Source organism: Nocardiopsis sp. CNT312 (assembly GCF_000515115.1).
In the GTDB taxonomy this organism is placed as follows: Bacteria; Actinomycetota; Actinomycetes; order Streptosporangiales; family Streptosporangiaceae; genus Nocardiopsis.
Genome location: NZ_AZXF01000025.1, coordinates 1 through 57671, shown reverse-complemented (window position 1 = coordinate 57671; position 57671 = coordinate 1). Strand labels below are relative to the sequence as shown.

The 57671-nt window shown below is 70.8% G+C and carries 50 protein-coding genes and 2 tRNA genes (1 of these 52 running past the window's edge); 35 read left to right on the top strand and 17 right to left on the bottom strand.

Annotated elements, in window-relative coordinates; all coding sequences use genetic code 11:
* The 4 genes from typA to B042_RS0112825 all read left to right on the top strand — a co-directional run.
* Positions 1-1210, top strand: partial view of a translational GTPase TypA gene (typA, locus tag B042_RS0112840; RefSeq protein ID WP_028648633.1) — the 3' portion only. 683 nt of this gene lie to the left of the window's left edge; only the last 1210 of its 1893 coding nucleotides appear in the window; the start codon falls outside the window, past its left edge; the stop codon is at positions 1208-1210.
* An 89-nt stretch (positions 1211-1299) separates the two neighbouring features.
* On the top strand, positions 1300-1956 hold the full coding sequence (locus B042_RS0112835) for a DUF6758 family protein (RefSeq protein WP_051415666.1): 657 nt from the start codon (positions 1300-1302) through the stop codon (positions 1954-1956).
* A 43-nt stretch (positions 1957-1999) separates the two neighbouring features.
* Complete coding sequence (locus B042_RS0112830) at positions 2000-2875, top strand: PHP domain-containing protein (protein WP_028648631.1); 876 nt, start codon at positions 2000-2002, stop codon at positions 2873-2875.
* Between the two features lie 97 nt (positions 2876-2972).
* Positions 2973-3863: an MBL fold metallo-hydrolase gene (locus B042_RS0112825; protein WP_028648630.1), complete on the top strand. Its 891-nt coding sequence runs from the start codon at positions 2973-2975 to the stop codon at positions 3861-3863.
* 67 nt (positions 3864-3930) lie between these two features.
* On the opposite strand, the gene B042_RS0112820 is transcribed toward B042_RS0112825, so the two are convergent.
* Together B042_RS0112820 and B042_RS0112815 are read right to left on the bottom strand one after the other, a co-directional pair.
* Positions 3931-4839, bottom strand: a complete 909-nt coding sequence (locus B042_RS0112820; RefSeq protein ID WP_028648629.1) for an alpha/beta fold hydrolase — start codon at positions 4837-4839, stop codon at positions 3931-3933.
* Positions 4840-4962: 123 nt separating this feature from the next.
* Complete coding sequence (locus B042_RS0112815) at positions 4963-6504, bottom strand: DEAD/DEAH box helicase (RefSeq protein ID WP_028648628.1); 1542 nt, start codon at positions 6502-6504, stop codon at positions 4963-4965.
* A 562-nt stretch (positions 6505-7066) separates the two neighbouring features.
* On the opposite strand from B042_RS0112815, the gene B042_RS0112810 reads away from it, so the two are divergent.
* The 3 genes from B042_RS0112810 (at position 7067) to B042_RS0112800 (ending at position 8727) form a co-directional block, all read left to right on the top strand.
* Positions 7067-7762 (top strand): ferritin-like fold-containing protein, encoded by a 696-nt coding sequence (locus tag B042_RS0112810; protein WP_028648627.1) that lies wholly within the window; start codon positions 7067-7069, stop codon positions 7760-7762.
* Between the two features lie 143 nt (positions 7763-7905).
* Entirely contained in the window at positions 7906-8217 is a 312-nt protein-coding gene (locus B042_RS0112805) for a DUF6401 family natural product biosynthesis protein (RefSeq protein ID WP_028648626.1), read from the top strand.
* A gap of 267 nt (positions 8218-8484) precedes the next feature.
* On the top strand, positions 8485-8727 hold the full coding sequence (locus tag B042_RS0112800; RefSeq protein ID WP_028648625.1) for a hypothetical protein: 243 nt from the start codon (positions 8485-8487) through the stop codon (positions 8725-8727).
* 107 nt (positions 8728-8834) lie between these two features.
* On the opposite strand, the gene B042_RS0112795 is transcribed toward B042_RS0112800, so the two are convergent.
* The 3 genes from B042_RS0112795 to B042_RS0112785 form a co-directional block, all read right to left on the bottom strand.
* The gene (locus tag B042_RS0112795) at positions 8835-9668 is read right to left on the bottom strand and encodes a hypothetical protein (RefSeq protein WP_028648624.1); all 834 of its coding nucleotides are present in this window, start codon (positions 9666-9668) and stop codon (positions 8835-8837) included.
* Positions 9669-9937: 269 nt separating this feature from the next.
* Positions 9938-10579 (bottom strand): TetR/AcrR family transcriptional regulator, encoded by a 642-nt coding sequence (locus tag B042_RS0112790; protein ID WP_028648623.1) that lies wholly within the window; start codon positions 10577-10579, stop codon positions 9938-9940.
* A gap of 171 nt (positions 10580-10750) precedes the next feature.
* Positions 10751-10978: a hypothetical protein gene (locus B042_RS0112785; protein ID WP_028648622.1), complete on the bottom strand. Its 228-nt coding sequence runs from the start codon at positions 10976-10978 to the stop codon at positions 10751-10753.
* Between the two features lie 314 nt (positions 10979-11292).
* On the opposite strand from B042_RS0112785, the gene moeZ reads away from it, so the two are divergent.
* Together moeZ and B042_RS0112775 are read left to right on the top strand one after the other, a co-directional pair.
* Positions 11293-12453, top strand: a complete 1161-nt coding sequence (moeZ, locus tag B042_RS0112780) for an adenylyltransferase/sulfurtransferase MoeZ (RefSeq protein ID WP_028648621.1) — start codon at positions 11293-11295, stop codon at positions 12451-12453.
* Between the two features lie 178 nt (positions 12454-12631).
* Positions 12632-13030 (top strand): SPW repeat protein, encoded by a 399-nt coding sequence (locus B042_RS0112775; RefSeq protein ID WP_028648620.1) that lies wholly within the window; start codon positions 12632-12634, stop codon positions 13028-13030.
* A gap of 24 nt (positions 13031-13054) precedes the next feature.
* Here the strand turns inward: B042_RS0112775 and B042_RS0112770 are convergent, their stop codons facing one another.
* Positions 13055-13360, bottom strand: a complete 306-nt coding sequence (locus B042_RS0112770; RefSeq protein ID WP_028648619.1) for a YrhK family protein — start codon at positions 13358-13360, stop codon at positions 13055-13057.
* On the opposite strand from B042_RS0112770, the gene B042_RS26880 reads away from it, so the two are divergent.
* The 4 genes from B042_RS26880 to B042_RS0112755 all read left to right on the top strand — a co-directional run bounded on the left by B042_RS26880 (position 13359) and on the right by B042_RS0112755 (position 20858).
* Positions 13359-13487, top strand: a complete 129-nt coding sequence (locus B042_RS26880) for a hypothetical protein (RefSeq protein ID WP_255342343.1) — start codon at positions 13359-13361, stop codon at positions 13485-13487. The two genes, B042_RS0112770 and B042_RS26880, sit on opposite strands and share 2 nt — an antisense overlap.
* A 10-nt stretch (positions 13488-13497) precedes the next feature.
* Positions 13498-13821 (top strand): MGMT family protein, encoded by a 324-nt coding sequence (locus tag B042_RS0112765; RefSeq protein ID WP_028648618.1) that lies wholly within the window; start codon positions 13498-13500, stop codon positions 13819-13821.
* A gap of 113 nt (positions 13822-13934) precedes the next feature.
* On the top strand, positions 13935-17063 hold the full coding sequence (locus B042_RS0112760; protein WP_028648617.1) for an ATP-dependent DNA helicase: 3129 nt from the start codon (positions 13935-13937) through the stop codon (positions 17061-17063).
* 363 nt (positions 17064-17426) lie between these two features.
* Positions 17427-20858, top strand: a complete 3432-nt coding sequence (locus tag B042_RS0112755) for an ATP-dependent helicase (protein ID WP_028648616.1) — start codon at positions 17427-17429, stop codon at positions 20856-20858.
* Positions 20859-20862: 4 nt separating this feature from the next.
* Here B042_RS0112755 and B042_RS0112750 read toward each other — a convergent pair whose 3' ends face one another.
* Positions 20863-21414: an EF-hand domain-containing protein gene (locus tag B042_RS0112750; protein ID WP_028648615.1), complete on the bottom strand. Its 552-nt coding sequence runs from the start codon at positions 21412-21414 to the stop codon at positions 20863-20865.
* Between the two features lie 230 nt (positions 21415-21644).
* On the opposite strand from B042_RS0112750, the gene nudC reads away from it, so the two are divergent.
* On the top strand, positions 21645-22595 hold the full coding sequence (gene nudC, locus B042_RS0112745) for an NAD(+) diphosphatase (RefSeq protein ID WP_028648614.1): 951 nt from the start codon (positions 21645-21647) through the stop codon (positions 22593-22595).
* A gap of 17 nt (positions 22596-22612) precedes the next feature.
* Here nudC and B042_RS0112740 read toward each other — a convergent pair whose 3' ends face one another.
* Together B042_RS0112740 and B042_RS0112735 are read right to left on the bottom strand one after the other, a co-directional pair.
* A complete protein-coding gene (locus tag B042_RS0112740; protein WP_028648613.1) occupies positions 22613-23065 on the bottom strand; it encodes an ANTAR domain-containing protein in 453 nt (150 codons plus the stop codon).
* A gap of 162 nt (positions 23066-23227) precedes the next feature.
* Complete coding sequence (locus tag B042_RS0112735; protein ID WP_028648612.1) at positions 23228-23488, bottom strand: mycoredoxin; 261 nt, start codon at positions 23486-23488, stop codon at positions 23228-23230.
* Positions 23489-23731: 243 nt separating this feature from the next.
* Here B042_RS0112735 and B042_RS0112730 point away from each other — a divergent pair, with 243 nt between their 5' ends.
* From B042_RS0112730 to B042_RS0112695, 7 genes are all read left to right on the top strand, one after another.
* Complete coding sequence (locus B042_RS0112730) at positions 23732-25882, top strand: ATP-dependent DNA helicase UvrD2 (protein ID WP_028648611.1); 2151 nt, start codon at positions 23732-23734, stop codon at positions 25880-25882.
* A 7-nt stretch (positions 25883-25889) separates the two neighbouring features.
* Complete coding sequence (gene tesB / locus B042_RS0112725; RefSeq protein ID WP_028648610.1) at positions 25890-26771, top strand: acyl-CoA thioesterase II; 882 nt, start codon at positions 25890-25892, stop codon at positions 26769-26771.
* A gap of 201 nt (positions 26772-26972) precedes the next feature.
* Positions 26973-27335 carry a hypothetical protein gene (locus B042_RS0112720; protein ID WP_028648609.1) on the top strand — a complete coding sequence of 121 codons (363 nt, stop codon included), beginning with the start codon at positions 26973-26975 and terminating at the stop codon, positions 27333-27335.
* Positions 27336-27544: 209 nt separating this feature from the next.
* Positions 27545-27823: a WhiB family transcriptional regulator gene (locus B042_RS0112715; protein WP_028648608.1), complete on the top strand. Its 279-nt coding sequence runs from the start codon at positions 27545-27547 to the stop codon at positions 27821-27823.
* Between the two features lie 39 nt (positions 27824-27862).
* Complete coding sequence (locus tag B042_RS26110; RefSeq protein WP_197024291.1) at positions 27863-28021, top strand: hypothetical protein; 159 nt, start codon at positions 27863-27865, stop codon at positions 28019-28021.
* A 302-nt stretch (positions 28022-28323) separates the two neighbouring features.
* Positions 28324-28899 carry a M48 family metallopeptidase gene (locus tag B042_RS0112705; protein ID WP_028648607.1) on the top strand — a complete coding sequence of 192 codons (576 nt, stop codon included), beginning with the start codon at positions 28324-28326 and terminating at the stop codon, positions 28897-28899.
* A gap of 738 nt (positions 28900-29637) precedes the next feature.
* Entirely contained in the window at positions 29638-30546 is a 909-nt protein-coding gene (locus B042_RS0112695) for a hypothetical protein (protein ID WP_028648606.1), read from the top strand.
* A gap of 59 nt (positions 30547-30605) precedes the next feature.
* On the opposite strand, the gene B042_RS0112690 is transcribed toward B042_RS0112695, so the two are convergent.
* Both B042_RS0112690 and B042_RS0112685 read right to left on the bottom strand, forming a co-directional pair.
* On the bottom strand, positions 30606-31160 hold the full coding sequence (locus tag B042_RS0112690) for an NUDIX hydrolase (RefSeq protein WP_028648605.1): 555 nt from the start codon (positions 31158-31160) through the stop codon (positions 30606-30608).
* Positions 31161-32552 (bottom strand): zinc-dependent metalloprotease, encoded by a 1392-nt coding sequence (locus B042_RS0112685; RefSeq protein ID WP_028648604.1) that lies wholly within the window; start codon positions 32550-32552, stop codon positions 31161-31163.
* A gap of 124 nt (positions 32553-32676) precedes the next feature.
* On the opposite strand from B042_RS0112685, the gene B042_RS0112680 reads away from it, so the two are divergent.
* The 3 genes from B042_RS0112680 (at position 32677) to B042_RS0112670 (ending at position 35398) form a co-directional block, all read left to right on the top strand.
* The gene (locus B042_RS0112680; protein ID WP_028648603.1) at positions 32677-33744 is read left to right on the top strand and encodes an NAD-dependent epimerase/dehydratase family protein; all 1068 of its coding nucleotides are present in this window, start codon (positions 32677-32679) and stop codon (positions 33742-33744) included.
* Between the two features lie 56 nt (positions 33745-33800).
* Positions 33801-34238 carry a molybdenum cofactor biosynthesis protein MoaE gene (locus B042_RS0112675; RefSeq protein WP_028648602.1) on the top strand — a complete coding sequence of 146 codons (438 nt, stop codon included), beginning with the start codon at positions 33801-33803 and terminating at the stop codon, positions 34236-34238.
* 77 nt (positions 34239-34315) lie between these two features.
* The gene (locus tag B042_RS0112670; protein WP_197024290.1) at positions 34316-35398 is read left to right on the top strand and encodes a PDZ domain-containing protein; all 1083 of its coding nucleotides are present in this window, start codon (positions 34316-34318) and stop codon (positions 35396-35398) included.
* A gap of 9 nt (positions 35399-35407) precedes the next feature.
* Here B042_RS0112670 and B042_RS0112665 read toward each other — a convergent pair whose 3' ends face one another.
* Complete coding sequence (locus tag B042_RS0112665) at positions 35408-35923, bottom strand: PPA1309 family protein (RefSeq protein WP_255342342.1); 516 nt, start codon at positions 35921-35923, stop codon at positions 35408-35410.
* Between the two features lie 298 nt (positions 35924-36221).
* On the opposite strand from B042_RS0112665, the gene B042_RS0112660 reads away from it, so the two are divergent.
* The 3 genes from B042_RS0112660 (at position 36222) to B042_RS0112650 (ending at position 39723) form a co-directional block, all read left to right on the top strand.
* Entirely contained in the window at positions 36222-39179 is a 2958-nt protein-coding gene (locus B042_RS0112660) for a UPF0182 family protein (protein WP_028648599.1), read from the top strand.
* Positions 39180-39331: 152 nt separating this feature from the next.
* Positions 39332-39405: transfer RNA gene (locus B042_RS0112655), tRNA-Met, on the top strand.
* A 241-nt stretch (positions 39406-39646) separates the two neighbouring features.
* Positions 39647-39723: transfer RNA gene (locus B042_RS0112650), tRNA-Met, on the top strand.
* Positions 39724-39782: 59 nt separating this feature from the next.
* On the opposite strand, the gene B042_RS0112645 is transcribed toward B042_RS0112650, so the two are convergent.
* The 4 genes from B042_RS0112645 to hisN form a co-directional block, all read right to left on the bottom strand.
* Complete coding sequence (locus B042_RS0112645; protein ID WP_028648598.1) at positions 39783-40496, bottom strand: ABC transporter ATP-binding protein; 714 nt, start codon at positions 40494-40496, stop codon at positions 39783-39785.
* Positions 40497-41516: an efflux RND transporter periplasmic adaptor subunit gene (locus B042_RS23055; protein ID WP_036554875.1), complete on the bottom strand. Its 1020-nt coding sequence runs from the start codon at positions 41514-41516 to the stop codon at positions 40497-40499. It lies immediately after the preceding gene.
* A gap of 9 nt (positions 41517-41525) precedes the next feature.
* Positions 41526-42800, bottom strand: a complete 1275-nt coding sequence (locus tag B042_RS0112635; RefSeq protein ID WP_028648597.1) for an ABC transporter permease — start codon at positions 42798-42800, stop codon at positions 41526-41528.
* 146 nt (positions 42801-42946) lie between these two features.
* Positions 42947-43747, bottom strand: coding sequence for a histidinol-phosphatase (gene hisN / locus B042_RS0112630; RefSeq protein ID WP_028648596.1), 801 nt, complete (start codon positions 43745-43747; stop codon positions 42947-42949).
* A 179-nt stretch (positions 43748-43926) separates the two neighbouring features.
* On the opposite strand from hisN, the gene B042_RS23050 reads away from it, so the two are divergent.
* From B042_RS23050 to B042_RS0112610, 5 genes are all read left to right on the top strand, one after another.
* Entirely contained in the window at positions 43927-44403 is a 477-nt protein-coding gene (locus B042_RS23050; RefSeq protein ID WP_369797700.1) for a TetR family transcriptional regulator, read from the top strand.
* A 42-nt stretch (positions 44404-44445) separates the two neighbouring features.
* Entirely contained in the window at positions 44446-45012 is a 567-nt protein-coding gene (locus tag B042_RS0112620) for a hypothetical protein (protein ID WP_028648595.1), read from the top strand.
* A gap of 71 nt (positions 45013-45083) precedes the next feature.
* Positions 45084-45461, top strand: a complete 378-nt coding sequence (locus tag B042_RS23045) for a hypothetical protein (protein WP_231493981.1) — start codon at positions 45084-45086, stop codon at positions 45459-45461.
* A gap of 153 nt (positions 45462-45614) precedes the next feature.
* On the top strand, positions 45615-46040 hold the full coding sequence (locus B042_RS25735) for a hypothetical protein (RefSeq protein WP_155989064.1): 426 nt from the start codon (positions 45615-45617) through the stop codon (positions 46038-46040).
* 448 nt (positions 46041-46488) lie between these two features.
* A complete protein-coding gene (locus B042_RS0112610; RefSeq protein ID WP_028648594.1) occupies positions 46489-46770 on the top strand; it encodes a DUF6881 domain-containing protein in 282 nt (93 codons plus the stop codon).
* A gap of 93 nt (positions 46771-46863) precedes the next feature.
* Here the strand turns inward: B042_RS0112610 and B042_RS25730 are convergent, their stop codons facing one another.
* Positions 46864-47025, bottom strand: a complete 162-nt coding sequence (locus tag B042_RS25730) for a hypothetical protein (protein ID WP_155989062.1) — start codon at positions 47023-47025, stop codon at positions 46864-46866.
* Positions 47026-47322: 297 nt separating this feature from the next.
* Here B042_RS25730 and B042_RS0112600 point away from each other — a divergent pair, with 297 nt between their 5' ends.
* The 3 genes from B042_RS0112600 to B042_RS26945 form a co-directional block, all read left to right on the top strand.
* Positions 47323-48849: an integrin alpha gene (locus B042_RS0112600; RefSeq protein ID WP_155989060.1), complete on the top strand. Its 1527-nt coding sequence runs from the start codon at positions 47323-47325 to the stop codon at positions 48847-48849.
* Positions 48850-48903: 54 nt separating this feature from the next.
* The gene (locus B042_RS0112595) at positions 48904-52503 is read left to right on the top strand and encodes a LamG-like jellyroll fold domain-containing protein (protein WP_051415663.1); all 3600 of its coding nucleotides are present in this window, start codon (positions 48904-48906) and stop codon (positions 52501-52503) included.
* A 5-nt stretch (positions 52504-52508) separates the two neighbouring features.
* On the top strand, positions 52509-57671 hold a 5163-nt coding region (locus B042_RS26945; RefSeq protein ID WP_051415662.1), incomplete at its 3' end, for a hypothetical protein.

Here is a 57671-nt window from a genome sequence, read left to right as displayed (position 1 = left end):
CCACGTCACCAACCTGGACGCCTCCCCCTTCCTCGGCCGCCTGGCGCTGTGCCGCGTCCAGCAGGGCGAACTGCACAAGGGCCAGCAGGTCGCGTGGATCCGCGGCGACGGCACCACACAGCAGGTCAAGATCACCGAACTGCTCATGACCGACGGTCTGGACCGTCAGCCCGCGGAGAAGGCGGGGCCGGGCGACATCGCCGCCATCGCCGGCATCCCGGAGATCATGATCGGGGAGACCCTCGCCGACCCGGAGGACCCGCGCCCGCTCCCGCTCATCACCGTGGACGAGCCCGCGATCTCCATGACCATCGGCACCAACACCTCGCCCCTGGTCGGCAGGGTCAAGGGGGCCAAGGTGACCGCCCGCCTGGTCAAGGACCGCCTGGACCGGGAGCTCGTGGGCAACGTCTCCCTGCGCGTCCTGCCCACCGAGCGGCCCGACGCCTGGGAGGTACAGGGCCGCGGCGAACTGGCGCTGGCCATTCTCGTCGAACAGATGCGCCGTGAGGGCTACGAGCTCACCATCGGCAAGCCGCAGGTGGTCACCCGCGTCATCGACGGCAAGAAGCACGAGCCCGTCGAACGCCTCACCGTGGACGCCCCCGAGGAGTTCCTGGGCGCCATCACCCAGCTCCTCAGCGTACGCAAGGGCCGCATGGAGAACATGGTCAACCACGGCACCGGCTGGGTGCGCATGGACTGGCTGGTGCCCTCCCGCGGCCTCATCGGCTTCCGGACCGAGTTCCTCACCGAGACCCGCGGCACCGGCATCGCCCACCACGTGTTCGAGAAGTTCGAGCCGTGGTTCGGGGAGCTGCGCACCCGTCCCAACGGCTCCCTGGTCGCCGACCGGGCCGGTGTCGCCGTCGCCTTCGCGATGTTCAACCTCCAGGAGCGCGGCACGCTCTTCGTCGAGCCCACCACCGAGGTGTACGAGGGCATGATCGTCGGCGAGAACTCGCGCGCCGACGACATGGACGTCAACATCACCAAGGAGAAGAAGCTCACCAACATGCGCTCGGCCACCGGCGACGAACTCGTCCGCCTGGTGCCGCCGCGCAAGCTGTCCCTGGAGCAGGCCCTGGAGTTCTGCCGAGAGGACGAGTGCGTCGAGGTCACCCCGGAGAACGTGCGCATCCGCAAGGTCGTCCTGGACCAGAAGGAGCGGGCCCGGATGACGGCCCACCGCAAGCGCCAGCAGCAGTAGGACATCTCGCCCACCGCGGGCGGACCGCCGACGGCGGTCCGCCCGCGAGGTGTTTCTGGGCAGGTCAGAAGGGTAGACCGCTTAGAGCGATGAAGTCGGTGCCTTCGTGTCCTCGATGCGGGCGCTCGGTTCACCCCCCGGGGTTGTGGACGAGCGCCTGGCAGTGTGACATCCACGGCCCCGTGGCGCCCCTCCAGGGGGTGAGAGCCCCCGGGGTCAGCAGCCTGGAAGCGATCCTGCCACAGGCGCACGTGCCGCTCTGGGTCCCCTGGCCTCTGCCCACCGGGTGGGTGGTCACCGGGTTCGCCGAGGTCGGCGACGAGCGCACCGGCACGGTGGGCGCCGCCGTGGCCCTGTCCGGCCCGGCCCCGCTGGGCGGCCTCGGCGAGGCCGTGATCGTCGCCGAAGACCCGGGGGTGGGCCTGGGGGCGCGGCTGGCCGACCTGGACGGCACCGACCCCGGAGACGGGTTCGACGGCGCGGCTCCCGACGCCAAGGTGCGGTTCGACGGCCACGAGATCGCGCTGTGGAACCTCGACGTGGGCCGGGAACGAGCGGTCTACGCGGGCGAGGCGCTCGCCCACTGGCTGTGGGTCGTGTTCGCCTCACCCGACACCGGCATGCTCATGTGCGAGATCAGCGCGCTGCGGGACCTGCGCGACCTCAAGGACGGCGGTATCGCGTTCGAACCGCCCTTCGGAGCGCTCAGTCCCTTCCTGACCCGGGGGCTGGCCGCGGACGGCTGACACCGCACACCGTGTCGGCCGCCGACCCGCGTACAATCGCCCGGTGACCCGAATCGACCTGCACTCCCACAGCTCCGTCTCCGACGGGACGGACACCCCCGCCGACGTCATCGGGCACGCGGTGGCCGCCGGCCTCGACGTCCTCGCCCTGACGGACCACGACACGGTCGGCGGTATCGGCGAGGCGGCCGAGCACCTGCCGCCGGGGTTCACACTCGTCCCCGGGATGGAGCTCTCCTGCGCCTACGCGGGCTCCAGCGTCCACCTGGTCTCCTACCTGTTCGACCCCGAGCACCCGGTCCTGGCCGCGGAGCTGCGCAGAATCCGCTCCGACCGGGCCTCGCGAGCCGAGGAGATGGTGGCCCTGCTGCGCGAGCACGGGGTCGACGTCTCGATGGAGCGGGTCCTGCGGATCGCCGGTGCGGGCAGGGACGAGTACGCCGACGCCAACACGATCGGTCGGCCGCACCTGGCGCGCGCGATCGTGGAGGCGGGGGCCGCTCGGGACGTGCAGGACGCCTTCGACCGGTGGATCGGTTCGGGTGGCCCCGCGCACGTCGCGCGGTACGCGCTCGACCCGGTGCGCGCCGTGGAGCTGGTCCGGACCGCGGGCGGCGTCTGCTCGCTGGCCCACCCGGCGCGGGCCGAGGGCGCGCTCACCGGCAGCGTCCCGGTGGAGCTGGCCGAGCGCATGGCGGCGGCCGGGCTCGGCGGTATCGAGGCCGACCACCCCTCGCACAACCGTGCGCAGACCAAGGAGTGGCGGGGGGTGGCCGCCGATCTGGGGGTGGTGGTCACCGGCTCCAGCGACGACCACGGGACCCTGACCGGCCGCCGTCTGGGATGCCGGACCACCGCCCCGGAGGCGTTCGAGCGGCTCGTGGCCCCCGCGACGGGTGCCTCCCCCATCAGCGGGTGACGCGGGTGATCCAGGCGTTCGATACCGTACGGACCACAACGTGAGGCACGTGACAACGGTCGCGATCCCCATCTGGATGATTCGAAAGGTCTGAGCCGTGTTCTGGAAGCGGAAGCCGAAGCAGAAGGACGACGAGTCCACCGAAGCAGCGGCCGAGGCCGCGGCGGACGTCGAGGAGGAGGCCGAGGAGGTCGACTCCGAGGACACGGGGCAGAGGTCGGCCGGCACCGGCAACGAGGAGGCCGGCGAGGACGGGAACGGCGACGCCCCGGAGAGGGAGAGCGCCTCCGGCGAGGACACGTCCGAGGACGATGCCGGGGACGTGTTCGCCGACGACTCCGAGGAGGTCGGTGTGACCGGCCCGGACGGCGACGGCATCACCCGGGTGCGCACCTCCGGCACCTTCGAGTTCGACGGCGAGAGCTACGAGGTCGTCGCCAACACGTGGATCGTCGACGCTGACGGGGACGGCGTCGTCGTCATCGACCCCGGCTTCGACGCCGAGGCGGTCCTCGAAGCCGTCGGCAAGCGCGAGATCTACCTCGTGGCCTGCACCAACGCCTACGCCCCGCACATCGCGGGCGCGATCGCGGTCGCGGAGGAGGGGGAGGCCGATATCGCCCTGCACCCCCGAGAGATGCGGCTGTGGCGCCGCTACCACGGCGCCGAGCACCGCCCCGAGATCGAGGTGGAGGGCGAGGGCTCCTTCCAGATCGGCGACCTGCACATCGACGTCCTGGCCCTGCCCGGCAGCTCGCCCGGAACCGTCGGCTACTACGTCAGCGCGCTGGACGCCGTCTTCAGCGGGGACACCCTCCGCAAGGGCGAGCCCGGCATGGTGGGCGACACCTACATCGACTACACCACCCAGCTCGCCTCCATCGGCGAGCGGTTGCTGTCGCTGCCGCCCACCACCCGCATCCTGCCGGACCGCGGCCCCGCCACGACCTCGGGTGCCGAGTCCAAGAACTTCGACGACTGGGTCTGAGCCGGCCTCCGCGCGACGTGCCGCGGCGCCCTCCGGCGGCGCGGCACACGCGTGTGCGGGGAGGCCGTCAACGGCGTCCCACGGACTCCGTCTCGTTCCAGAAGGCGGTGAGCGCGCTCGACGTGGTCTCCGGGGCCTCCACGTTGGGCGAGTGCCCGGCACCGGGCACCACCAGGCGTCGGGCGCCCATCCGCCGGGCCATGTCGTCCTGTTCCGCGGGCGTCCAGGCGTCGTCGTTCTCGCCGTAGAGCACCATCGTCGGCAGATCCAGTGCGGCCAGTTCGTCGACGCGGTCCGCCGCGCCGAGCAGGTCCTCGGCCATGCGCACGTACCCCAGGGCGCTGCTGGACAGGGTCCGCTTCTTGAGGAAGGCGCGGATCTCGGGATCGTCGGTGCGGCTCTGGAGTTCGCACTCGAACCGCTCGTTCCACAGTTCTGTGAGGCGTTCGCTGGTGGGGTCCGGGGACAGCGCGGCGATGAGGCCGCGTGCGCTCTCCGAGCGTTGCCCGTCGAGATGGCCTGGCCCGCTGCACAGGAGGGTCAGCGAGGCCAGTTCGGTCCGCTCAGCCAGAGCGGCCTCACGGGCCACGAGACCGCCGAAGGAGTGGCCCACCAGGTGGACCGGTGTGCCGCCGCCGATGTCGTCAACGGCCTCGGCGACCACCCCGCCGAGCGAGGCGAGCCGGTAGTCGGGGGAGGGCGCCCCCGGGGACGGGGCGAGGGTCTCCGGCCCGGGGGACTCGTAGGTACCGGGCAGGTCGATCGCGACCACCTCCCGGCCGACCTGGGCCAGGCTCTGGAGGAGGGCGATGAAGTCCTCCTTGCTGCCGGTGTAGCCGTGCACCAGGACGGCGGGCGCCAGGTCGGTGCCGCCGGAGGTGGGCAGAGCGCGCAGAGCCGCCAGCGGACCGTGGGACAGGTGGAGGTCCGCTCGCCGCACTCCGGGCGGCAGGTCGAGGAACTTGGGTGTACTCACGTCGGGTCACCTTAGAGCATGCGCGGTGCCGTGGTGCGGGCCCCGCCCGTGGGCGTTCGCCCCGGCCCGCGGTGCCCCCGCACCCTGACGGCCGTGTCCAGGGCGCGGCGGGAGCGGAGCCGGTCAGGTGTTCTCCGGGTCACGGCGGGTGGCACCGCTGCGGGTGCGGCGCCGTCGGCGGACCCGCTTGGGGGCCTCCTCCGAAGCGGCCTCGCGCGCGGGGCCGCCACCGGCGGGGGCCTCCGCGGGCTTCTGCGCGGCGGGGGCGTCTGCCTGGTTCACCGCCGTGCCGCCGCGGGTGCGGCGCCGGGTGCGGCTCCTGCCGCGGCCGCGGCTCTCACCGCGCCCCTCGGTGCCGTTCTCGCCGTGGTTCCCACCGCGGCGTCCGCCCCCGGAGCGACCGCGGCCCCCGCGCTCACCGCGAGGCCCCCCGGTGTCGCCGATGTCCTCGACCTCCTCGGCCTCCAGACCGGCGTGCGTGCGCTTCTCCACCGCGAGTCTGCCCTTGGTCCCCTCGGGGATGTCCAGGGCGGCGAAGAAGTGGCCGGAGGTGGAGTAGGTCTCCTCCGGGTCCGGGAACGGCAGGTCCAGGGCGGTGTTGATGAGCTTCCAGCGCGGCATCTCCTGCCAGTCCACGAACGTGACCGCGGTGCCGCTGCGCCCGGCCCGGCCGGTGCGGCCGATCCGGTGCGTGTAGGTCTTCTCGTCGTCGGGCGTCTCGTAGTTGACCACGTGCGTGACGTGGTCGACGTCCAGGCCCCGGGCGGCCACGTCGGTGGCGACGAGGATGTTGATCTTGCCGTTGCGGAAGGCGCGCAGGGCCCGTTCACGCTGGCTTTGCCCGAGGTCGCCGTGGACGGCCGCCGCGGCGAACCCGCGTGTCTTGAGGTCTCCCGCCACCCGGTCGCAGGCGCGCTTGGTCTGGCAGAACACCATGCTCTGCTCGTGGTCGCGCGCCTGGAGCAGGCGGGCGAGCATCTCGATCTTGTCCATCTGGTGCGTGCGGAACGCGTGCTGGGTGATCCGCCCGGTGATGGAGGAGCCGTCGATCTCGTTGTCGTCACCGGCCCGGATATGGGTGGGCCGGCTCAGGTACTTGCGCGACAGGGAGACGATCTCGCTCGGCATGGTGGCCGAGAAGAGCATGGTCTGCCGTCCGTCCGGGGTCTTGCCGAGGATGCGCTCGATGTCGGGCAGGAAGCCCAGGTCGAGCATCTTGTCGGCTTCGTCCAGCACCACGGCCGAGACCTCGTCGAGGCGCAGGTGCTTCTGCTTCTCCAGGTCGAGGAGGCGGCCCGGGGTGCCCACGACCACGTCGGAGCCCTCCTTGAGGCCGTTGATCTGCGGCTCGTAGGAGCGGCCGCCGTAGACGGTGAGGATGCGCAGACCGTTGCGCTTGCTCGCGGTGGTCAGGTCCGCGGCGACCTGGATGGCCAGCTCGCGGGTGGGGACCACGACCAGGGCCCGGGGGCGCTTGGCCGAGCCCGGGGAGGCCTGCGCCCGCTGGAGCAGCGGGAGCCCGAAGGCCAGGGTCTTGCCGGTACCGGTCCGGGCCTGGCCGATGATGTCGCTGCCGCCCAGGGCGATCGGCAGGGCCTGTTCCTGGATGGGGAAGGGTTCGATGATGCCCTCGGCTTCGAGGGCGTCGGCGATCTCGGTGGTCACACCGAGGTCGCGGAAGGTCGTCGTGGGTTGCGTCGTCTCTTGTGTGCTGCTCAGGGCTCAAGCCTCCATTTCGGCCGGCCGGGCGTTGGCGTGGCCGCGGCGGGGTGCGGTCGCGGGCGGCTCGTCGGCCGCCACGGGGGCGCGGCACAATCCGGTGCCCGGCCGTCCGTGGCCGGGCGCGGTGGCGCTGCCGCCTGGAACCGTGTGGATCGGGACGCTGCCCGTCCGCGGAGCGGTTCCACCCGCGGTCTGTCGTTCGTGTACGAGGGGTCCGTCCCCACGTGGTGAGGGGCGCTTCGAGGTCCGCTGCTGTTGCACAGCCCGGCACCGAACGCCTGCCGTGGTGCGCGGCGACCGCCCCCGATGGGGTGGGGATGGTCACGTCGTCCGCGCACGTGGGTCATCACGCGGAGTCTAGCCCGTGGCGTGCCCGGTGGACACCGTGGTTCACCGGGCTCTGGACGGCGATGGACCTACCCGTTCCCAGCCGGTGCAACCGTGGCGGGGCCGTGTTTAGTCCCTGGTGCGGAGTACAGCGCCGCCGGGCGCTACCCTGACGGGCATGACCACAGGCTCTTCCGTCGAGCCCGGCGTGATCGATCTCCTCGGTTTTCTCGCCTGCGCCGAACTCGACGCCTTCTTCCGTCTGGCCGACGACGCCGCCGCGGCCCCCACTCTCCGGGCGAAGGGGCGACTGGCCGCGCTTGCCGCCGCTGAGCAGGAGCACTACCAGGAGATCCGGAGCCGGTTGGCCGATCTGGGCGTCGACCCGGAGGAGGCCATGGCTCCCTTCGTCGACGTGCTCGACCGGTGGCGGACGCGCACCCGGCCGCAGAGCTGGACGGAGCGCCTCGTCAAGGTCTACGTGGCCGACGGTATCGCCGGGGACTTCTACGCGAAGGTGGCCGCGTTCGCCGACGATGAGACGCGTGCCCTGGTCGAGGGGGTGCTCTCCGAGGCCGGGAGGGCCGACTTCGTGGCCGCCGCGGTGCGGGAGGCCCTGGAGGAGGACCCCAAGGCGGCGGGCCGCCTGGCCCTGTGGGCCCGGCGCCTGGTCGGAGAGGCCCTCAGCCAGGCGCAGGAGGTGGCCGTGGACCGGCCCGCCCTGGCCGCGCTCTTGGCCCGCGGCACGGGCCAGGGCGCCGGTGACGGCACCGACCCCTCCGGGGTGGGCGACCTGGCCGCCGTCAGCAGGATGTTCGCCTCCCTGACCGAGGGGCACACCGGGCGTCTGCGTGCGATGGGCCTGACGGAGTAGGGGAGCGCGTTCACCGTCGCGGCACGGCCGTCCGTCGTGGACGGGCCGGGTAAATTCCCACCGTCTGATGACGATTCCTTGGTCGAAGCACATATAGTCGATGACGTTTCCCGTCTCCAGACCCTCCCGAGTTAGGTACTTCCATGACCCGTGGGACCTCCGTGCGCCACCCACTGGCCGGACTCACCCGTGACTTCCACAGGATCGGCCCGCTGGCCTCCCCGGTCGAGCCCGGCATGGCCGCTGAGCTGGACCAGCACGCCACCGACGTGTGCCGGGCGATCAGCGGTTCGGGTACCGGTCTCACCGCGCACAGCCTCGGGACCTACCTGCACGGCTTCCTCGACGGGTGCCTCGAACGGGGCTGGGACTCCGAGGCCGTCGAGTACGACTGGGAGACCCTGCGCATCCTCGCCATCTGCCGTCTGGCCAAGGAGCGCGGTTTCGTCCGCTAGGTTGGTCCCATCCGCGGGCGGAGGCGATCCGAGCCGCGACCGCCGCGTGGGCACCGGCCCGGTCGGTTCTCCGGCGAAAACCGGACCCCAGGCGTAGGCTGAAGGGGTCCCGGCGGCGGTCGATGGTCGGCTGAGGCCCCGCGCACCGCGCCCGGCCCAGTGTCCCCGCGGAGAGCAACGTGGGATCCGCGGTGTCCAACCGGCCCGGTCGGGCCGGGTCACCGCGCTTGGCGGAGCGGCCCGAGCGGCCGCGAGAAAGGAATGCGAATGAGGAGCGGTCGGCATGGGGCGGCGCGCCCACCGGTCGGCGTCCTGATCCAACAGGACCGCGTCGACTTCGCGCTGTTCGCACTGATCATCGTCGTCGCACTGCTGTCGATGGTCTTCACCGGTCCGGGAAGCGCGGTCTTCTGGCTGGCGCTCGTCCCGATCGTCGCCACGGGGGTCCTGGTGTTCCGCAGGATCGAGCACCTGTCGCGCCTGGAGCTGCGCGACGCCGACTTCCTCTGAGGCCCCGGCGGACGACGTGCGAGGGCGGAGCCTCGCGGCCCCGCCCTCTACCTGTACCCGCATCCTTTTCCCGTGGCCGACGGGTGCGGCCGCGGGCCTCTGCCCGGCTACAGCGGGAAGTCCTCTCCTCCGCGCTGGCCGGGGGTCATGTGGGCGCGCTGTCTCTCGGCCTCGGACCGGTGCCTCTCGGCCTCAGATCGGCGCGTCTCGGCCTCAGGCCGACGCATCGCCGCTTCCCGCCCGGCCGTGTAGGACGCCTCGCCGCCCTCCTCCGTGGTGGGCGTCATCCCGGTCTCCCGCTCGGCCACGTCCAGCCACCGGTGCCAGCGCGACTGCATCGGCCGGATGAGGCCGCCGCCGACGCCGACGACGAGGATGCCGCCGACCGTGGCGAGGACGGCGATCAGGACCGGCATGGTGACGGTCATCGCCACACCCATCTGGCCCAGCGCGGCGATGACGCCGAGCGCCAGGATGGCGATGCCCGCGGCGTTGGCCACGAAGCGGCCGTAGGAGAGCCCGCCGAGCGCTCCGGTGATGAGGTCGCGCACGGCCTTGGCCACCATGGCGGCGACCACGAGGATCACCAGGGCCACGATGGCGCGCGGGATCCAGGCGAGCACGTCGCTGAGCAGGTTGCTGACGGGGTTGGGCCCGAAGACGTTGAACGCGATCGTCAGTACGAACAGCAGCGCGACGTAGTACACGATCTTGCCGCACAGTTCGCTGGCGCCCCAGCGGCTGCGCTCGAAGTACTCACCCACGCCGCCGCGGTGCAGGGCGCGGTCGAGCCCGACCGAGTGCAGCCCCTTGGCGACGATCTTGCCGAGGAGCCATGCGATGAACCACCCCACCACGAGGATCACCAGGAAGCCGACCAGCGCCGGAACGAAGGTCGCCACCGCCTCCCAGGCCGAGGTCAAGCCCTGACCGATGTCCATCACGTCCTCACCCCCGAATCGCTCCTGCCGCCCGGTCCTTGCATCCGTCTCCAGGCGGCTATGGCGTGGAGAAGCGCGAAACTTCTCATATCCGCGATACCCGACCCAGGGAAATTGAACCTTTTGTTCCTGGAATTAGGGGAATGGTGGAAATTGCGGGAATATTTTTATCAAAAATCGGTGAAAAGCGGCGCGGCGAACCCTGGGGCACCGCGCACGGCGAGGGGCCCGGGGACGCGCACGGCGTCCCCGGGCCCCTCGGTTCGGACTCAGGCCTCGCGTTCCTCCGCGGAGCGCTGGAGGTCCCAGCCGCTGATACCGCGCCAGGCCAGGCGGGCGACGAGCTGCTCGGCGGCCTCCTTGGGGACCTCGCCGTAGTTGTTGAGCCAGTAGCGGGCACTGGTCTCGGCCATGCCGACCAGGCCGATGCTCAGCAGGTGCGCCTCCTCGTCGGAGATGCTGGTGTCCTGGCGGATCACCTCGCCGATCAGTTCGGCACAGCGCTGGAAGGTCTGCTCGGTCTTTTCACGCACGGCGGGGAGGTTGCGCAGATCGGATTCGAAGACCAGGCGGAACGCCTCACCGTCGCCCGCGACGAAGTCGAAGTAGGCCCGGAAGCTGGCGATGACGCGCTGCCGGTTGTCGTGGGTGCCCTGGAGGGCCTCGCGCTGCTTCTCGACCAGGGACTCGGAGTGCTCCTCCAGCAGCGCGAGGTAGAGTTCCAGCTTTCCGGGGAAGTGCTGGTACAGGACCGGCTTGCTGACCCCGGCGCGGTCGGCGATCTCGTCCATGGCGGCCGCGTGGTAGCCGCGTGCGACGAAGACCTCCTGGGCCGCGGCCAGGAGTTGGCGTCGGCGCCTGACCCGGGGCAGGCGTGTGCCCCGAGCGCGGGCGTCTGAAGGAGCTGTCACACCCACACCCTCCGAAATCGGCATGGCAGATGCACGCCATCTCGAACATCTGCGTGGATCGTGCCGCCGAACACGACGGTGCGCGTTCCGCGGCCTTCCCCCTATCCTACTGCGGCGTAGGTTTCGCGGGAGCGCGGTGAGGCGCTCGGGCCGCAGCCGGGGGAAGCGCGGTCAACGGTACTCGTCCTCGTCGGCTGCTCCGGCCTCGCGCCGCTGCTCCACCAGGTCGGCCTCGCCCGCCTGGTCCAGGCTCCCGCCCGCGGGCTCCTCCAGCCAGCGGCCGTTCTCCTCCTCGGTGGTCGAGGTGCCCTGTTCCGCGGCGTCGGCCTCCGGGACGGCGGTCGCCGGATCCTCTTCGGTCCCGGGGCGGCTCACGGCGGATCGGTTCTGTGCTGCCATGGGATCCTCCCGACGTATCGCTGCGCGTGTAGGTGACACTACCCTTCAGGGCGTCGCCCAACAGGAACCGCCGGGACGAATCGGCAGGCCGCGGCCGTTGTGGAAAGCGGGGGAGTGCGGTGGCCCGCCGGCCGCGGCGTCCCTCCGGCCCGGCCGGGACGGTGTGTCCCACGCCTCCCCACGGTGGGAATGCGATACCCCACCCGTTAGGTTGGGTATTAAGTGCAAGCGCGCTTCGCGACCGCCGATCCGCGGCCGGAAGGCACCCGGTCAGGACGGGGCGAAGCCACATGAACAGATCCTGAGGAGTCACCGTGTCGCTGCCGCCGCTGGTGGAGCCAGCCGACGAGCTGACCGTGGACGAGGTGCGCCGATACTCGCGGCACCTGATCATCCCGGACGTGGGGATGGACGGGCAGAAGCGCCTGAAGAACGCGAAGGTCCTGGTCGTCGGTGCCGGCGGTCTGGGTTCCCCGGCGCTGCTCTACCTCGCCGCCGCGGGGGTGGGCACCCTCGGCATCATCGACTTCGACGTCGTGGACGAGTCCAACCTCCAGCGCCAGATCATCCACGGGCAGAGCGACGTCGACCGCCCCAAGGCCGAGTCCGCCCGGGACAGCATCAAGGAGGTGAACCCCAACACCGAGGTGGTGCTGCACCTGGAGCGGCTGGAGTCCGACAACGCCCTGGACATCTTCCGCGACTACGACCTGATCCTGGACGGCACCGACAACTTCGCCACCCGCTACCTGGTCAACGACGCCTGCGTGCTGCTGGACAAGCCGTACGTGTGGGGTTCGATCTTCCGCTTCGACGGCCAGGTCAGCGTGTTCTGGAACGAGCACGGGCCGCAGTACCGCGACCTGTACCCCGAGCCGCCGCCGCCCGGGATGGTCCCCTCGTGCGCCGAGGGCGGCGTGCTGGGCGTCCTGTGCGCCTCCATCGGCTCGGTCATGGTGAACGAGGCCATCAAGCTCATCACCGGCATCGGTGAGCCGCTGGTCGGCCGCCTGCTCATCTTCGACGCCCTGGAGATGACCTGGCGCGAGGTGAAGGTCCGCCGGGACCCTGACACCGAGCCGGTCACCGAGCTCATCGACTACGAGGCGTTCTGCGGCGCCGTGTCGGAGGAGGCCACCGAGGCCGCCGCCGACTCGACGATCACCGCCGGCGAGCTCAAGGCCCTTCTGGACAAGGACGAGGACATCTTCCTCGTCGACGTCCGCGAGAAGAACGAGTACGAGATCGTCAGCATCCCCGGCGCCACGCTCATCCCCAAGGGCGAGTTCCTCAACGGGAAGGCGTTCTCGCAGCTTCCGCAGGACAAGCGCATCGTCCTGCACTGCAAGTCGGGTGTGCGCTCGGCCGAGGCACTCGCCGCGGTCAAGAACGCCGGCTTCTCCGACGCCGTGCACGTTGGCGGCGGGGTCCTGGCCTGGGTCAACCAGGTCGACCCGAGCCTGCCCACCTACTAGTCCTGTTCGCGCTCGGGAACCCGGGGACCGGGAACCCGAAGCGTGTGCGAAGGCGCCGGGGCCCGTCCCCGGCGCCTTTGCCGTTCCTTGGGTGCCCTCGGCGCTGGCGAACGGGTACGAAACCCCCACACGGGTCGTCCGGACGGACGGGGGCGGCCCGCCGCTGGGAGGGGGAACCATGCGTGAACAGGCACGCCGGACCGATCTGGTGACCGTCGTGGCCGGAGTGGCCCTGGCCGTGGGCTGGATCTGGCACCAGATGGGCGGCCCCGGTGCGGTGGCCATGCTCCTGCTCGGACTGGCCGCCCTCGTCGGTGCGATCTTCTCCCTGACCCGGCCCGCCGCGATGTCCGGGGAGATCGGCGTCATCGCGGCGGGGGTGGCGGCGATCGCGCTGCCGTGGGCCTTCGGCTTCACCGACCGCCCCGCCGCGGCCCTGACGTCCTGGATCTGCGGGGTCGTGATCACCGCGGCGGGAGCCTACGGCGTGGTCAGGGCGAACCGCACGCGCCGGAGCAACCCCGAACTCGCCTGGAGCGCGCACCGCAACGAGGTCCCGGGCGTGAGCCGCACCTGACCCGGGCGGAGGGCGCCGGGGGCCTCAGAAGTCCATGGGCGCCTCGTGCGGCCCCGGTCCCGTCCCCGAACGGGAGCGGATGCGCCGGACGTGCACCAGCCGGGACAGGCGGATGGCCGGACGGACGAGCATCTGCACGCTGCCGATGAGGAAGCACCACGTTCCCGTGGTCGTCCAGGCCGCGGAGAAGAACATGACACTGCCCACGACGAACCACACTCCGAGCAGGAGGTCGTTGCAGATGCTCGCCGCCTCGTAGCGCAGCCGTACGACCAGCTCGTGCCGGCCGATCCGCACGTCCATAGGCCTCTCCGCGTGGGAACCGGACATGGCACCTCCCGTGTGGCCCCGGCTCTTCCCCCTCCAGGTCTGGGACCTACCCGGTCCGAGCTCCGCGCACGCGGAGGCGGTCCGGCACGTCCTGCCCCGAGCCCCGGCGCCCCCGCCGATGGCCTAGCCTCGGGCGGGTGCGCGACGACGAAGCCCCCTCCGGCCCCGACGAGTACACCGACGACGTCCTGTCCGTGGTCGAGCGGATCCCGCCCGGCCGCGTCATGTCCTACGGCGACGTCGCCGAGTACGTGGGCCGCGGCGGTCCACGGCAGGTCGGCGCGGTCATGTCCGCGTGGGGCGGCGGCGTCCCCTGGTGGCGCGTGGTGCGCGCCGACGGCCGCCCTCCTTCCGGCAACGAGGTGAGAGCGCTCTCCCACTACGCGGCCGAGAGGACCCCCATGCGCCCCGGAAGCGACCGTGTGGACATGCGCGAGGCCCGCTGGGACGGCGTTTCCTGAGTCCCCGGACCCCCGAGCAGCAGCGGTTCCAGGGCGGAGAACACACGAAACGGGCCGAGAAGGTCTCTGCCTTCTGGTGAACTGTTGGTGTGGACTTTGCCCGATACCGACTCGTGCGGCGCGCCCACCGGGCGCAGCCGCCGCCGGTGCTGGACGACAACCAGCGCCGCGTCGTCGAACACCCGGGCGGCCCCCTCCTCGTGCTCGCCGGTCCCGGGACCGGCAAGACCACCACCATCGTGGAGGCGGTGGTGGACCGGGTGGACCACCGCGGGGTGGACCCCTCCCGCATCCTCGTCCTCACCTTCAGCCGCAAGGCCGCCCAGGAACTGCGCGAACGCATCACCGCCCGCCTGCGCCGCACCACCCGCGAACCCCTGGCCCTCACCTTCCACAGCTACGCCTACTCCCTCATCCGCCGCGAGTTCCAGAACATGGGCGACCTGCCGCCCCGGCTGCTGTCCGGACCCGAGCAGCTCATGGAGGTCCGCGAACTGCTCGCCGGAGAGGCCGCCGACGGTGCCCGCGGCTGGCCCGAACGGCTGTGCCCCGCCCTGGAGACCCGCGGGTTCGCCGAGGAACTGCGCGACTTCCTCATGCGCGCCCAGGAACGCGGCCTGGGCCCCGACGAACTGGAGCGGCTGGGCCGCGAGCGAGGCCGTGACGACTGGGAGGCCGCCGCCGGGTTCCTCGACCGCTACACCGGCCGGTTCGACATCGCACCCGTCCCCACGCTCAACTACGCCGAACTGGTCCGGGTCGCGGCCAACATGCTCTCCGACCCCGAACTCCAGGAGCGCGAGCGCGCCGCCCGCGAGATCGTGTTCGTCGACGAGTACCAGGACACCGACCCCGCCCAGGAACAGCTCCTGCGCGCCCTGGCGGGCGACGGCCGTGACCTCGTCGCCGTCGGCGACCCCGACCAGTCCATCTACGGCTTCCGTGGCGCCGAGGTCGACAACATCCTCGAATTCCCGCACCGCTTCCGCGCCGCCGACCGCTCCGAAGCGCCGGTCGTGGCCCTGCGCACCTGCCGCCGCAGCGGCAGCGCGCTGCTGGCAGCCTCCCGCGGCCCCACCCGCCGCCTGCCCGCCGTCCGCTCCGCCGGGGGACGCGTCAACGAGCATCGCGACCTGGTGCCCGGCGAGAACGTCCCCGAAGGGCAGGTCCGGCTCCTCCTGGCCGACAGCGCCGCCCAGGAGGCCGCGGTCATCGCCGACACCCTGCGCCGCGCGCACCTGATCGACGGCGTCCCGTGGTCGCACATGGCGGTCCTGGTGCGCTCCTCCACACGGCAGCTCCCGGCCCTGCGCCGCGCCCTGACCGCGGCGTCCGTCCCCGTCGCCGTGGGCGCCGACGACCTGCCCATCGCCGCCGAACCGCTGGTCCGCCCCCTGCTCGAACTCATCCGCCACGGCCTGTCCCCCGACGGACTCGACGACGACGCCGCACGCGAGCTGCTCACCAGCCCCTTCGGTGAGGCCGACACCGTCCGGCTGCGGCGCCTGGTGCGCGCCCTGCGGCGCCTGGACCTGGACCGGGTCGCCACCGAGGGCGGCGACCACCGCCCCGCCTCCCGACTGCTCGCCGACGCCCTGCGCGACCCCCGCGAACTCGCTCTCGTCGACCCCGAGATCGCCGCTCCCGCCACGCGCGTGGCCGAGGCACTGGCCACCGTGCGCACCCTCGACGCCCAGGGCGCCGACGCCGAACAGGTCCTGTGGGAGCTGTGGCGCGCCAGCGGGCTCGCCGACCGCCTGCTGCGCGCCAGCCTGGCGGGCGGACGCCGAGGTGCCGCTGCCGACCGCGACCTGGACGCCGTGGTCGCCCTGTTCGAGAGCGCGGCGCGCTACTGCGACCGGTTGCCCCCGGGCACCCCCGCCGGGTTCCTGGAGGACCTCGCCGCACAGGAGATCCCCGGCGACAGCATCGCCGACCGCGCACCCGACGGCGAGGCCGTGCGCATCCTCACCGCCCACCGCTCCAAGGGCCTGGAGTGGGGGCTGGTCGTGGTCGCCGGGGTCCAGGAGGGCACCTGGCCCGACCTGCGGCTGCGCGGGTCGCTGCTCGGAGTGGAGGAGCTCGTCGACGCCGATGCGCACTCCGCCGACTCCACCGGCGCGGCCCTGGCCTCCAAACTCCTGCACGAGGAACGGCGCCTGTTCTACGTCGCGCTCACCCGTGCCCGGCACACCCTGGTCGTCACCGCCGTGGGTGGCGAGGACACCGACGAGCGCCCGTCCCGCTTCCTCGGCGAGATGGGCCTGGGCGACCCCGAACCCGTCAGTACCGGCCTGCGCTGGTTGTCCCTGCCCGCGCTCGTGGCCGACCTGCGCTCGGTGGTGACCGACCCCGCCGCACCCGAACCGCTGCGCGAGGCCGCCGCCGCACACCTGGCCCGCCTGGCCGAGGAGGGCGTGCGCGGCGCGGATCCCGCCGAGTGGTACGCGCTGACCCCCTTCACCGACGACGCTCCCCTGGCAGGGGAGGAGGACACCATCCGGGTCTCCCCCTCCCAAGTGGAGAGCTTCACCCGCTGCCAGCTGCGATGGCTCCTCGAACGCGCGGCGGGCGCCTCCTCAGGCGACGCCGCCTCCGCGCTCGGCACCGTGGTGCACGCCATCGCCGTCATGGTCGCCCAGGGCAGCTCCGCGCAGGAGATCGGTGCGGGCATGGACGCGATCTGGTCCGACCTGGACTTCGGTGCGCCCTGGCAGTCCGGCAAACAGCGCGAACGCGCCGACGAGATGGTCCGCAGGCTCATGGACTGGGACGCCGCCAACGACCGCGAACTCGTCCTCACCGAGGAGGGGTTCACGGTGGACGTGGGCGGGATCGAGATCACCGGCCGTGTCGACCGCCTCGAACGCGACGGCGACGGACGCGCCGTCGTCGTCGACATCAAGACCGGTGGGACCAAGGCCGACGACCTCACCCGCCACCCCCAGCTCGGCGTCTACCAGATGGCGGTGCTCAAGGGCGCCTTCGCCAAGCTCGGGCTGGGCGAACCGGGCGGCGCCAGCCTCGTTCAGGTCGGAGCGGCCGCCTACACGCACAAGGCGCGGGAACAGCCCCAGCCCCCGCTCGGGGAGGACCCCGACCCCGCCTGGGCGGAGAACCTGGTCCGTGACGTCGCCTCGGGTATGGGCGGGTCCCGCTTCCAGGCCATCCGCAACGCGGGGTGCGGAGCGTGCGCCGTCCGCGCCTGCTGTCCCGTACAGGACGAGGGACGCCATGTCTGAGCTGTGTCTATGGTCCCTCGCAGGCTCGGGACGGTGCTCGCGGCGTGGAGAACCGGCCTCTTCGTCGTCGCTGCTGCCTTGCTCGTTCCTCGCTGCGGCAGCGGCTCCTCCTGCAGAGACCGGTACGCCGCTCGCGTTGCTTCCGTTCGTTGCCTGTCAGCCGGACGGGTGGGGCTCGGGACGGTGCTCGCGGCGTGGGGAACCGGCCTCTTCGTCGTCGCCCGCCCGCCACCGCCCTCAACCGGCGGCCTTCGTCCGCAGCCCCGCTCCTGCTCGTCCCTCGCCGCGGCTTGTCTGGCAGAAGCCGGTGTGCCCCTCGCGCTTCCCCGCTCGCCGTCCCCCGGCACCACTCTGAGAGCCGCCATGTCTGAGACCATTTTCCCCTCTCCCTCCCCCTCCGCCGAGGCGGACGCGCCTCCCGTCTTCCCCCGGCTGACCCCGGCCGAACTGGCGCGCCTGCTCGGCCAGCCCGAACCCACGCCGGAGCAGTCCGCGGTGATCTCCGCGCCCCTGGAACCCGGCGTCGTCATCGCGGGTGCGGGGTCGGGCAAGAGCGAGACCATGGCCTCCCGCGTCGTGTGGCTGGTCGCCAACGGGCACGTGCGGCCCGAACAGGTCCTCGGTCTGACCTTCACCCGCAAGGCCACCGCCGAACTCGCCGAGCGCGTGCGCAAGCGCCTGGACCAGTTGCGTGCCACCGAGCAGTTGCCCGAGGAGGTCCTGGACGGCGAACCCACCGTGTCCACCTACAACGCCTACGCCGGGAGGATCGTCGGGGACCACGCCCTGCGCGAGGCGGTCGAGCCCACCTCCCGCCTGCTCAGCGAGGGCCAGTCCTGGCAACTGGCCTCCCGCGTCGTGGGCTCCTACGACGGCCCCATGGACCTCATCACCGTCGGGGCCGACACCGTCACCCAGCGGGTCCTGCACCTGTCCGGCCAGATCGCCGACCACCTGAGCAGCCCCGGCCGGGTGCGCGGCATCGGCGCGTGGATCCGCTCCCAGGTGGACGCGCTGCCCAAGAAGCCCGCCAAGGCCACCCGCGACCTCGCGGACACCCAGCGACGCCGCGAACAGCTCCTGCCGCTCGTGGAGCGCTACGAGCACGCCAAGCACGTCCGCGAGGCCATGGACTTCGGCGACCAGATGGCCCTGGCCGCGCGCATCGCCGAGAACCACCCCGAGGTGGGACTCGTCGAACGCGGCCGGTTCCGCGTCGTCCTCCTGGACGAGTACCAGGACACCAGCCACGCCCAGCTCGTCCTGTTGCGCGCCCTGTTCGGCGAGGGCCACGCCGTGACCGCCGTCGGCGACCCCTGCCAGTCCATCTACGGATGGCGGGGCGCGATCGCCGCCAATCTCACCCGCTTCCCCACCGACTTCCCCGTCGCCCCCGGGCGGCCCGCGCCGGTGCGGCTGCTCTCCACCAGCTTCCGCAACGGCGAGCGTGTCCTGGCCGCCGCCCAGCGCATCGCCGAACCGCTGCGCGATGAGGCGCCCGAGGTCCCCGTCCTGTACCCGGGACCGGCCCGCCAGGGGCGCGGCACAGTGCTCGGCGCCCTGTTCGCCACGGAGACCGAGGAAGCGGAGTGGATCGCCGACCAGGTGCGCGAACTGGTCGAGGCGAGTCCGGGCCAGGCGGGCGGCTCCCACATCGCGCCGGACTTCCTGCCCTGGCCCGACGGGGAGTCCGGCGGCGGCGCTGACGGCCGGGTCGGCCCGGGCGACATCGCCGTCCTGTGCCGCAAGCGGGCACAGTTCCCGCCCCTGCGCGAGGCACTGGAGGCGCGCGGCATCCCCGTGGAGGTCGTCGGACTGGGCGGCCTCATGCTCGTCCCCGAGGTGCGCGACATCATCGCCACCCTGCGCGTGGTCCACGACGCCTCCGCCGGAAACGAACTCGCCCGGCTGCTCACCGGCCCCCGCTGGCGGCTGGGCCCCCGCGACCTCGCCGCCCTGGGCAGCCGGGCCGCCGAACTCGCCCGGCACACCCGCCGCGACCTCACCGCCGACGAACCGGAGCACACCCCCGACGACGACCTCCTGCGGCGCACCGTCCTGGACCTGACCGCCGAGAGCGGCAGCCTCGTCGACGCCGTGGACGACCCCGGACCCGCCGAGCACTACTCCGAGGCCGCGTACGAGCGCCTGGGCCGTCTGGCGGAGGAGCTGCGCTCACTGCGCACGATGCTCGGCCAGCCCCTGCCGGACCTGGTCACCGAGGTCGAGCGCATGCTCGGACTCGACATCGAGGTGGGCGCCCGCAGCGGGCGCGAACCCCTGTCGGCGCGCGCGGACCTGGACGCCTTCGTCGACCACGCGGTCCGCTTCGTCGGCAACAGCGAGGACCCCACCTTGGGCGGCTTCCTCAGCTACCTCAACGCCGCAGAGGAGAACGAGAGCGCGCTGGCCCCGGGCGAGCGCGTCGGCGGCTCCGACAGCGTCAAACTCATGACCGTGCACGGCGCCAAGGGGCTCCAGTGGCCCGTGGTGGTCGTGCCCGGACTCAGCGGCGGAACCAGGGCGCCGCTGTTCCCCGCCAAGGCCAGGGACGCGCTGGCCTGGGTGAAGGCCGAACACCACCTGCCCTACCCGCTGCGCGGCGACCGGGCGAGCCTGCCCGAACTGGCGGGGGTGGCCAAGAGGGACATCGACGCGTTCAAGGAGGCCGAGGAGGCCCGCCACCTCATGGAGGAGAGGCGGCTGGCCTACGTGGCCGTCACCCGGGCCTCCTTCGCCCTGCTGTGCACCGGTCACTGGTGGGGCCGCACGGGAGGTACGCCGCGCGGCCCGTCGGTGTTCCTGGAGGAGGTTCGCGACGCGTGCGGTGCCGGGGCGGGCCGGGTCCTCCACTGGGCGCCGCCGCCGGACCCGGAGGCGACCAACCCGCACCACGACGAGGACGACAGCGCGGTGTGGCCGCCCGCCCCGGAGGAGGAGGCCGCACGGGCCGCCGAAGCGGGGGAGGAGCCGCCCGCCCCAGCCCGCAGGCACGCCGAGATCCTGGCGGGTGCCGCCCTCGTGGAACGCGCCAGGCACCGCCTGCGCTCGAAGGAGGCCCCCGTCGAGGGGGAACCGGCCCCCGCCGGACTGCGCCGACGCCTCCAGGGCTGGGAGCGCGACACCGCGCTGCTCCTCGGCCACCGCCGCGCCACCGAGGAGGCTCGGAGCGAGGGGCCGGTGCAGGTGGAGCTGCCCGACCACCTGTCGGTGTCGTCCATGGTGTGGCTGGCCCGCGACCCCTCCGCGCTCGCCCGGCAGATCCGCCGCCCGCTGCCCCGCCCGCCCGCCCCGCACACCCGCCGGGGCACTGCCTTCCACACCTGGCTGGAGCGGCGGTTCGGCGCCAACGCCGTGCTGCTGGACGAGCTGCCCGGCGCGGCCGACGAGACGGCCGGAGAGGACGATGACCTGGCCGAGCTGCGGCGCCGCTTCGAGGAGAGCGCATGGGGCGCGCGGATCCCGGTCGAGGTGGAGACGCCCTTCGAGACGGTCATCGGCGACCGGCTCATCCGGGGGCGCATGGACGCGGTCTTCCACGACGCCGCCACGGGCCGCTACGACGTGGTCGACTGGAAGACCGGTCACCCGCCCTCCACCGAGGCCGAGCGCCGCGCGGTGGGCGTGCAGCTGGCCGCCTACCGGATCGCCTGGGCCGACCTGGCGGGCGTGCCGCTGGAGGAGGTCCGCGCCGCCTTCCACTACGTCCGTGCCGGTGAGACCGTCCGCCCCGCCGACCTGCTCGACGCGGACGGCCTCGCCGCGCTCATCGACTCGGTCCCCGAACCGGACTGAGCCCTCAGATGACGCCGAAGACGAACCCGCCCGGCGCGTCGGTGTCCTCGCCGAACAGGTACTCGCGCGCGGACAGGACGAACTCCCGGCGGCTGATGGTGCCGTCGCCGTCGGTGTCCAGTTGCGTGAAGCGGGCCAGCGCGTTCTCGGCGGCGGCGCCGAGGACCTTGGCGTAGGCGGTGTACTCGGCCTCGCTGATGGAGCCGTCGTCGTCGGCGTCCAGGAGGTCGAAGGCGGCCTCGGCCACGCCCTCGGTCATGTTGAACCGGCTGCGGTCCTCGGAGGCCAGGTGCATGGCCGTGACGAAGGAGTCCTTGTCCAGGCGCGTCCCGGTCCGGGTGCCGTGGCGCAGCAGCTCCAGCCACAGCATCTGGTAGGAGGCGTGGATGGCCTGGGCACGGCGGTCGTCCGGCTCCAGCGCGTAGCCGCTCATGTAGCTGTCGACCAGGCGCTGGTAGTCGTCCCAGGTGACGGCCTCGTCCCTGTCGGTGTCGAGGGCGTCGAAGAGCCGTCCGAACCGCTCGGCGATCGCGGGGGAGGGGGTGCTGCTGCGCACGGGTGTTCCTCTCGTCGGGGCAGGGGGGCTCGGATCCTTGTGCCCCCGTCCTCGTTCGAGTCTCGCGCATCCGGAACGGTTGCGTGGGGCCGACCGCACATCTGCGGACGACGGGGAAGCGCACCTCACAGCCGCTGGCACACCCCCGGGCATGCGCCGCGCACCGACGGGTGTTACTCCTTGAGCAGGGCCGTCCCCGGCGGCCGCCAGAGCACACCCCGGAAGGACCCATGGACGCCGACCCCACACCCCGCCTGTCCCGTTCCGCGGTCGACCCAGCGGGGCACCTGCGTGCGGACGACACGTGGCTGGGCCAGGCGTGGGCGGACCCCCGGACCAGGGTCTTGGCGCTGGAGGGCGGGGACCCGTCCCACCACGGCTGGCGGGCGCTCCTGGCCAAGCAGTCGCGTGCCCTCGTCACCACCGGGGACACACCCGAACTCGTGCTGACCGGACCGGAAGAGGCACCGGAGGGCGAGCGGTACCTGTTGGGAGTCGAGGACGGCACCGCCTACTTCGCCGTCCGCTCCCAGGGGGAACTCGTCCCCGCAGACGGCTCCCGTCCCGCGTCCCTGCGCGAGATCGGCGCGATCCTGGGCGACCGCGACACCGGGCTGCTCACCCGGGCCGTGGCGCTCGCCAACTGGAACGCCACACACGGGTTCTGCCCGCGCTGCGGCTCCCCGACCGCCATGGCCTCGGCCGGGCACGTGCGCGTGTGCGAACGGGAGGACGTCCAGCAGTTCCCGCGTACGGACCCGGCGGTGATCATGCTGGTGCACCGCGAGCGCGACGGGCGCGAGGAGGCACTGCTGGGCCACAACCCCCACTGGCCCGAGGGCCGGTTCTCCGTCCTCGCCGGCTTCGTCGACGCGGGGGAGTCGCTGGAGCAGGCGGTGATCCGCGAGGTGGCCGAGGAGGCGGGCGTCGTCGTGGAGGACCCGCGGTACCTGGCCTCGCAGCCCTGGCCGTTCCCACGCAGCCTGATGGTGGGCTACACGGCGCGGGCGGTCGCCGAGACCGAGCCCACCGATGACGAGATCGCCGAGACGCGCTGGTTCACCCGGGAGGGACTTGCGCGGGCGGCACACTCCGGAGAGGTCGTGCTGCCCGGGCGGGTCTCCATCGCCCGGACCCTCATCGAGCACTGGTACGGGGGACCGCTGCCCGGCGAGTGGTGACGGGCCGCGCCCCGGAGTCAGTTCACCCCGGGGGAGTCGAGTTCGTCGGGCAGTGGGGTCAGGGGGCTGGTGCTGCTCTCCACCACGTCCCGTGCCAGCTCGGCGACCTTGCGGCCCCGGGACCGGGCGGAGGAGCGCAGCCGCTCGAACGCCTCCCTGGGCATCAGCGTGTGCCGCTCAGCCAGCACACCGATCGCCTGCTCGACGACCACCCGTGAATGGAGGGCGTGCTCCAGTTGCGCGATCGTGTGGCGCAGCCGCTCCACCTCGGTCGCCCCTTCCGGAGCGCGGCCCGGCGACTGCGTCCGCTGGGCGGGCACCCCCGCCTCGCTCGACAGCAGGTCCGCCAGGACCATGGCGCTGACCAGGTCGGGCACCTCCTGTCCGCCGTCCAGACGCCATCCGTTCGGGGTACGGCGCACCACGTCGGTGTTCACCGTGTCGGCGACCGCTATGTCATGAGGCCTCATGTCGTCCCCCAACTCCAACCTCCCCGTCGTCCGTCTTCGTTCACGCCGACCGGGCCGGTCGTGGGACGGTGAGCGGCCGCCACCGGGGCGGCCGCTCCGGGGAGGGGTACCCGCGGTGCGGACCGCGCCCCCGCCACGGCGGGGCACGGTCCGCTCACCGGCCTACGCCAACTCGGCCAGTTTCTTCTTCACCTGAGCGAGCGACGGGTTGGTCATCGCCGCGCCGTCGCTGAAGACCAGGGTGGGCACCGTCTGGTTCCCGCCGTTGACCTTCATCACGAGGTCCGCGGACTCCGGGTGCTCCTCGATGTTCACCTCGGTTCCGGTGATCCCCTCGCGTGCGAGCTGGCCCTTGAGCCGCCTGCAGTACCCGCACCAGGGGGTGGTGTACATCGTGAACTGCCCGTCGTCCGTGTTCGTCATATCGCTCACGTCTTCCCGTCCTGAGATCGTGGGGGTCGGTCCTCCCGTGTCAACACCGGCTGTCCCGAGCCGCTTCCCGTGATCTCCCGAACACTTCGTGGGACGCCGCCGGAGCCCGACTGGTTCCGGACTCCGTCGGGTTCGGTCGGGGACGGGCGGTGCGATCCGTCCCCCACCGACACCGATACTTGAGAGACTGTCCCCTCAGACCACCCGACGCCCCCGACCCATCGCAGGAGCAGCATGGACCCCGACCGCCTCCTGGAAGGACTGGACCCGGAACAGACCCAGGCCGCGCGCGCCCTGCGCGGCCCCGTGTGCATCCTGGCCGGAGCCGGGACGGGCAAGACCCGCGCCATCACCCACCGCGTCGCCTACGCGGTCGCCAGCGGCGTGGTCTCCGAACAGCAGATCCTCGCCGTCACCTTCACCGCACGGGCAGCGGGGGAGATGCGCGGCCGCCTGCGCGCCCTCGGGGCGCCCCGGGTCCAGGCGCGCACCTTCCACTCCGCCGCCCTGCGCCAGTTGGGCTACTTCTGGCCGCAGGTCGTCGGCGGCGAGAAGCCCACACTCATCGACAGCAAGGCCAGGGTGGTGGCGCGCGCCGCCCACGCGGTCGGCCTCCAGCCCGACCGCGTGGGCGTACGCGACCTGGCCGCCGAGATCGAGTGGGCCAAGGTCACCCAGGTGCGGCCCGAGGACTACGACAAGGCGGCCGCCAAGGCCGGGCGCCAGCCCCCCATGTCGGCGGTGGAGGTCACTCGTGTCTTCGAGTCCTACGAGGAGCTGCGCCGCGAGCACAACCTCCTCGACTTCGAGTCGATGCTCGAACTCACCGCCGGCATGATCACCGAGCACCCGGCGATCGCCCAGAAGGTCCGCGACCAGTACCGGTACTTCGTCGTCGACGAGTTCCAGGACGTCAACCCGTTGCAGAAGCTGCTGCTGGACGCCTGGCTCGGCGACCGCGACGACCTCTGCGTGGTCGGCGACCCCAGCCAGACCATCTACTCCTTCGCGGGCGCCACCCCCGGCTACCTCACGGGGTTCTCGCACCGCTACCCCCACGCCACCGTCGTCGAACTGGTCCGTGACTACCGGTCCACACCCCAGGTGGTGCGGGTGGCCAACCATGTCATCGGACAGGCGCGCGGCAGCGTGTCGGCCGGCAGCCTCACCCTTCAGGCGCAGCGCCCCGACGGTCCCGACGCGATGTACCAGGAGTACGACGACGAACCCGCCGAGGCCACCGGTGTGGCGCGCAAGATCGGCCTCCTCGTCGAACAGGGCACCCCCGCGAGCGAGATCGCGGTCCTGGTGCGCACCAACTCCCAGTCGGCCGCCTACGAGCAGGCCCTGACCGATGAGGGGGTGCCGTTCACGGTGCGCGGTACCGCCCGGTTCTTCGAGCGGCCCGAGATTCGCCAGGCCGTGCACACCCTGCGCGGCGCCCGGCACGGCGCGGCGGGGGAGGAGCCCGAACCGCTGGTGCCCACGGTCCGCCAGCTCCTGGGGCAGCTCGGCCTGGTCGAGACGGCGCCCGAGGGCCGCCAGGCCCGCGAGCGCTGGGAGTCGCTGTCGGCCCTGGCCCAGCTCGCCGAGGACATGGCCGCCACAGCGGGGCCGGGCGGGCGCCCCGCCACCATGGCCGACTTCGTCGACGAGCTGGACGCCCGCATGGCCACCGAGCACGCCCCCGGGTTCGAGGGTGTGACGATCGCGTCGCTGCACGCGGCGAAGGGCCTGGAGTGGGACGCGGTGTTCCTGGTGGGCCTGACCGAGGGCATGGTGCCGATCGTCTACGCCGAGACCGACGACCAAGTGGAGGAGGAGCGCCGCCTGTTCTACGTCGGGGTGACCCGTGCGCGGCGGGACCTGTGCATGTCGTGGGCGCTGGCCCGCTCGCCCGGGGGGCGCCGAACGCGCAAGCCCTCCCGGTTCCTGGACGGCCTGCGTCCCGCCTCCCCGTCCACCTCGGCCCGCCGTGCCGAGCGCCGCCGCGACAGCACGGTGCGCTGCCGGGTGTGCGGCGCGACCCTCGCCGACGCGGCGGAGCGCAAGCTGGGCCGCTGCCTGGACTGCCCCTCCACCTACGACGAGGCCCTGCTGGAACGGCTGCGCGAGTGGCGCCGCTCCACGGCCCTGGAACAGAAGGTCCCCGCCTACGTGGTCTTCACGGACGCCACCCTCCAGGCGGTCGCCGAGCAGGAACCGTCCAGCCTCACGCAGTTGTCGGCAGTGTCCGGTGTGGGAGCGGTGAAACTGGACCGCTACGGTGATGCGGTACTCGCGTTGGTCGCGGGTGCCGACCCGGCCGCGCTCGCTCAGGACGCGCGGGCCGAGGCCGGGGACGGCGTTGAGGGCGAGGACGGGGAGGAGCCGACCCATGAGTGAGGCCGCGATGAGTGAGTCCGCGGGCGCCGAGGGCCAGGGGCAGTCCCTGGAGGACCTGTTGAGGGTCCTCGACCTGGAGCGCATCGAGAACGACATCTTCCGGGGCAACAGCCCCGACGAGGGGCCACAGCGCGTCTTCGGCGGCTTGGTGGCCGGCCAGGCACTGGTCGCTGCGGGCCGCACCGTGCCCGAGGAGCGCCACGTCCACTCGCTCCACGCGTACTTCATCCGCCCCGGCGACCCGGCGGTGCCGATCGTCTACGAGGTGGACCGGGCCCGCGACGGGCGCTCGTTCACCACGCGCCGGGTGGTGGCGATCCAGCACGGCAAGCCGATCTTCACCCTGTCGGCCTCCTTCCACAAGGCGGAGCCGGGGCTGGACCACCAGGTCCCGATGCCCGACGTTCCGGCGCCCGAGGAGCTGCCGAGCCGGGACGAGCGGCTCCAGGACGTGCTCGGGCGGGTGCCCGGGTTCGTGCGGTGGCACCCCATCGAACTGCGCCCGGTGGGGCCGCTGTCGATCGAGGCCCAGCGCAAGCCGTGGATGCGCACCAACACCAACCCCATCTGGCTCAAGGTCAACGGCAAGCTGCCGGACGACCCGCTCACCCAGGTGTGCCTGATGACCTACGCCTCGGACATGACACTGCTGGACACCGTGCTGCTCAGGCACGGCAAGACCCCGGTGGGGGTCGCCATGGCCAGCCTCGACCACGCGATGTGGTTCCACCGTCCCTTCCGCGCCGACGAGTGGCTGCTGTACGCGCAGGAGACGCCCAGTGCCCAGGGCGCCCGGGGCCTGGCCCGCGGGCTGGTCTACACCCGGGACGGGCAGCTGGTGTGCTCCGTCGTCCAGGAGGGCCTGATCCGCGTCACCGACGACGCCTAGGACCCGGGTGCGGCCCCGCGGGTGCGGCCCCGCGCCCGCGGAAAGTTCCTCGAATCCGTGGCCGGATACGGCCGTTTTCGCAGGTAGAAAATGGGTTGCCGATCTTCTTGGCCGCCCCGTAGTGTGTACACCGTCGCTAGGACCGCTCTCGGCGCAGGTGCAAGACCCTGCTGCCCGGCATGGAAGGAGGTGCCCTGTCAGATGATCGACTTCACCGCTGTCACCGGCTTCGTCGCCGTCTCCGCCATGCCGTCGGTCCAGGGTCTGCCGACCCGTGTCCAGGGCACCGCCTCGAGTGGTCGTCCCGGCTCGTTCGTCTGGTCCGTCACCTCCGGCGGTACCGGTCTCGGCATCGCCGAGAGCTGTGTGTACGGCCTCGGCGGGCTGCGTGAGTCGGCGGGACACCCGGGTCTGAAGCCCGAACACTCCGCCGCCGAGCGCAACCGCGTCCGGACCGGTCCCGAACTCGCCCCTGAACAAGGCGAGCACGTGGCGGATCGCGCCGAAGCAACCCCGCGCCGTGATGGCGCAGTGGGGCAGTGTCCACGGAGAATCCCGGCCTAGAGCAGCACAGGCCGAGAGTTTCGACCGTGGCCGCGGACCCCGCACAGGGGCCGCGGCCTTCTTCGTACCTCCGCTCCCTTCCACCGTCCCAGGCGTGGGGAGGGGGAGGCGGCATCGCAGGGTCCAGGTCCCTCCCACCGGACCGGTTCCGGTGGCAGTGAACACCGACCGCGTTGTACGGAAGCGAACAAAGATCTTGGAGGGCACCGATGCTTGCGTCGGTCCTGCACACGCCCTGGCTGGGTGAGAACGACATCCTCTGCCGCGACGAGCCCGACCTGTTCTTCGCCGAGGCCCCGGCCGACGTCGAGGCCGCGAAACGGGTCTGCGTCGACTGCCCCGTGCGGGAGCAGTGCCTGGCGGACGCGCTGGAGCGCAAGGAGCCGTGGGGCGTCTGGGGCGGGCAACTGCTCGTCTCCGGCCAGGTGGTGGCGCGCAAGCGCCCGCGCGGCCGCCCCCGCAAGAACCCGGCCCCCGTGGCTGCCTGATCCTGACACGACCCACCCCGTACCCCGAAGGACGAGACGATGATCCAGGAACTCATGCGCGTGATCGAGAGCACGGACACCGAACACCGCGAACACCAGGAGCGCAAGCTCGGCGCCCGCTACCGGCGTGCCCGTCAGCGCGAGGAGCGGCTGATGGAGGAGAGGCTCATGGAAGTGGCGCGTCTGCGGCTGTGTTGACGCCGGTCCACGGTGACCTGCGGCGGCGGGTTGACGGGCGGTGACGCGGCGGTGGGACCGGATCGGACCTTTTCAAGGTCACGGTCCGGTCTCGTTTTCGTGGTTCAGTCGCCGGGTCCGGCCTGGTCCGGGGGTCGGTGCGGTGTCCTCGCAGTGGGAGGGAACCTCTTGTGCGAAGTGGAATCGGACACACCCGAACGCGTCCGCCCCACTCTGGGTGACGCGACGATCACGACACTGCCGGGCAAAAGGCCGCGTCAGGTACCTGTTCGACCGGGCCTCCCTCGGCTACCGTAAAGCTTGTGCCCTCGAACACCAAAGTCGAGGTACGACGCAGTCCCCGCCGCCGGCGCACCGTGTCGGCCTACCGGGACGGGGACACGACGGTCGTCCTCATGCCCGCTTCGTTCTCCCGCGCTGAGGAAAAGCGCTGGGTAGGACGGATGCTGCAACGCCTGGAAGCCCGTGAGGGCCGCAGGCACTCCGGTGACCATGACCTCCACGAACGCGCGCTGGAGCTCGCCCGCCAGTACCTGGACGGCACCGAGCTGCCCGAGTCGGTCCGGTGGGTGGACAACCAGAACGCGCGGTGGGGCTCGTGCACCCCGGAGACGCGCACCATTCGTATCTCCCGCAGGCTGATCAGCATGCCCTCATGGGTGGTGGACTACGTCCTCGTCCACGAGCTGGCGCACCTGTTCCACGCCCACCACGGCCGCGAGTTCTGGGACCTGGTGCGCCGGTACCCCAAGGCCGAGCGCGCCCGCGGCTACCTGGAGGGGTTCAGCGCCGCTTCCCGTCTGGAGGCCTGCGACCAGGCGGGTGACACCGATGCCCCCGGCGACGCCACCGAGATCGAGGCCCTCGAAGAGGCGTAGCGCGGCCGCACGGAGCCCCGGTTCGGGGAGGGTCGGCCGCGTGGCCGGTGTGTTCTTCCCTCTGGAGCGGTGGTTCGAATCGGGGGTTCAGAGGCTTCCGGAGGTGGTGGGGGTCCCCGCGCTCACGAGGGCGGGCATGAGGCGTCCCCCGCTGCCGGCCCCAGCGCCGCTTTGGTCGTTGTCGCGCGGCCTGTCGGGGCAGGCCGAGGCGCAGTGGTCTCCTCCGCAGAGGCCGCATGCGATTCTCGCCGGCGCCTCCGCTGGCGTGAATGATGCAGCTCGGTTTCGTTGATCTTAGCTTGCGAATGCGGACATCTGCGGTAATGTACTTTTCGTTACTTTTTCTTTATTGCCTGGCGTTCCTGTCGGGTCGGGCCTGCCCCGGATGCTGCTCGCGCACCCCGGTGTGCGGTTATGGATTTCAGGGGTGAAATTTCTTAATCCACTTTTTCCGGGCATGTTTCTCCTATGTGGATTATTGGACGCCATGGAGTCTGATGTCTACAGTTTAGGCCTCTCGATGTGCGAGATCGGAAAAGAGGTCCTATTCTTTCTCTCGAAAGAATCGGCGAACGTCGTCACCACGAGCGCGTCCTCCGCGGTCGTGTGCGCCACCGGCGTGCGGGTAGCGGCCGTGGTCCCCTGACCGCGCACCTACCGAACACCCCACCTCCTCACCTGTTCGTACGACGACCTCGGCCGCGGGGTCACCGACCCGCGTCCCCCCAAGGAACACCAGTGCCCAGCCGAGAACACGAGATCCCACTGCGGATCATCCAGAACCTGCCCGAGATGGTCCCGGTCCTGCTCAAGGAGTCGCTGGGGATCGACCCGCCCCCACACACAGAGACGGTGCTCACCTCATCCGTTCTGACCAACTGCGACCCCAAGGAGTGGAACAGCGACGGTGCCGTCCTGCTCCGAGACGGCACCGAACACGTCCTGGCAGTGGTGGTCGAACGCCAGCACCGGGCCGACGCCCGGAAGAAGTCGAGTTGGCCCGCTTACCTGGTCACCCTCTACGCGCGTCTGGGGTGTCCTGCGATCCTCCTCGTGCTCTGCCCCACCGACGGCATGGCGTGTACGTGCGCCGAGGAGATCCACATCGGACATCCGGGGTTCGTCCTCTCCCCCCTCGTGATCGGGCCGTCCGCCACGCCCGTGGTCACCGAGGCCGGAAAGGCGCGAGCACTGCCCGAACTGGCCGTCCTGTCGGCCAGGGCGCACGGCGACACCGATCCCAAGACCCTGGACGTGCTGATGGAGGCACTGGACTCCATCGACCCCGATCGCCGCGCGTTTTACTATGACTACGTCATGGCCGGTCTCGGTGAGGCCGCCCTGAAACACATGGAGGACCTGATGGCCGTGGACACCTGGGAGTGGCAGAGCGACTTCGCCCGCAAGTACGTCGGGATCGGCCGCAAGGAGGGCCGCAAGGAGGGCCGTGAGGAGGGCCGCGAAGAGGTCCGCGCGGAGGTCCACGACGCGCTGGTCGACGGTGTGATCGCCGTCCTGGAGGGGCGCCGCCTCCCTGTCTCCGACCGGGTGCGCGAGCGCATCGCGTCCTGTGCCGATCTGGCGACCCTGCAGAAGTGGCTGCCCAAGGCAGCCGGTGTGGATCGCCCGGAGGACCTCTTCGACTGATCCCGGGTGGCCCCGCCCCTCCGCCCGGTGCCGGAGGGGCGGGACGCGCGCCGCGGCGCCTACGTGTTCCGGAGGGCGGCCACGGCCGCGGCGGCGGTGCGCACCAGGGCACGGCACGGCTCGTCCGAGGGGTCGGGGACCCCCTCGATCGGGAACCAGCCCAGGTCGTCGGACTCCTCGGGGTCCCGCACCAGCACGGCGTCTGGCGGTGCCACGGCCGCGAACTGCACGTCCAGGTGGTGGCTGCCGCCCCCGCACGGCACCGCGTGCCGGTCCAGGCGCACCGGCGACGGCAGCAGGGTGAGGCCGTCGATCCCCGACTCCTCGGCCGCCTCGCGCAGCGCGGCCCCCGCCAGGGTCGTGTCCTCCGGCTCGCAGTGGCCGCCGGTCTGCAACCACATGTTGAGGGTGCCGTGCAGCACCAGGGCCACCCGGGAACCGTCCGCGGAGATGATCGCCGTCGAGGCGGTCAGGTGACCCGGCAGGCACTCCCGCCACATGGCGTCCCCGTGCGCGTCCAGGTGCTCCAGGTAGGAGACGCGCAGCTCCTCCTGCCGGGCGTCGGGGGCCGCCCACGCCCCCAGCACCGCCCGGGCGTCCGCGTGCAGCGACACCTACTCGCCCTTCTTCCCGTCGTCTCCCTCGTCCTCCCCGGCCTCCGGGGCGTCGTCGGTGAGCGCCGAGAGGTCGAGCCCCTCGTCGCGGCCGCGCACGAAGGCGTCCGGGTCGTCCAGGTCGTCACCGGTGGGCATCAGGTCCGGGTGCTGCCACACGGCGTCCCGCCCCTCGATCCCCCGCTCCCGCTCCAGCTTCTCCCACAGGACGGACGCCTCCCGCAGACGGCGCGGGCGCAGCTCCAGGCCCACCAGGGCGGCGAAGGTGTGCTCGGCGGGACCGCCGGTCGCCCGGCGCCGCCGGGTCGCCTCGGCCAGCGCACCCTCCTGCGGCAGGCGCTCGGCCACCGCGTCGGAGACCACCGTGGCCACCCAGCCCTCGATCAGCGCCAGGGTCGTCTCCAGGCGGCTCAGCGCGGCCTTCTGCTGAGGCGTGTCCTCGGGCTGGAACAGGCCCTCGGTACCCCCGCCGCCGGCCAGCGCCTCCTGGAGCGCCTCCGGGTCGGTGAGGTCGAGCCCTCCGAGCCGGTCCTCCAGGCCGCTGACGTCGAACGACATCCCGGAGGCGTACTCCTCCACCAACCGGGACACGTGTGAGCGCAGCCACGGCACGTGCGAGTACAGCCGGTGCACGGCGGCCTCGCGGGAGGCCAGGTACAGCCGAACCTCGTCGTCGGGGATGCCCAGACCCTCACCGAACGCCGCCACGCCCGGCGGCAGGAGCGCGGCGCGGCCCTCCCCGGCGAGCGGCAGGCCGATGTCGGTGGTGCCGATCACCTCGCGCGCCAGCTCACCGATGGCCTGGCCCGCCTGCTGGCCGACCATCATGCCGCCCATCTGCTGGACCATCCCCAGCAGGGGGCCGGCCACGTTCCGCATCTCCTCGGGCAGGTTCCGCCCCATGGACTGGACGGTCTTGGAGGTCAGCGGGTCGCACAGCTGCGCCCACGTGTCCATGGTCTTCTCGATCCACTCCGACCGGCTCCAGGCCTGGGCGGTCTGGAGGCCCGAGGGCAGGTCGGTGGCCTGGTCGAGCCACAGGTCGGCCAGGCGCAGCGCCTCCTCGACCTTGGCGTAGTCGTGCGGCGGGACACTGGCGTCGCCGTGCTGGGACACCGTGTGCCGCGCGATGTTCTTGACCGTGTCCCAGTTGATCCCCGACGCGGACGGGGAACCGCCGCCGGAACCCGGCGCGGGCTGCGACGACATCATGTCGGCGAACTGGCGCAGCATGTTCGCCATCTGTTGCGGGTCGCCGAACGGGAAGTCGCCCGGTCCTTGGGAGTCCCCTCCGCCCGGGCGGCCGCTGCCGGCACCCGAGCCGCCGGAGTGGCGTCCGGACTCGTCGTCGGGATCGTTCGGCATGCTGAAACCGAAAGGCAGGTCGCTCACTATCAGACCTCAGGCAGGATTAGGTTTGGTCTCCACTGGTCACGTTAGCTGGGAGTCGCCCGGAGTGAATACCGAAAGCAGCCAGGTTCGCCCAGAGCACACCCCGTCCGAAGGCGCGGGCACGGTGGTCGGGGTCACCGGCGCCGCCTCCGGGCCGGGACGGCTCCTGGTACAACGCCTGACCGTGCCGAATGGTTCCACGGCCCCACGGGAGGTCGTGGCGATCGACGGCGAACTCGCCGACCTGCGCGGAGTCACCTGGCGTGTGGCCGACGTCTGCGACCCCGGGCTGGTCTCCCGCCTGGGCGGCATCGACGTCCTGGTGCACACGGCCGACGACCGCTCCCTGGAGACCAGGCCCGCCCGGCGCCGCGCCCACAACATCCGGGCGGCGCAGACGGTGCTGACCGCCGCGGCGGCCTCCGGGGTCCCCCGGGTGGTCCTCGTCACCAGCACCGTGGTCTACGGCGCCAGACCCGACCACCCGGTCCCGCTGCCCGAGGACGCCCCGCGCGTCTCCGACAACAGCGCCGGACTGACCGGGGACTTCGCCGAGATCGAGGCCCTGGTGGAGCGGGCCCGCCGCGCCCACCCGGGGCTGTCGGTGACGGTCGTGCGGCCGGCCGCGCTCGTGGGACCCGGCCAGGACGGCCTGGTCAGCCGCCACTTCTCGTCGCCGCGCCTGCTGACGGTGAAGGGGCACGAACAGCGGTGGCAGTTCTGCCACGTCGACGACCTGGTCGACGCCCTGGCCTTCTGCGCCCTGCACGGTGTGGAGGGGGCCCGGGGTGTGGTGACCGTCGCCAGCGAGGGCTCCCTCTCCCAGGACGAGGTGGAGGACCTCGCGGAGATGAAGCACTTCGAGGTCGCACCGAACCTGGTGTTCGGCGCGATCCGCCGCCTGCACCAGGCCAGGATCACCCCCGCCGCGGAGAGCGAGCTCAAGCACCTCGTCTACCCGTGTGTGGCGGACTGCCGCGCCCTGCGCGAGGCGGGCTGGAAGCCCCGCTACACCAACGAGGAGGCCCTCGCGGAGCTGCTGGAGCACCGCAGCGGCAGGCCGGCGCTGGTGGGCCGCACCCTGGGCGCCAAGGAGGTCACCATCACCGCCGCCGGGGCCGCGGGTGCCGCCGCCGCGGCGATCGGCACGGCGGCGGCCATCCGCCACCTGCGCAGACGCGGGCGGGAATAGGAGAGGCCGGGTGCCGGGGCGTGAACCGGCCGACCCGGTGTTGGTACGTTCGTGGCGTGGAAGAAATCACTCTCGCTGCGGTACGCGACACCCCGCTGTCGGTGGACGAGGTCCTCAACGCCGTGTCGGACCCGCGTGCGGGCGGTACCGCCGTGTTCGTCGGCACGGTCCGCGACCACGACCACGGGCGCGACGTCGCCCGCCTGGCCTACTCCGCGCACCCCTCGGTCGAGGAGCGCCTGCGCTCGGTGATGGAGAAGGTGCTCACCGACACCACGGCCCCCGGCAGGCCGGTCGTGCGGATGGCGGCCGTCCACCGGGTGGGCGACCTGGAGATCGGGGACGCCGCGGTCGTGGTGGCCGCCGCGGCCGCGCACCGGGAGGAGGCCTTCGCCGCCTGCCGCCGCCTCATCGACGACCTCAAGGCCCAGGTGCCCATCTGGAAGCACCAGTCCTTCGAGGACGGGGACGACGAGTGGGTGGGCACTCCGTGACCAGGGGTGAGGACCCCGAGGTGGACGCCGGGTGACCGGGTGAACCACCGGTGTCCGGGCGGTCGTAGGGTATGGGCATGGTTCGTCGCCTCCTGACCCTTGTCGTCTCGCTCGTCCTCCTTGTGGGACTGGGCGTGGGCGGTCTGTACCTCCCCATGCCCTACCTGGTCGCCTCGCCCGGCCTCACCCTGAACACGGTGGGCGACTACGACGGCGAACCGGTGATCCGGGTCGAGGGCGCCGACAGCTACGAGCACGACGGTGCGCTCTCCATGGTGACCGTCCAGTACGCGGGCGGTCCCCAGAACCGGCTCAACCTGCTCACCGTCCTCACCGCCTGGCTCTCGCCCAGCAACGCGATCATGCCGGAGGAGCTGCTGTTCCCCGCCGACCGCTCCCCGGAGGAGGTCAGCGAACGCCAGACGGTCCAGATGAACGACTCCCAGACCAACGCCACCGCCGCCGCGCTCAACCAGCTCGGCATCGGCTACCAGGCGGTGCCGCTGGTCGCCGGGACGGTCGAGGGCATGCCGGCGGAGGGCCTGGTCGAGGCGGGGGACGTGATCGTCGCCATCGACGGCGAGCCCGTCCCCACCGACACGGGCGGCGACGACCCCGAGGAGGCCGTGGGCAGCTCCGCCGTCGTCGAACGGGTGGGCGCGCGCGAGCCCGGCGACCCCGTGGAGCTGGTACTGGACCGCGACGGGGAGAGCGTCGAGGTGGAGGTCGAGACGACCGAGGCCGAGGACGGCACGGCGGCGGTCGGCATCCTCATCGCCGACGACATGGACTTCCCCGTGGACGTGGAGATCTCCGTCGGGGAGATCGGCGGCCCCAGCGCGGGCATGGTCTTCGCCCTCGGCATCATGGACCGCCTCAGCGAGGAGAGCCTCACCGGCGGCGCCTCCGTGGCAGGATCGGGCACCATCACCTCCGACGGCCGTGTCGGCGGCATCAGCGGTATCGCGCAGAAGATGGTCAGCGCCGAGCGCGACGGTGCCGAGTACTTCCTGGTGGCCGCCGAGAGCTGCGACCAGACCTTCGACTCCGCCGCCCTCGACGACCTGGAGGTGGTCCGGGTGGAGACCCTCACCGACGCCGTGGCGGCCCTGGAGACCATCCGCACCGGTGAGGGCGAGCTGCCACGCTGCGAGGCCTGACCGCTCCGGTCACCCGTCGGCCTCGTCGAGGTCGAGCGTCAGCGCCAGCGCCGAGGTGAGCGCCGGGATGAGGTCGGGGCCGCTGAGGACCTCGTCCTCGCTGTCGTGGCTGCGCATGCGCATCGCGCAGTGCCGCGCGCCGTCGCGCATCACCCCGGCGACCATCCGGATCTCCTCGGTCTGCTTGCCCTCGGCCACCGGGTCCTCGCCCGCGGCCAGGGTCTCGTCCGACCCCTTCACCACCAGGCGCTCCATGACCAGGGCACAGCCCGCCACGTCCTCCGGCCACAGGATGCTGCCCAGCGCGTCCTCCAGGGTGACGCCGTCGGGCAGGGCCTCCTGCTCGACCGGGGTCAGTTCGTCGGGGTCGGCCGGGGCGTCCAGCCCCAGCAGGTCGGCCAGGCCCGGCTCCGCCTTCAGCAGTTCGGCGGTGGGAACCAGGGCGTACAGGCCCAGCGGCCGGTCCCACCCCTGTTCTGCGGCGTGGCGTTCGAGGTCCATGACGGCTTCGCGAATATTCGACACACCTCCATGGTGACCGATACCGGACCCCGCGGCTCCCACTCCGGACAGTAAGGTCATGCAGAAGGTCCGCCGGATGCCGCACCGATACCGCACCGATACAGCCTCGTCACCCGGATGCGGAGGTTTTCGGGAACCCGGCGCGACCGGATGAAGTTCTCTGTAAGAAGGCGCCCACACGCGCACCGAAAACGCACCTACCAAGCCAGAACGAGGGGGAGGCGTGAGCTTCCGATCGCCCGGCGCACCACCTGCGCGTATGCCTCGCCGATCAAGGTTGCTCGCGCCTGTCGCGGCGACCGTGGTCGTCATCATCGCGGGCCTGGGGCTCGCCGCGAACTTCTGGACCGACTTCAAGTGGTTCAGCGCCGTCGGATACAGCTCGGTGTTCGTGACCGAACTGTGGACGCGGGCCCTGCTGTTCGCCGTGTCCGCGTTGGTAATGGGCGCCATCGTCGGCCTGAGCATCTTCTTCGCCTACCGGTTCCGCCCGCGCGTGCGCCCGCTGAGCCTGGAGCAGCAGGGCCTGGACCGGTACCGGCAGTCGATCGACCCGCACCGCGTCCTGTTCTTCTGGATCGCCGTCGGCGTCCTCGCCGTCCTGGCGGGCATCGCCTCCAGCGGTGACTGGCGCTCCTTCCTCCAGTTCATGAACGCCTCCGAGTTCGGGGTGACCGACCCCGAGTTCGGCAGGGACATCGGCTTCTACGCCTTCACCTACCCGTTCCTGCGGACGCTGCTCGGCTACGTGTACGCGGCCGTGGTCCTGGCCTTCATCGCCGCGGTCGTCGTGCAGTACCTGTACGGCGGCGTGCGCCTGCAGACCGACGGCGGCCAGCGCGCCACCCCGTCCGCCCGCGTGCACCTGTCGGTGCTGCTGGGCGTCTTCGTGCTGCTGCGCGCCGCGTCCTACTGGCTGGACCGCTACGGGCTGGTCTTCTCCGAGCGCGGGTACACCTTCGGCGCCTCCTACACCGACGTGAACGCGGTCAAGGTCGCCCTGACCATCCTCACCGTCATCTCGGTCATCTGCGCCCTGCTGTTCTTCGCCAACATCTACTTCAAGAACACCATGGTCCCCGTGGCCAGCCTCGGGCTCCTCCTGCTGTCCGCGCTGATCATCGGCGTGGCCTACCCCGAGATCGTCCAGCGCTTCCAGGTCGACCCCAACGAGCTGCGCCTGGAAGAGGAGTACATCGACCGCAACATCGCCTCCACCCGCGCCGCCTACGGCATCGCCGACACCGAGGTGCAGGACTACGAGGCCACCACGGAGCTGACGCCGCAGGAGCTGGCGGCCGAGGCCGACACCATCCCCAGCGTCCGCCTGGCCGACCCCTCCGTGGTGTCGCAGACCTTCCAGCAGATGCAGCAGGTCCGCGGCTTCTACCAGTTCCCGGACGTGCTGGAGGTGGACCGCTACCCCGACACCGAGGGCAACCTGATCGACACGATCGTCGCTGCCCGCGAGCTCAGCGGTCCCCCCGCCGACCAGGACAACTGGCTGAACCGGCACCTGATCTACACCCACGGCTACGGCATGGTGGCCGCCGCGGGCAACCTCATCGACGACGAGGGGCGACCGGTCTTCACCGAGTACAACATCCCGCCCCGCGGTGAGCTGAGCGAGGTCGTGGGCGAGTACGAGCCGCGGATCTACTACGGCCAGGAGGGTGCCGACTACGTCATCGTCCAGGCCGAGCGCGAGTACGACTACCCGCTCGACGCCGAGGAGGAGACCGAGGACGTCCCGACCCTGGAGGACGCCGTCGACCCGACGATGAGCCCCGCTCCGGAGGCGGACGAGGCCCGGGCCCCCGCCCAGGACTCCGAGGACGGCGGGGAGGAGACCGCGGAGCCGACCGCCGAGGCCGACGAGGGCGCGGCCGAGGACGGCGCCGAGGACGGCGCCTCCCAGGCCTACAACCGCTACGAGGGCGACGGCGGCGTCCAGTTGAGCAACTTCTTCGACCGGATCCTGTACGCGATCAAGTACCAGGAACCCAACATCCTGCTCAACAGCGCCATCGAGGACGACTCGCGGATCATCTACGAGCGGGACCCGCTGGAGCGGGTGGAGCGGGTCGCCCCGTTCCTGACCACCGACAGCAACCCCTACCCGGCGATCGTCGACGGCCGCGTGCAGTGGATCGTGGACGCCTACACCACGTCCAACGGCTACCCCTACGCCAAGCCGATCGACTTCACCCAGGCGGTGAGCGACACCTTCACCGACAGCTCGGTGCAGCAGGTGGGCGCCCTGCCCGGCAACGAGGTCAACTACATCCGCAACTCGGTCAAGGCGACCGTCGACGCCTACGACGGCACCGTGACCCTGTACGCGTGGGACGAGGAGGATCCGGTCCTCCGGACCTGGATGAACGCCTTCCCGGACGCGGTCTCCGGCAAGGACGAGATGAGCGAGGACCTCCTCCAGCACGTCCGCTACCCGGACGACCTGTTCAAGGTGCAGCGCGAGATCATGCGCGAGTACCACGTGACCGGTGCCGAGGCCTTCTACGGCGGCCAGGACTTCTGGACGGTTCCGACGGACCCGACCACCGGCAACGACGCGCCGATGCCCGCCTACCGGCAGACCATCAAGTACCCGGGGTCGGACGAGCCCAGCTTCTCGCTGACCACGACGTTCGTCCCGCGGGGCCGTGAGAACCTGGCGGCGTTCATGGCGGTCAACAGCGACCCCTCCTCGGACGGCTACGGGCAGTTGCAACTGCTCGAACTCCCGCGGAGCGGGGTCACCTTCGGCCCGGGGCAGATGCAGAACGCCTTCGACTCCGACGCCGCCGTGCGCGAGGTCCTGCTGCCGCTGGAGCAGTCCAACGCTGAGGTGACGCGGGGCAACCTGCTGACCCTGCCGTTCGCGGAGGGCCTGCTCTACGTGGAGCCGCTGTACGTCCAGGCCGGCGGTGGCGGCGCGGCCTCCTTCCCGCTGCTCCAGCAGGTGATGGTGGGCTTCGGTGAGGACGTGGCCATCGGCAACAACCTCCAGGACGCGCTGAACAACCTCTTCGGTGAGGGCGAGGCGCCCCTGCCCGAGGGCGAGGAGCCCGCGGAGGAGGAACCGGCCGAGGACGAGCCCGCCGAGGGCTCGGAAGACGGCGGGTCCTCCGACCAGGACCTGGTCGACGCCCTCAACGAGGCCGTCGAGGCCTGGGAGGAGGCCCAGGAGAACCAGGACACGGCCAACGAGGACCTGCGCGAGGCCCTGGAGGCCATCGAGGAGCAGTTGAACGAGTAGGCGTCCACCGCCCGGCACCGTCGGGCACGGACGTCCGGCGGGGCGGGGCCTGTGCGGCCCCGCCCCGCCCGCGTGCGGGGCCGCGTGGGACGGGTCTCCCAGAAACGATTTGGGTTCGCGCGCGTGAAGCGCTAGTGTGGAGAACACGACGACGCGGGGTGGAGCAGTTCGGTAGCTCGCTGGGCTCATAACCCAGAGGTCGCAGGTTCAAATCCTGTCCCCGCTACGGAGAACCGGACCCGGATTTTCCGGGTCCGGTGCTTTTTCGCCCTATCGGTGATTTCGGTGGGGCGGGCACGGGGCCGGTCCGATTCCGTGTCGGTGGTTCGGTGGCTCTCCTGGTACTGGTAGAGTCGTTGCAGAACAGTCCGGCGCTGGTATCGGCCGGTCGGTGGGATCCCACGGTCACCCTTCGGGGAAAACCGATTTGCCACCGGGGACCGAAGGTCCTAAAATAGGGATCACGACGCGGGGTGGAGCAGTTCGGTAGCTCGCTGGGCTCATAACCCAGAGGTCGCAGGTTCAAATCCTGTCCCCGCTACCAAGGAATTCGGGCCCGGGAGAAATCCCGGGCCCGAATTTTCGTGTGCTTTTTCCCTGCGGTCAGAGGGTTCGGCCCTCGACGAGTTCCACCACGCGGTCGGCCCGTTCGGCCACTTTGGGGTCGTGCGTCACCACCACCACGGCAGCCTCACCGATCCGTGCCTGCTCCAGCAGTTGGTCCATGATCATCGCGCTGCTGGCGGCGTCCAGGGCGCCCGTGGGCTCGTCGGCGAGGATGAGCGAGGGGGAACGGCTCAGCGCACGCGCCAGCGCCACACGCTGCTGCTCACCGCCGGAGAGCTGGTGCGGCCGCGAGTGCAGGCGGTGCCCCAGGCCCACCGCCTCCAGCAGTTCGCGCGCCCGGGCGCGCCGCCGCAGCAGCGGGACCCCGCCCAGCACCATCGGCACCCCCACGTTGGCCAGGGCCGTGCGCCGTTCCAACAGGTGGAACTGCTGGAACACGAACCCGATGCCCTCGCCGCGCAGCCGCGACCGGCGCCCCTCGCCCAGACGGGTGGTGTCCTCGCCGTCGAACCCGTAGGAGCCGCCGCTGGGCCGGTCGAGCAGACCCAGCAGGTTCAGCAGGGTGGACTTGCCCGAACCGGACTGGCCGACGATCGCCACCACCTCGCCGCGCGCCACCTGGAAGGTGCAGTCGCGCAGCACGTCGATCCTCGCCCCAGACACCGTGAAGTGCCGGGTCAGCCCCCGCACGTCCAGCAGCGGCGCCGCGGCGGTGCGCGGGGACCCCGGTGAGGGAGCACCGACCGACATCTAGCCCTCCTCCTCGAACACCGTGCCGGGCCCCAGGCCCCGGAACCCCTCGGCGGGGTCGTACGCCCCGGGGACGTCGAACCTGGGGTCGAGCGGCACCGGGTCCAGCACCGACTCGCCGACACGCAGTCCCTCGGTGACCTCGATCATCGAGCCGTCGGTGACACCGAGCGAGACCTCGCGCGGCTCGTGGCCGCCGTCCCCGGCCACCACCATCACCTCCCCCTCGCCCCCGCCGCCGCGCACCGCGGTCACGGGCACGGCGACCACGCCGCTCACCTCGGCGGCGGCCACGGACAGCTCGCCCCGCACGCCCTCGAAGACGTCGACACCGGCGGGGATGCGGCACACCAGTTCGGCGCCGGCCTCGCCGCCGCCGTCCCCGGCGGCCTCCTGGGCACCGGCCGGGACGGTGCCCAGGGACAGGAAGGTACAGGTGATGTCGGCCGGCCCCTGCTCGATCCGCAGGGTGATGTCCTCGGGGTCCTCGACGAAGCGGTACAGGTCGTTGGGCGGGACGTTCGCCACCGCCCGGAACTCCTCCTGGGCGACCTCGGCGACGGCGGTACCCGGTTCGACGGTGTCCCCGGTCCACAGGTCGCCCAGACCGGACACCACGCCCGCGTCGGGCGAGTGCAGGACGACCTCGCGCGTGCCCGGGGCGGCGCCGTCCCCTTCGGGGGCCGGACCGCCGGGCACCGCCAGGGTGAGGATCGGTGCCCCGTTGTCCACGGCGTCTCCGTCGGACACCCAGACCCGGGTGACCGTCCCGCCCTCGCGGGCGGTGACGTCCTCGCCGGGCGCGCGGCGGACGGTGGCGTCCAGTACCATCACCGAGCTGATGGCGGCCGTCCCCACCTCGTGGGGCGTCCCGCCCATGTCGGCGGCGGCCTGGTTCAGCGGGAACTCGGCCGGGGGCGTCCCGCCGAGCAGGCGCTGGAACAGGACGTAGCCGCCCCCGACCGCCACCGCCAGGAGCAGGAGTGCGGCCCCGGCGACGATCCCTCTCTTCTTGACCATTGGAGTCTCCTAATCACGCAGTCCCGCGACGACGGAGGCACGCAGTGCCCGCGCCGCGGGGATGATCCCGGCCAGAAGCCCGACGAGGGCCGCGCTGCCCAGCCCCACGAGAACCGCGCCGCCCGGCACGTAGAGGCCGACGCTGTCCGGGATCGGGAGGAAGCGCTCGACGAGCAGGGCGCCCAGTTCGGTCAGGGCCAGCGACCCGCCGACGGCGATGAGCCCCGCCACCACGGACACCACCACCGCTTCCATGACCACGGCCACGAACAGCGTCGTGCGGGAGGCGCCCAGAGCCCGGTAGGTGGCCAGTTCGCGGCGGCGTTCGCGCACCGTCACCAGACCGACGTTGAGGACGCCGAGCAGCCCGGTGCCGAGCGTGACGGCGGCGATCCCCATGAGCCCCCAGGACATGTACCTCAGGGGCTCCCGCATCGCCTCGGCGTGGTCGACGCGGAAGGCCGAGATCCCCTCGGCGGGGACGTCGGCCCCCCACCGCCAGGCCACCGACCCCAGCGCGGTACGGAACTCCTGCCCGAAGGGGTCCGCCGCGGCCGGGTGCTCGGAGTCGAAGAGGACGAGGTAGGTGGAGCGCGCCATCGGGTCACCGAAGCCCGCACCGGGCGGCAACCCGTCCACCGGCGGGCCCGCGGCGGCCTCCGCGCCGCCGAAGATCAGGTCCTCGCTGGCGGGGGAGCGCAGCAGGTAGGCGCTGTTGGCGGAGTAGTCCTGGCTGCTGTCGGAGAGGACCCCGACGATCCGCGCGTCCCTCCACCGCTCGGTGCCGATCTGCACCCGGGTGAGGTCGCCCAGCCGCTCGGCGAGCGACTCGTTGACCACCAGGACGGGGGCCAGCGACGCGGTGTCGGCGTCGGTGAACCAGCGTCCCCGCGCGAGGTCGAGTCGGCGGATCCCGCTCAGGTCCGGGTCCACGCCGTTCACACTCATGTCCGTCACCACGTTCTGGCCCGTGCGCAGGAGCGGATGCGAGGTCGGCGTCTGGTACAGCGAGACCTCCCGGCCGCCCACGCGCAGCAGGTCCGCCTCCAGCGCCGCGCGGTCGGTGACCTCACCGGAGACCTCGACCTGCAGGGTGGCGGGCAGCCCGCCCTGGACCTCGCTCGTGGTGACGGCGTAGCGCTGCCCGAAGTCGCTCGCGGTGACCACCATGACCAGCGCGCCCACCCCGACGACGATGCCGGTGCAGGACAGGATGGTCCGGGCGATGTTGGCACGCGAACCGGCGAAGGCCAGAACGACTCCGGCCGTGAGGGAACGGAGCATGCGGTCCCTTCCGGGTGGACGGGGAAGGCGCTGTCGCCGCGGCGCCCGGCCCCGGGGTACAAGGGGGCCTCCGATGGGTGATGCCGGAAACCGCGGCGGGGTTCACGCCCGGAAGGGTTTTTCTGCGACGGGGTGGGGGAGACGGGTCAGCGGACCGGGGTGGGACCCCCGTTGAGCCAGGTCAGGGCTGTGTCGTGGAGCAGGCCGTTGCTGCACACGAGCGGACCGCCGTCCTCGAACCCGCCTCCGCGCAGGTCGGTCGCCCGACCGCCGGCCTCCTCCAGGATGATCGGCAGCGGCGCGGCGTCCCAGAGCGACAGTTCGGGTTCGGCGGAGATGTCCACGACCCCCTCGGCGACCATCACGTGCGACCAGAAGTCGCCGTAGGCGCGGGTGCGCCACACCGAGCGGGTCAGGCCCAGGAAGGGGTTGAGCAGCCCCCGGTCCTCCCAGCCGGTCAGAGACGAGTAGCTGAACGAGGCGTCCTCCAGCTTCGCCACCTGCGACACCTGGCAGCGCGAGGCCTGCGACAGGCTGCGCCCCGTCCACGCGCCGCGGCCCAGGGAGGCCCACCAGCGGCGGTGCAGCGCCGGGGCGGAGACCACGCCGACCACGGGGCGCTCGTTCTCCATCAGGGCGATCAGGGTGGCCCACACGGGGACACCGCGGACGTAGTTCTTCGTCCCGTCGATGGGGTCGATGACCCACACCCGGTGGCTGTTGCCGGTCTTGCCGTACTCCTCCCCGACGACGGCGTCCCGGGGGCGGGCGCGGGAGAGTACGCCGCGCAGGGTCTCCTCGACCATGCGGTCGGCCTCGGTGACCGGAGTGAGGTCCGGTTTGGTGTCGACTTCGAGGTCGAGCGCGCGGAAGCGCTTGAGCGCGATGTCGTCGGCAGCGTCGGCGAGCACGTGGGCCAGCCGCAGATCATCGTCAAAGGACGCCATGGGCGGTAACGCTACATCCTGGGTGCCTGCTTGGCGAAGGGTGCGCGGGTGCGGTGGTGCGAACCCGGGGCCATGGAGACCGTGGAAGCCCGTAGCGGCACCGGACGCCGCCCGGTCCGTGAACGTTTGATGGACGTCGCCCGCGCGGAGGTCCTCGCCGGTGCGTGGGGGAGCGGCCGATGGCACAGGTCGCCATGGCGGCCGGGGTGTCCCGGCAGACCCTCTACAACGTGTTCGGGAGCAGGGAGGGGCTGCTCCAGGCCGTGGTGGTGCGCGAGGCCAACGCGATCGTGGACCGGATGGCGCGCGTGCTGGAGCACGAGGGCCTGGACCCGGCCCGTGCGGTGGGCCGGGCCGCCCTCCTGGTCCTGGAGGGCGACCGCGACAGCGCGCCGCTGCGCGCGATCGTCACCGGGGACCGGGAGCTGCTGCCGGTGCTCACCACCCGGTCCGCACCGGTGCTGGACGTGCTGGGGGAGCGCACCGCACGGATGCTGGCGGCGGGCCGCCCCGGGGTCGGCGCGGCGCTGGCCGAGGAGGTCGCCGACGTGGCGGTGCGGCTCACCGGTTCCTACACCCTGCGCCCCATCGCCCCGGAGGAGGCCGCGCGGAGGGTCGAGCGGGTCGTGCAGGGGATGCTCTCTGCCGGCGAGTAGCGGCGGGTAGTGGAGCGGGGTGCGGGGATATGCTCGCAGGCCGTGCGCTATGAGGAGGAACGGTTGCTCTCCCATGAGCTCCGCTTGTTGGTGGATGTATTGAGTGAGCTTCGGCTTCCAGTCCGCGGATGGTTCGTCCCCGGGAGCAGTCCACACCGGGTCAGGGAGTTGCTCGGCTCCGACGTTCCTGAGGAAGTGGTGGATTGGTTCGGTTGGTGCGGCGGTATCGAATTCCACCCCGGTCAGACCCAGGAAGATGCGGATGTGGTCCCGGGATACTCTCTCATCGGTCTACAGGATGCGGTTGAAACCTATAAAGCTATAGAGGGTCTATATGAAGGGGATCCCGTTCTCGGTGCATCCTGGGTTCCCATTCTTCAGGGCCGCGGGGCGGATTTCTATGCAGTGGTCTGGGGGGAGTCGGAGGGGTGTCGTGTGGCGTGTGTGGTTCAGTCCGAACCCGTGGAGATCGAGTTCCCGAGCTTGGAGGGTATGATCTCATTCTTTAATGAGTGCTATCGGCGCACGGTCTTCTTCGTTGATGAATCCGGCTGGGTGCATGAGGACTTCGATCGGTATGAGCAACTGTATGACGAGTTCTTCTCGTGAGTTCAAGTGCTGAGATCCTGATCGGGGAGTAGAGGGAGTCTTTGAGGACGGAGCCTGCGGGTGTGGTTTCCATGAAGAGCATGGGATTTTTTCAAGAGCCTCCCCATGCTGATAGACGCGGGGAGAGCCTGAGGGAGTGCGTTTGGCTCGGTGACGAGTCGATGAAGGAGCGGATCGCGCACTACCTCGACCGGGGGTCGGTCGTCGTCGCAGCAACCAGGATATTGCACGACATCCTTGACGAGGGGCGCTCTCCTATCTGCTCCTTGCACATCCTTACCGATGGTGTTTGGCTGTGGCCCTCGGGCCTGCCCTTCTATGTGCGAAGGTACAACGTCAGGGTTCCCCATGATTTCATCTCCCATGCCGAGTCTTCCGGGTGGGACCCGAAGGTTCTCGCGGAAGAAGAGCTGGATGAGATCGACAGGGAGATGATGTCGGGAATGTGAAATGAGTTCGATGCGGAGAGTCATCTGATCTCGGCAGAGGATCGGATATCCCGGGGATCGGATCGGTCCTGCGGGAGCCCCATTATCCATTCCTCTTCCTTGAGGGATTAAATGAAAATATATGTCGTTTCGAACCGGCGAGAAGTCCTGGACGTGTGGTCGAGACTGCTGTCGAAGATGCCATCGGTTGAGTTCATTGATGGCAGTACTGGATCGATCCATGCCGATGTGTTCGTGATGTCCGGTGTCTGGGCATTTGATCGCTACGGTGGCTCTCCGAAAAGAGAGGAGGCGCAGATTCTTCCGAACGCGCGGGATGACGGTTTGCCGGACTGGATCATTGTCCCACCGTTTCTTCCGGTTGTAGAAGTTAATGGAGAGGTGCAGGCCGGGGAAGAATTCAAAGGGGTCAGTCCTGCCTATCATGCCGTCATCAATTCTCTGCGGGCAGTGCGCAGAGAGTTTGGGGTCTCGGTTGGGGTTGAGTTGCATTTGCCGCTTCTCGGCATGGATGATCCGAGTGATGAGTCGACGCCTGCATCGGTCACCCGGGCGATCGATGATTTTCTGAATGATTGAGTTTGTGATTCCTGTTCCGCTTTGGTGAGTCGAAGACCGGCTCAGCGCAATGAGCACGTAGGCGAGCACAGAATGACGGTCTCCATGGCGGTGACGATCCTGAGGGCCCCGGACCCTGGTCGAGATCACGGTGGANCCGACCACCGAGCGGCAGGCCCCGCCCGAGGGGCGAGGCCGACACCCGGCACGCCCGGGTGCACAACCTGACGGCCTCGGGTGTCCACGATGGTCAGTACCTGACGGACATCAAACCCGGAACAAAGACGCTCGGACAGATCTCAGTAGATTCCTTGCGGGTCCCATAGGCTGGACGTGAGTTCACTCATTACATCGAAATCGACGTCAGAGGGATATGCATAGTGGAAGAGAGGGCAGGGGTGTTCGAGATCCCCAACGGCGGAACACTCGATCCAACCGGCCGTATTCTTTGCTCCGGAAGGAACTAGAGGTGAGGTACGTCAAGGTCGCATGGGCTCATGACTTTGCTGATGAGCCTGTCTTGTACCTCAGCGAGCTCGGCGATGACGGATACGAAACACGGAAGGTTCAGTTCTATCGGGACGGTAGGTCCGAACGGGCGGACGGGAGTTGCGAAACTGCAACTTTCGGCCTCGCTGAGATACCTTTCCCGCCTCTGGAGGAGATTTCCGCTCAGCCGGAGTTCACTGCCCAAGTGATTGCGGCGGAAGAGTTCGAGCGCGTATGGAAGGAGGCGGGCGCAGACTTGTGAAGCGGTGTCGGCCGGGCCAAGGGTTCGAGGTTCGCCGCAGGGCGAACCTCGATGGCACGGCGTACCCCGCATGGCGCACTGCACCCCGCCCCCTCACACCGCTTCCACGTCCACCTTGCGGCCGTCGGGGTCGGTGAGCACGCGGCGGCCCGGCTCACGGGCTCCTACACCCTGCAACCCCTTGACCAAGGCGAGGCCGCGAGGCGGGTCGAGCGCTTGGACCAGTGGAGGATCGCTGACGGAGAGTAGTGGCATGGGGCGGATCTCGGTTTGGGGTCACGCCGATTCTGCTGCGTAAGATGAGGAGAATGTAGCTCTCTGTGACAATAATAACGTTCCCATATGCACATTTTTCTTGGTGCGCCTCCCTTGTGTCCTCAGTGTTCAATGCGGCTTTGAAGTGCTCTTATGGCTCTAAGTAATGGATCATGTGCGTTTTTATTATGTCACTCTGATGCTTTTACTTAATATTGTCCGTTATGTTCTCGTTTTTTTCTTTCCATAGCTTCCTGTCTCTGTTGGGACCCTGACCCAGTTCACTAGGAAGCCTCGATGACATCCCCTGCCTTGCGTCCAGTCCGCACGGGTGTGCTCACGGCCGCCACGGCTTTCGCCCTCGCCTGTCTGGGTGCTCCCTCCGCACATGCGGACACGTGCCAGGCCGGTACCGAGTCGGACTTCAACGGTGACGGGGCCGCCGACCTCGCGATCGGTGATCCCGACGCCGATGTCGGCGGGGCCGAGCGCGCCGGCCGCATCACCGTGGCCTACGGAGGCGGAGGCAGCGCCCACATCCTCGAACGCGGAACGGGGAGTGTGCCCGGCAGCCCGGGGCAGGGTGACCGCTTCGGTGAGGTCATGGACACCTTCGACCACGACGGTGACGGCTGCAGTGACCTGATCGTGGGCCTGCCCTACGAGGACGTCAACGGGCTGGAGGAGGCTGGCGCGGTCCTGATCGTCTACGGATCCCCCACAGGACTCGGCGAAGAAGCCGCCGCCCAGGTCTGGGACCAGGACACCGCAGGGTTCGGAGGCAGTCCTGAAGCCGGTGACTGGTTCGGGCACGCCGTGGCAGCGGGCAACATGCCCGACGGTGAGCCCTACGCGGTGGTCGGCATCCCAGGCGAGTCCATCGGCGATGTGAAAGACGCCGGTTATATCCAGTACGTCCGCGGTGACTACATCGCCAACTTCCACCAGGACACAGACGGTGTTCCCGGTGCGCCTGAGACCAATGACCGCTATGGCTTCGATGTGGCCGTGACGGACACACTCATGGTGATCGGCTCCCCCGGAGAGGCTCCTGGACCAGAGACGTTCGCCGGTCACGTGCACTTGTTCAACCACGAGCAGGCGGATGTCATGCCTGATTTCGTCGGCAGCCTCAACCAGAACTTGGACTCCTCCGTCTCTGGCGGCGTCACTGACGTGGCCGAAGTAGGAGACCGTACCGGAACATCGGTGCACGCCATCGACTACCTCACGACAAGCGGCTCCACCGAGACCATGATCGCCATCGGCTCCCCTGGCGAGGACCTGGGCACAGGAGAGACCGACACCGGTGCTGTACACGTCTTCAGTTCCCAAGCGGACGGCACCCTGAGCGAACTCTTCTTCGCCGACCGCGACACCGGCGGCATGGACCTGGCGCAGAGATCGGACTTTCTTGGACAGCAGGTCCTCCTCGTGGACACCACCCCGGGGCAGAACGCCACCACCACCTCGATCAAGCTCGTCGTCGGTACCCCCGGCCACACCGTGGGCCAGGACCGGGCCGCGGGAATGGTCCAGGTCTTCCACCCCCTGACCGGAACGGTGACCGACCGCGTCGACCTCGACCGCTCCGGCCACGCCGCACTGGGCGCCCCCGTCGCCGGAGGCCACTTCGGGATGTCCTTCCACGCCACCGCCGACGACCTGTACCTGGCCACCCCCTTCGACCCGGACGACCCGGGAGCCGTACACGCCGTCTCCTGGACCGACCTGGAGTCGGGCACACCCACCTGGAACTCATGGATCCCGGGACAGAACGGGATACCCGCGGGCGGAACCGCGTTCGGAGCCGCACTGGGCTGACCCCGACCCGCCCCTCGACCCGACCCGTACCTCCCCTGTCCGGAAGGATCCCCCGTGCCCAGCCCCGGCGCCCCTGCACCGCAGCCCAGACGCAGAGCGTTCACCCGCCGGCCTCTCGCGGCCCTGACCACCCTCGCCGTGGTCACCGCGATGAGCACCGTGCTGTCGGCCACCGCACCCCTGCCCGGCACCGGCACCGCCTACGCTGACGAGCCCACCGCCGCCACCGAGGCCCAGGCCAGCGCACAGGCCGCCGAACTCGGCGAACGGGTCGAGGTCACCGGACTGCGCCGGGAGCGCCGCACGGTCTACGCCGAACCCGACGGGAGCTTTACAGCACTGGAGCACATCAACCCCGTCCGCGTCATGCGCGACGGCCAGTGGACCGAACCCGACGCCACCCTGGTCCGCAACGACGACGGCACCATCACCCCCGCCGCCGCCACCGTCGGCCTGAGCCTTTCCCCGGGCGGTGACGGGCCGCTGGCCGTCCTCAGCCGGGCCGGCAAGGAGATGGCCCTGCAGTGGCCCACCACCCTGCCCGAACCCGAACTGGCCGGTGACGAGGCCCGCTACCCTGCCGTGGCCCCCGACGTCGACCTCATCGTCCGCGCCGACGTCGACGGCTTCTCACAGGTCCTGGTGGTCCACACCCCCGAGGCCGCCGCCAGCGAGGAGCTGGCCGAACTGCGCCTGGGCACACAGGTGGACGGCGTCGAACTCGCCGAGAACGGGACCGGCCTGGAAGCGGTCGACACCGGTGCGGGCGGCGCCGTGTTCGAAGCCGCCCAACCCCTCATGTGGGACTCCGGCACCACCGGCACCGAGAGCGCCGAGCCGGAGGAGCGGGAGAGGGGAACCGCGGACGAACCCCGCGCCCTGACTCCCGAAGCGGACCCCGGAACGGCCGCCGCCGAGGGTGACGACCCAGAACAGGGGCCGCTGGAGTCCTCCAGCGTCTCCCCCGTGGACGTCGAACTCGACGGCACTGACCTCGTCCTGCGCCCCGACCAGGAGATGGTCACCGACCCCGAGACCACCTACCCGCTCTACATCGACCCGGTGTGGAAGACCTCCACCCTCTCCGCCTGGGCCATGGTCTCCTCCGGATACTCCTCCACCTCCTACTGGAAGTTCTCCGGCGAAGACCACGAGGGCACTGGACAGTGCCCGCAACTGTACGGCGACCCCTACTACTGCAACGGCGTCGGCACCAAACGCCTCCTCTACCGGATCCCCACCAGCGCCTACGCCGACAAGCAGATCCTCTCCGCCGAACTCGCCGTCACCCTCTACCACACCTACAACTCCACCGCCTACCCCGTGCGCGCCTACCGCACCGGCGGCTTCAACAGCTCCACCACCTGGAGCAACCAGCCCTCCTGGGCCTCCCACGAGGACACCAAGAGCCCCTCCGACCCCGTGGGCTCGTGCACCCCCACCAACCAGAACGTCCGCTTCGACGTCTCCGACGCCGTCTCCAGCGCCGCGTCCGGCGGCTGGTCCACCACGTCCTTCGGCCTGCGCGCCGGTGACGAGTCCACCTACCTCCAGTGGAAGCGCTTCTGCGACAACGCCCACCTGGAAGTGCAGTACAACACCGTCCCCGACACCCCCGACCAGGGCACCCTGAGCCTGTCCCCGGGCGGTGCCTGCGTCTACGGATCCGACCGCCCCTACGTCGACGAGGCCCCGCGGCTGTCGGCCTACCTGGACGACGACCACTCCAGCTCGGCCGTCGAACAGCTCAAGGCCCAGTTCCGCGTGTTCTGGACCGACGGCCAGGGCCAGGAACAGGAACTCACCCACACCACCTCGGAGAAGGCCGCCGGATCCTACTTCTCCTACCAGGTGCCCGACACCATCCCCGAGAACACCACCATCGGCTGGATCGTGCGCGCCTCCGACGGCGACGCCTGGAGCCCCTGGAGCTGGACGGGCGCACAGACCCGCTGCGAGTTCGTCTACGACTCCACCGCCCCCGACGCACCGGAGATCTCCTCCGCGGACTTCCCCGCCGACGACGCCTGGCACGACGGTGTGGGCGTCTACGGAGAGTTCACCCTCTCCTCGTCCTCCACCGACGTGGTCGAGTACCGCTACGGCGTCAACGAGGACCCCTCCGCCGCCCACACCCTCACCCCCGACGGTGACGGCGACGCCACCCTGGCCTGGAGCCCCACCAGAGAAGGACCGCACAGCCTCTACGTCGAGGCCGTCGACCAGGCCGGCAAGGTCAGCACCCGCGCCAGCCACCTCTTCCTCGTCGACGCCGGACGCCCCGCCGTCGGCCAGTGGGGCATGGCCGACGACACCGGCTCCGCTGGGGCCGCCGACGCCTCCTCCGGAGGCCACACCGCGACCGCCGGCGGTGGGACCGTCTTCGGAGCCCAGGGCCCCGGCGGCACAGCCAGCCGCGCCGTCGCCCTGGACGGCACCGACGGCGCCTACCTCGCCCCCGGCGCGCACCTGGTGGACACCACCGGCCTGTTCTCGGCCGCCGCCTGGGTCCGCCTGGACGACCTCACCCGGGACCAGGTGGTCCTGTCCCAGGACGGTACCGGCGAACCCGGGTTCACACTCGGCTACGATGCCTCCGATCAGGCATGGCGCCTGTCCTTCCCCGAATCCGACATGTACGCCCTCGGCGGGTGGTCGGTCTCCGCCCAGGCCGCGGTCACCGAGGGGGAGTGGGCCCACCTGGCCCTCTCCCACGACGGCCGCGCCAACCTGACCCGCTTCTACGTCAACGGCTCCCCGGAGGGGACCGTCGAACGCACCACCGTCTGGTACGCGCCGGGCGAGGTGCAGATCGGCCGCGCCGCCACACGCAGCGGCTACGACCGCCACCTGCACGGCGCGCTCGCCGACGTGCGCGTCTTCGACCGGCTCGTCACGGCCGGGGAGGTCGAGCGCCTGCGCAGCCTGCCGGTGGAGCGCACCGGCTACTGGCGCTTCAACGAGGCCAGCGGCGGCACCAGCCCCGAACACACAGGGGGCACGGACATGCACCTGGACGGCGACGCCGCCATCTACGAGTCCGACCCCTGGTTCGGTGACAGTGCCCTCCTGGGCCAGGGCCACCTCCAACTCGACGGTGACGGCGACTCGGCCGACGCCCAAGACGAGACCGTGATGCAGGGCAGCTTCACCGTCAGCGTCCGGGCACGCCTGGCCGCGGCCGAACCGGCGGAGACGATGTCAGTCCTCTCCCAGAGCCTGTTCGGGACTCTGTTCGACATCCGCTACAGCAACGACAGCGGACGCTGGGAGGCCTTCCTCGCCCACGAGGACACCGACACGGCCGAGACCACCGTGCTCACCGCGGACAACACCGCCCCCAGTTCGGAGAACCGCGGCGACCACCTGGCGCTGGTCTTCGACGCCTTCGCCCAGGAAGCCCGTTTCTACGTCAACGGCACCCACGCCCAGACCGCCTCCTTCTCCCCCGGATGGCAGACCGGGTTCGACCAGAACCAGATGGCAGCCCTGGTGCTTCCCACGCCTCGGCTGAACGCGGGCCGATCCAGGGCCGACAACGACTGGCAGCAGTACTTCTCCGGCGCGGTCGACGACGTCCGCGTCTACGCGGGGGTCGCTGACGAGACCCTCCTCTCCGCGCTCAACCGGACCACCGAGAACCCGGAGCTGTGACCGGTATGACCACCCCCACCCCCGACACCCAGGAACCGAACGACGGACCTCCCCGCCAGGGGCGGGCCCGCCGCGTGCGCACCGCCCTCCTCTCCGCGGGTGCCGCGGTTATGGCCGTGGTCCTCATCGTCACGCTCGTCCAGGTGGTCCAGGGCCTGCCCGACTGGATGGGCGGCGAGGCCCCTGACACCCAGGAGTTGGCCGACCCGGTCACCGGAACCACCGGCGAGGTCGACCCCCGGCGGATGGGCGAGGAGCTGGCCGAGGCCGCCGAACACGACGTCCAGGCGTCCTGGCCCACCAACGGCGACGCCGTCGTCCCGGTCCGCGACAGCGCCGACCCCGATGACATGGACCTGGTCGGCGACCTTCCGGTCCAGGCCGTCTCCGCGCAGGCCGAGGGCACGGTCGAGGTGGAGGTCCTCGACACCTCCGCCGCACAGGACGCGGGATTCGACGGCCTCCTCCTAACGGTGACCGGCGCCGAAGACGTGGAACTGCACGTCGACCACTCGGCGTTCTCCGACGCCTACGGCGGCTCCTACGGGGACCGGCTGGCCCTGTGGCCCATGCCGTCCTGCTTCCTGACCACCCCCGGGGAACCCGGATGCGGCACGCCCCTGGAGGGCGAGCCGGTGGACACCGGCAGCGCCCGGACCGTCGCCGCGCTGTTCTCCCCCGACCAGGGGGAGAGCCCCGCCGCCGACGAGGCCCGCGCCCCAGCCCGGAACCCGGCCGCCTCCGCGGCGTCCCTGCCCGCCGAACCCGGGATCGCGGCCACCGCCGTGTTCGCTCTGGCCGCCTCCAGCTCCTCCGGTGGCGGAGACTACGGTGCGACCGCCCTGCAACCGTCCTCGTCCTGGACCGTGTCCACCTCCTCGGGCGCCTTCACCTGGGCCTACCCCCTGGAGACGGTGCCCGTCCCCTCCAGCCTCCAGCCGAAGCTGTCGCTGGACTACTCCTCCCAGTCCGTGGACGGGCGCACCAGCACCACCAACAACCAGGGCTCCTGGATCGGTGAGGGCTTCTCCTACGAACCCGGCTACATCGAGCGCTCCTACGGTTCCTGCTCCGACGACGGACACGAGACCAAGAGCGACCAGTGCTGGGCCACCGACAACGCCACCCTGATGCTCAACGGCACCTCGGGCAGTCTGATCAAGGACGACGACACCGGCGAGTGGCGCCTGGAGGCCGACGACAACTCCAGGATCGAACGCCTCACCGGGGCCGAGAACGGCGACGACGACGGCGAGTACTGGAAGGTCACCACCACCGACGGCACCCAGTACTACTTTGGCCGCAACCGGCTGCCCGGCTGGAGCAGCGGAGACGAGACCACCGACTCGGCCTGGACCGTGCCCGTCTTCGGTGACGACGACGGCGAGCCCTGCCACGAGTCGACCCTCGACGACTCCTGGTGCCAGCAGGGCTGGCGCTGGAACCTCGACTACGTCGAAGACCCGCACGGCAATGTGATGACCTACTTCTACGAGAAGGAGACCAACCACTACGCCCTCAACGCCGAGGTCGACGAGGACGGCATCGCCTACACACGCGGCGGCTACCTCACCCGCATCGACTACGGACAGCGCGCGGGCGAGGTCTACGACGGCGACGCCCCCGCGCGCGTGGTCTTCGACACCACCGAGCGCTGCCTGCCCGACGACGAGTTCGACTGCGCCGCCGACAGCCTGGACGAGGACACCGCCCAGCACTGGCCGGACGTGCCCTACGACATGGCGTGCGAGGCCGACACCGAGTGCGGCTGGACCCAGACCTCCCCCTCGTTCTGGACCCGCAAGCGCCTGGAACAGATCCGCACCCAGTACGACACCGGGGACGGGTACCAGAGCGTCGACGCCTGGGAACTGACCCACCTGTTCACCGACAACGGCGACGGTTCGCGCACCCTGTGGCTGTCGGAGATCACCCGTACCGGCCACGACGGCGAGGAGCAGGAGTCCCTGCCCTCGGTCCAGCTCGACGGCATCCAACTGCCCAACCGCGTCGACGACCCCGGCGACAACATCCAGCCGTTCAACCGCTTCCGCCTGTCCACGGTCTACACCGAGTTCGGCGGACAGGTCGATGTCAACTACCTTGGCGGCACCTGCGCCCACGACGACCTGCCCACCGAGGGCGAGCAGACCGGACGCTGCTACCCCGTCAAGTGGAACCCGCCCGGCGCGGAAGACCCCGTCACCGACTGGTTCCACAAGTACGTGGTCGAGGAGGTCATCCAGACCGACCGGACCGGCGGTGCACCCGACCAGGTCACCCGGCACGAGTACGTCGGTGACGCCGGATGGCGCCACACCGAGCCCAACGGCATCACCGACGAGGAGTACCACACCTGGGACCAGTGGCGCGGCTACGAGACCGTGCGGGGGTACAACGGTGACGGCCAGACCATGTCCACCCGGGTCGACCACACCTACATGCGCGGTCTGGACGGCGGCGAGGACCCCGACGGCGGCACCGTCTCGGCGATGGTGACCGACTCCACCGGCGAGGACTACACCGACCACGACGAACTCGCCGGCCACGAACTGGAGACGATCACCTACGACGGCGAGGAGATCGTCAGCAAGAAGATCTCCGAGCCCTGGCGGCACGTCACCGCCACCCGCACCGAGGACTGGAACACCGACCACGCGGTCTACACCAACACCGACTCGGAGCGCTCCTACACCGCCCTGCCCGACGGCTCCTGGCAGGAGACCGCCCGCGACACCGTCTTCGACACCGGCACCGGCCTCGCCGAAGAGGTCGACGACCTCGGGGACGTCTCCACCGCCGACGACGACGTGTGCAGCCGCACCACCTACGCACAGAACACCGGTGCGCACATCCTCACCCTCGTCGCGCGGGTGGAGAGCGTCTCGGTGTCCTGCTCCGAGGAGGCCACCGCCGACGACCTGCTCTCGGACGTGCGCCGCCACTACGACGGCGGGGCCTACGGCGACGACCCCACCGAGGGCGACATCACCGTCATGGAGGAGTTCGACGGCCGCGACGGCGACGGCGACCCCGTCTACAGCACCGTCAAGGGCTTTGCCTACGACGACTACGGCATGGTCACCGAGATCACCGACGCCGAGGGCATGGTCGCCCAGACCACCGACCACGTCTACAGCAACGGCCTGCTCACCGAGATCACCGCGACCAACACGCTCGGCCACACCCAGGTCACGCACATCGAGCCGGCGCGCGGGGCGGTCTACGCCGAGGTCGACGCCAACGGCCGGCGCACCGACATCGGCCGCGACCCCCTGGGCAGGACCACCGACGTCTGGATGCCGGACCGGCCCAAGGGCCAGGGCATGACCCCCAACGTCAAGTACGGGTACACCATCACCGACGGTGCGCCCGCGGCGGTCTCCACCCAGAGCATCCGCAACGACGGCACCTACGAGACCTCCTACCAGATCTACGACGGGTTCCTGCGCACACGGCAGGTCCAGGTACCCGGTCCCGACGGCGGACGCCTGGTCGCCGACACCTTCTACAACGGCATCGGCAAGGTCGCCAAGACCAACGACGCCTACTACGCCGTCGGCGCCCCCGAGGCCGACCTGCTCGTCGTCGGCAACGGCGACGTCCAGGGCCAGACCGTCTACACCTACGACGGCACGGGGCGGGCCACCGACATCATTCAGCGGGTGGCCGGTGACGAGCTGTGGCGCTCCACCGCCGCCCACGAGGGCGACCGCGTCCACGTCACCCCGCCCGAGGGCGGGGTGCCCACCACGGTCATCAGCAATGCCCGCGGCCAGAAGGTGGAGCAGCGCCAGTACACCGGCGACCTCCCCGAGGGCGACTACGTCTCCACCGCCTACACCTACACGCCCGGCGGCCAACTGGCGACGGCCACCACCCCGGCCGGTGAGGTGTGGAGCTACGAGTACGACCACAAGGGGCGCCGGGTCTCCACCGACGACCCCAACAGCGGCACCACCACCAGCGTCTACGACGACCTGGACCAGCTCGTCTCGACCACCGACGCCAACGGCACCACGGTCTCCTACGTCTACGACGACCTGGGCCGCGTGGTGGAGACCTGGGAGGGCGCACCCGACACCGGGACGCCCCTCACCTCCTACCAGTACGACACCCGCCTCAAGGGCGAGCTGTTCATCCAGACCCGGCACACCGACCAGGGCGACTTCCGCGTCGGGATCATCGGCCAGGACGAGCTGTACCGGCCCACCAACATCCTCTACGGGATCCCCTCCTCGCAGGGTGCGCTGTCGGGCAACTACGAGTTCTCCGTCAGCTACAACCCCGACGGCACCGTTCAGGGCATGGGCCTGCCCGCGGCGGGCGGGCTCTCCGCGGAGTCCACCGTCATCGACTACGACGACCTGGGGCGGCCGGTCAGCCTGACCGGTGACTCCACCTACGTCACCGACACGGACTACACCCAGACGGGTCTGCCCCTGCAGATCGAGCTGGACACCGGAGCGGGTCCGGCGGCGTGGATCACCAACGAGTACGAGCAGGGCACCCAGCGCCTGCTCGGCACCCGGGTCGACCGCCAGGGCGGCACCGCGCCCCTGCTGGACGCCGGATACCACTACGACGACTCCGGCAGCGTGGTGTCCATCACCGACTCGCCCGGGGACGGCACCGACCAGACCCAGTGCTTCACCTACGACGGGCTGCTCCAGCTCACCCAGGCGTGGACGCTGTCGGGCAGTGACCCGGCCGACTGCGAGAGTGCGCCCACCAGCCAGGACGTGGGCGGACCGGAGCCCTACTGGCACTCCTACACCTACGACGCGGCCGGCAACCGCCTCACCGAGACCCACCACGACACCACCGGTACCGGCAGCGACGTGGTGCGCGACTACACCTACCCCGCCGAGGGGGAGGACCAGCCCAACACCGTCCAGAGCGTGGTGCAGAGCACCGCCCAGGGCGACACGCTCTCGACCTTCGCCTACGACGCGGCCGGCAACACCACCGAGCGCGATCTGGNCGGCGAGCTCCAGGAGCTGACCTGGAACGCCGAGGGCAAGCTGGACTCGGTCTCCACCGCGGGCGGGGACACCTCGTTCGTCTACAGCGCCGACGGCAAGCGGCTCGTCCACTCCACCCCGCAGGCCGACACCCTGTACCTGCCGGGCACGGAGCTGCGGGCGGACGCCGTCACCGGCGAGGTG

Coding starts and splice junctions, on each gene's coding strand:
- B042_RS0112715 (WP_028648608.1), top strand. CDS start 27,545: ATGCTTGCGTCGGTCCTGCACACGCCCTGGCTGGGTGAGAACGACATC.
- B042_RS0112730 (WP_028648611.1), top strand. CDS start 23,732: ATGGACCCCGACCGCCTCCTGGAAGGACTGGACCCGGAACAGACCCAG.
- B042_RS0112835 (WP_051415666.1), top strand. CDS start 1,300: ATGAAGTCGGTGCCTTCGTGTCCTCGATGCGGGCGCTCGGTTCACCCC.
- B042_RS0112740 (WP_028648613.1), bottom strand. CDS start 23,065: ATGAGGCCTCATGACATAGCGGTCGCCGACACGGTGAACACCGACGTG.
- tesB (WP_028648610.1), top strand. CDS start 25,890: ATGAGTGAGTCCGCGGGCGCCGAGGGCCAGGGGCAGTCCCTGGAGGAC.
- B042_RS23055 (WP_036554875.1), bottom strand. CDS start 41,516: ATGGTCAAGAAGAGAGGGATCGTCGCCGGGGCCGCACTCCTGCTCCTG.
- B042_RS0112795 (WP_028648624.1), bottom strand. CDS start 9,668: ATGGACATCGGTCAGGGCTTGACCTCGGCCTGGGAGGCGGTGGCGACC.
- B042_RS0112645 (WP_028648598.1), bottom strand. CDS start 40,496: ATGTCGGTCGGTGCTCCCTCACCGGGGTCCCCGCGCACCGCCGCGGCG.
- B042_RS0112785 (WP_028648622.1), bottom strand. CDS start 10,978: ATGGCAGCACAGAACCGATCCGCCGTGAGCCGCCCCGGGACCGAAGAG.
- B042_RS0112775 (WP_028648620.1), top strand. CDS start 12,632: ATGCGTGAACAGGCACGCCGGACCGATCTGGTGACCGTCGTGGCCGGA.
- B042_RS0112805 (WP_028648626.1), top strand. CDS start 7,906: ATGACCCGTGGGACCTCCGTGCGCCACCCACTGGCCGGACTCACCCGT.
- B042_RS25730 (WP_155989062.1), bottom strand. CDS start 47,025: ATGCCACTACTCTCCGTCAGCGATCCTCCACTGGTCCAAGCGCTCGAC.
- B042_RS0112800 (WP_028648625.1), top strand. CDS start 8,485: ATGAGGAGCGGTCGGCATGGGGCGGCGCGCCCACCGGTCGGCGTCCTG.
- B042_RS0112670 (WP_197024290.1), top strand. CDS start 34,316: ATGGTTCGTCGCCTCCTGACCCTTGTCGTCTCGCTCGTCCTCCTTGTG.
- B042_RS23050 (WP_369797700.1), top strand. CDS start 43,927: ATGGCACAGGTCGCCATGGCGGCCGGGGTGTCCCGGCAGACCCTCTAC.
- B042_RS0112635 (WP_028648597.1), bottom strand. CDS start 42,800: ATGCTCCGTTCCCTCACGGCCGGAGTCGTTCTGGCCTTCGCCGGTTCG.
- B042_RS23045 (WP_231493981.1), top strand. CDS start 45,084: ATGAAGAGCATGGGATTTTTTCAAGAGCCTCCCCATGCTGATAGACGC.
- B042_RS26110 (WP_197024291.1), top strand. CDS start 27,863: ATGATCCAGGAACTCATGCGCGTGATCGAGAGCACGGACACCGAACAC.
- B042_RS0112770 (WP_028648619.1), bottom strand. CDS start 13,360: ATGTCCGGTTCCCACGCGGAGAGGCCTATGGACGTGCGGATCGGCCGG.
- B042_RS0112755 (WP_028648616.1), top strand. CDS start 17,427: ATGTCTGAGACCATTTTCCCCTCTCCCTCCCCCTCCGCCGAGGCGGAC.
- nudC (WP_028648614.1), top strand. CDS start 21,645: ATGGACGCCGACCCCACACCCCGCCTGTCCCGTTCCGCGGTCGACCCA.
- B042_RS26880 (WP_255342343.1), top strand. CDS start 13,359: ATGGCACCTCCCGTGTGGCCCCGGCTCTTCCCCCTCCAGGTCTGGGAC.
- B042_RS0112720 (WP_028648609.1), top strand. CDS start 26,973: ATGATCGACTTCACCGCTGTCACCGGCTTCGTCGCCGTCTCCGCCATG.
- B042_RS0112810 (WP_028648627.1), top strand. CDS start 7,067: ATGACCACAGGCTCTTCCGTCGAGCCCGGCGTGATCGATCTCCTCGGT.
- B042_RS0112600 (WP_155989060.1), top strand. CDS start 47,323: ATGACATCCCCTGCCTTGCGTCCAGTCCGCACGGGTGTGCTCACGGCC.
- B042_RS0112735 (WP_028648612.1), bottom strand. CDS start 23,488: ATGACGAACACGGACGACGGGCAGTTCACGATGTACACCACCCCCTGG.
- hisN (WP_028648596.1), bottom strand. CDS start 43,747: ATGGCGTCCTTTGACGATGATCTGCGGCTGGCCCACGTGCTCGCCGAC.